General features: G+C 72.1%; 45 protein-coding genes (2 of these 45 only partly in view). 25 read left to right on the top strand and 20 right to left on the bottom strand.

Translation table 11 applies throughout. From position 1 onward, the window contains the following. The 6 genes from murJ to HHX40_RS13385 all read left to right on the top strand — a co-directional run. Positions 1 to 1,686, top strand: the 3' portion of a protein-coding gene (murJ, locus tag HHX40_RS13410) for a murein biosynthesis integral membrane protein MurJ (protein WP_182880803.1). Its footprint begins 141 nt before the window's first position; only the last 1,686 of its 1,827 coding nucleotides appear in the window; its start codon lies off the left edge, out of view; it ends in the stop codon at positions 1,684 to 1,686. Next, complete coding sequence (locus tag HHX40_RS13405; protein WP_310738079.1) at positions 1,683 to 2,792, top strand: glycosyltransferase family 4 protein; 1,110 nt, start codon at positions 1,683 to 1,685, stop codon at positions 2,790 to 2,792. The genes murJ and HHX40_RS13405 overlap by 4 nt, the downstream gene beginning before the upstream one ends. 299 nt (positions 2,793 to 3,091) lie before the next feature. Further along, a complete protein-coding gene (locus tag HHX40_RS13400; protein WP_182874462.1) occupies positions 3,092 to 4,105 on the top strand; it encodes a TerC family protein in 1,014 nt (337 codons plus the stop codon). Positions 4,106 to 4,230: 125 nt separating this feature from the next. Next, positions 4,231 to 4,905, top strand: coding sequence for a phosphatidylserine decarboxylase (locus HHX40_RS13395; RefSeq protein WP_396776064.1), 675 nt, complete (start codon positions 4,231 to 4,233; stop codon positions 4,903 to 4,905). Then, a complete protein-coding gene (gene pssA, locus HHX40_RS13390) occupies positions 4,892 to 5,743 on the top strand; it encodes a CDP-diacylglycerol--serine O-phosphatidyltransferase (protein ID WP_111699345.1) in 852 nt (283 codons plus the stop codon). The genes HHX40_RS13395 and pssA overlap by 14 nt, the downstream gene beginning before the upstream one ends. Positions 5,744 to 5,843: 100 nt before the next feature. Next, positions 5,844 to 6,140 carry a hypothetical protein gene (locus HHX40_RS13385; protein ID WP_150934603.1) on the top strand — a complete coding sequence of 99 codons (297 nt, stop codon included), beginning with the start codon at positions 5,844 to 5,846 and terminating at the stop codon, positions 6,138 to 6,140. 10 nt (positions 6,141 to 6,150) lie between these two features. On the opposite strand, the gene menC is transcribed toward HHX40_RS13385, so the two are convergent. The 4 genes from menC to HHX40_RS13365 form a co-directional block, all read right to left on the bottom strand. Beyond that, positions 6,151 to 7,251, bottom strand: a complete 1,101-nt coding sequence (gene menC, locus HHX40_RS13380) for an o-succinylbenzoate synthase (RefSeq protein WP_182880802.1) — start codon at positions 7,249 to 7,251, stop codon at positions 6,151 to 6,153. Positions 7,252 to 7,315: 64 nt separating this feature from the next. Further along, the gene (locus HHX40_RS13375; RefSeq protein WP_182880801.1) at positions 7,316 to 8,734 is read right to left on the bottom strand and encodes a gluconate:H+ symporter; all 1,419 of its coding nucleotides are present in this window, start codon (positions 8,732 to 8,734) and stop codon (positions 7,316 to 7,318) included. Positions 8,735 to 8,793: 59 nt separating this feature from the next. Then, entirely contained in the window at positions 8,794 to 9,438 is a 645-nt protein-coding gene (locus HHX40_RS13370) for an MBL fold metallo-hydrolase (protein WP_111699341.1), read from the bottom strand. A 12-nt stretch (positions 9,439 to 9,450) separates the two neighbouring features. Continuing rightward, the gene (locus HHX40_RS13365) at positions 9,451 to 10,272 is read right to left on the bottom strand and encodes a maleylpyruvate isomerase family mycothiol-dependent enzyme (protein WP_182880800.1); all 822 of its coding nucleotides are present in this window, start codon (positions 10,270 to 10,272) and stop codon (positions 9,451 to 9,453) included. A 268-nt stretch (positions 10,273 to 10,540) separates the two neighbouring features. Here HHX40_RS13365 and uvrA point away from each other — a divergent pair, with 268 nt between their 5' ends. The 12 genes from uvrA (at position 10,541) to HHX40_RS13305 (ending at position 24,817) form a co-directional block, all read left to right on the top strand. Further along, positions 10,541 to 13,381: an excinuclease ABC subunit UvrA gene (gene uvrA / locus HHX40_RS13360; protein WP_182874467.1), complete on the top strand. Its 2,841-nt coding sequence runs from the start codon at positions 10,541 to 10,543 to the stop codon at positions 13,379 to 13,381. A gap of 178 nt (positions 13,382 to 13,559) precedes the next feature. Beyond that, on the top strand, positions 13,560 to 13,985 hold the full coding sequence (locus HHX40_RS13355) for a Rieske (2Fe-2S) protein (protein WP_182874468.1): 426 nt from the start codon (positions 13,560 to 13,562) through the stop codon (positions 13,983 to 13,985). Positions 13,986 to 14,166: 181 nt separating this feature from the next. Then, entirely contained in the window at positions 14,167 to 16,302 is a 2,136-nt protein-coding gene (gene uvrC / locus HHX40_RS13350) for an excinuclease ABC subunit UvrC (RefSeq protein ID WP_310738078.1), read from the top strand. Positions 16,303 to 16,579: 277 nt separating this feature from the next. Continuing rightward, a complete protein-coding gene (gene rapZ, locus HHX40_RS13345; protein ID WP_111699337.1) occupies positions 16,580 to 17,449 on the top strand; it encodes an RNase adapter RapZ in 870 nt (289 codons plus the stop codon). Positions 17,450 to 17,686: 237 nt separating this feature from the next. Continuing rightward, positions 17,687 to 18,721, top strand: coding sequence for a gluconeogenesis factor YvcK family protein (gene yvcK, locus HHX40_RS13340; protein WP_182880798.1), 1,035 nt, complete (start codon positions 17,687 to 17,689; stop codon positions 18,719 to 18,721). A gap of 63 nt (positions 18,722 to 18,784) precedes the next feature. Next, the gene (whiA, locus tag HHX40_RS13335) at positions 18,785 to 19,765 is read left to right on the top strand and encodes a DNA-binding protein WhiA (RefSeq protein WP_111699335.1); all 981 of its coding nucleotides are present in this window, start codon (positions 18,785 to 18,787) and stop codon (positions 19,763 to 19,765) included. A gap of 205 nt (positions 19,766 to 19,970) precedes the next feature. Further along, positions 19,971 to 20,975, top strand: a complete 1,005-nt coding sequence (gap, locus tag HHX40_RS13330; protein WP_138461199.1) for a type I glyceraldehyde-3-phosphate dehydrogenase — start codon at positions 19,971 to 19,973, stop codon at positions 20,973 to 20,975. Further along, positions 20,975 to 22,162, top strand: a complete 1,188-nt coding sequence (locus HHX40_RS13325; protein WP_182874469.1) for a phosphoglycerate kinase — start codon at positions 20,975 to 20,977, stop codon at positions 22,160 to 22,162. The genes gap and HHX40_RS13325 overlap by 1 nt, the downstream gene beginning before the upstream one ends. Further along, positions 22,163 to 22,942, top strand: coding sequence for a triose-phosphate isomerase (gene tpiA, locus HHX40_RS13320; RefSeq protein WP_111699332.1), 780 nt, complete (start codon positions 22,163 to 22,165; stop codon positions 22,940 to 22,942). 147 nt (positions 22,943 to 23,089) lie between these two features. After that, a complete protein-coding gene (gene secG, locus HHX40_RS13315) occupies positions 23,090 to 23,320 on the top strand; it encodes a preprotein translocase subunit SecG (RefSeq protein ID WP_182880797.1) in 231 nt (76 codons plus the stop codon). A gap of 74 nt (positions 23,321 to 23,394) precedes the next feature. Then, positions 23,395 to 23,742 (top strand): RNA polymerase-binding protein RbpA, encoded by a 348-nt coding sequence (locus HHX40_RS13310; protein WP_111699330.1) that lies wholly within the window; start codon positions 23,395 to 23,397, stop codon positions 23,740 to 23,742. A gap of 304 nt (positions 23,743 to 24,046) precedes the next feature. Next, positions 24,047 to 24,817, top strand: coding sequence for an SDR family NAD(P)-dependent oxidoreductase (locus HHX40_RS13305; RefSeq protein WP_182880796.1), 771 nt, complete (start codon positions 24,047 to 24,049; stop codon positions 24,815 to 24,817). 7 nt (positions 24,818 to 24,824) lie between these two features. On the opposite strand, the gene HHX40_RS13300 is transcribed toward HHX40_RS13305, so the two are convergent. Together HHX40_RS13300 and HHX40_RS13295 are read right to left on the bottom strand one after the other, a co-directional pair. Next, positions 24,825 to 26,429 (bottom strand): amidohydrolase, encoded by a 1,605-nt coding sequence (locus tag HHX40_RS13300; protein ID WP_182880795.1) that lies wholly within the window; start codon positions 26,427 to 26,429, stop codon positions 24,825 to 24,827. Between the two features lie 49 nt (positions 26,430 to 26,478). After that, positions 26,479 to 27,876, bottom strand: a complete 1,398-nt coding sequence (locus HHX40_RS13295) for an NAD(P)/FAD-dependent oxidoreductase (RefSeq protein WP_182880794.1) — start codon at positions 27,874 to 27,876, stop codon at positions 26,479 to 26,481. Between the two features lie 195 nt (positions 27,877 to 28,071). Here HHX40_RS13295 and HHX40_RS13290 point away from each other — a divergent pair, with 195 nt between their 5' ends. From HHX40_RS13290 to HHX40_RS13280, 3 genes are all read left to right on the top strand, one after another. Then, positions 28,072 to 29,136 (top strand): GNAT family N-acetyltransferase, encoded by a 1,065-nt coding sequence (locus HHX40_RS13290; protein WP_182874474.1) that lies wholly within the window; start codon positions 28,072 to 28,074, stop codon positions 29,134 to 29,136. A gap of 424 nt (positions 29,137 to 29,560) precedes the next feature. Beyond that, on the top strand, positions 29,561 to 31,072 hold the full coding sequence (locus tag HHX40_RS13285; RefSeq protein ID WP_220499028.1) for an SMP-30/gluconolactonase/LRE family protein: 1,512 nt from the start codon (positions 29,561 to 29,563) through the stop codon (positions 31,070 to 31,072). Between the two features lie 93 nt (positions 31,073 to 31,165). Beyond that, entirely contained in the window at positions 31,166 to 32,047 is an 882-nt protein-coding gene (locus HHX40_RS13280; RefSeq protein ID WP_182880793.1) for a hypothetical protein, read from the top strand. A 54-nt stretch (positions 32,048 to 32,101) separates the two neighbouring features. Here the strand turns inward: HHX40_RS13280 and HHX40_RS13275 are convergent, their stop codons facing one another. The 9 genes from HHX40_RS13275 to tkt form a co-directional block, all read right to left on the bottom strand. Continuing rightward, positions 32,102 to 33,304: an ROK family transcriptional regulator gene (locus HHX40_RS13275; RefSeq protein WP_307801277.1), complete on the bottom strand. Its 1,203-nt coding sequence runs from the start codon at positions 33,302 to 33,304 to the stop codon at positions 32,102 to 32,104. 165 nt (positions 33,305 to 33,469) lie between these two features. After that, entirely contained in the window at positions 33,470 to 34,144 is a 675-nt protein-coding gene (locus tag HHX40_RS13270) for an SLATT domain-containing protein (RefSeq protein WP_182880791.1), read from the bottom strand. 3 nt (positions 34,145 to 34,147) lie between these two features. After that, positions 34,148 to 39,307 carry a pentapeptide repeat-containing protein gene (locus HHX40_RS13265; RefSeq protein ID WP_182880790.1) on the bottom strand — a complete coding sequence of 1,720 codons (5,160 nt, stop codon included), beginning with the start codon at positions 39,305 to 39,307 and terminating at the stop codon, positions 34,148 to 34,150. 163 nt (positions 39,308 to 39,470) lie between these two features. Next, a complete protein-coding gene (gene pgl, locus HHX40_RS13260; RefSeq protein WP_138461195.1) occupies positions 39,471 to 40,250 on the bottom strand; it encodes a 6-phosphogluconolactonase in 780 nt (259 codons plus the stop codon). After that, positions 40,247 to 41,194, bottom strand: a complete 948-nt coding sequence (locus tag HHX40_RS13255; RefSeq protein WP_182880789.1) for a glucose-6-phosphate dehydrogenase assembly protein OpcA — start codon at positions 41,192 to 41,194, stop codon at positions 40,247 to 40,249. Before HHX40_RS13255 ends, pgl begins: the two co-directional genes overlap by 4 nt. Then, positions 41,191 to 42,711: a glucose-6-phosphate dehydrogenase gene (gene zwf, locus HHX40_RS13250; RefSeq protein WP_220499091.1), complete on the bottom strand. Its 1,521-nt coding sequence runs from the start codon at positions 42,709 to 42,711 to the stop codon at positions 41,191 to 41,193. Before zwf ends, HHX40_RS13255 begins: the two co-directional genes overlap by 4 nt. 214 nt (positions 42,712 to 42,925) lie before the next feature. Beyond that, the gene (locus tag HHX40_RS13245; RefSeq protein WP_182880787.1) at positions 42,926 to 44,551 is read right to left on the bottom strand and encodes a glucose-6-phosphate isomerase; all 1,626 of its coding nucleotides are present in this window, start codon (positions 44,549 to 44,551) and stop codon (positions 42,926 to 42,928) included. Positions 44,552 to 44,558: 7 nt separating this feature from the next. Continuing rightward, complete coding sequence (tal, locus tag HHX40_RS13240) at positions 44,559 to 45,662, bottom strand: transaldolase (RefSeq protein ID WP_111699318.1); 1,104 nt, start codon at positions 45,660 to 45,662, stop codon at positions 44,559 to 44,561. Positions 45,663 to 45,672: 10 nt separating this feature from the next. Beyond that, positions 45,673 to 47,775: a transketolase gene (gene tkt / locus HHX40_RS13235; RefSeq protein ID WP_220499027.1), complete on the bottom strand. Its 2,103-nt coding sequence runs from the start codon at positions 47,773 to 47,775 to the stop codon at positions 45,673 to 45,675. Between the two features lie 238 nt (positions 47,776 to 48,013). On the opposite strand from tkt, the gene HHX40_RS13230 reads away from it, so the two are divergent. Then, on the top strand, positions 48,014 to 48,967 hold the full coding sequence (locus HHX40_RS13230; protein ID WP_182880786.1) for a heme o synthase: 954 nt from the start codon (positions 48,014 to 48,016) through the stop codon (positions 48,965 to 48,967). A 19-nt stretch (positions 48,968 to 48,986) separates the two neighbouring features. On the opposite strand, the gene HHX40_RS13225 is transcribed toward HHX40_RS13230, so the two are convergent. Next, entirely contained in the window at positions 48,987 to 50,543 is a 1,557-nt protein-coding gene (locus HHX40_RS13225; RefSeq protein ID WP_182880785.1) for a N,N-dimethylformamidase beta subunit family domain-containing protein, read from the bottom strand. A 141-nt stretch (positions 50,544 to 50,684) separates the two neighbouring features. On the opposite strand from HHX40_RS13225, the gene HHX40_RS37660 reads away from it, so the two are divergent. Further along, positions 50,685 to 52,043 carry a PrsW family intramembrane metalloprotease gene (locus HHX40_RS37660; protein WP_310738077.1) on the top strand — a complete coding sequence of 453 codons (1,359 nt, stop codon included), beginning with the start codon at positions 50,685 to 50,687 and terminating at the stop codon, positions 52,041 to 52,043. Positions 52,044 to 52,223: 180 nt separating this feature from the next. Then, complete coding sequence (locus HHX40_RS13215; RefSeq protein WP_220499026.1) at positions 52,224 to 53,339, top strand: lytic polysaccharide monooxygenase auxiliary activity family 9 protein; 1,116 nt, start codon at positions 52,224 to 52,226, stop codon at positions 53,337 to 53,339. A gap of 369 nt (positions 53,340 to 53,708) precedes the next feature. Here the strand turns inward: HHX40_RS13215 and HHX40_RS13210 are convergent, their stop codons facing one another. Together HHX40_RS13210 and HHX40_RS13205 are read right to left on the bottom strand one after the other, a co-directional pair. Next, on the bottom strand, positions 53,709 to 54,431 hold the full coding sequence (locus tag HHX40_RS13210) for a SanA/YdcF family protein (protein ID WP_310738076.1): 723 nt from the start codon (positions 54,429 to 54,431) through the stop codon (positions 53,709 to 53,711). A 5-nt stretch (positions 54,432 to 54,436) separates the two neighbouring features. Beyond that, positions 54,437 to 55,435 (bottom strand): heme A synthase, encoded by a 999-nt coding sequence (locus HHX40_RS13205; RefSeq protein WP_396787843.1) that lies wholly within the window; start codon positions 55,433 to 55,435, stop codon positions 54,437 to 54,439. Positions 55,436 to 55,616: 181 nt separating this feature from the next. Between HHX40_RS13205 and HHX40_RS13200 the strand changes: the two genes are divergently transcribed. Beyond that, a complete protein-coding gene (locus HHX40_RS13200) occupies positions 55,617 to 56,327 on the top strand; it encodes a GntR family transcriptional regulator (RefSeq protein ID WP_182874487.1) in 711 nt (236 codons plus the stop codon). Between the two features lie 18 nt (positions 56,328 to 56,345). On the opposite strand, the gene HHX40_RS13195 is transcribed toward HHX40_RS13200, so the two are convergent. After that, positions 56,346 to 57,257 (bottom strand): EamA family transporter, encoded by a 912-nt coding sequence (locus HHX40_RS13195; RefSeq protein WP_182880781.1) that lies wholly within the window; start codon positions 57,255 to 57,257, stop codon positions 56,346 to 56,348. A gap of 104 nt (positions 57,258 to 57,361) precedes the next feature. Continuing rightward, positions 57,362 to 57,671: the final stretch of an ABC transporter permease gene (locus tag HHX40_RS13190; RefSeq protein ID WP_182880857.1), read on the bottom strand. Its footprint extends 407 nt past the window's final position; the window shows 310 of its 717 coding nt (coding positions 408–717); its start codon lies off the right edge, out of view; it ends in the stop codon at positions 57,362 to 57,364.

Raw genomic sequence — 57,671 nt, 5'->3', positions numbered from 1 at the left:
TACACGGCCAACAACGTGCCCAACATCATCTTCGAGGTCGTCGTGGGCGGCGCGCTCGCGGGCATGGTGGTGCCCGTGCTCGCCGGAGCGGCGGCCCGAGCCGCCGGCGACGGCACCGTGGCCAGCCCTGTGGGCAGCCCGGCAGGCGGCCCGGCCACCACGGCCGGAGCCACGGCGATCGGCAACGTCACGGTGACCGGCAGGACGGGCGGCGGAGCGACTGTCACGACGACCGGTAAGGCGACCGGCAGGACGACCGGCACGGGCCGGGACCGGGCCCGCGACGAGGCCGGGTGGATCGCCTCGGCGCTGATGTCCTGGGTGCTGGTGCTGCTCGTGCCCCTGGGCGTGCTGACGGCGCTGGTCGCCGGGCCGGTGGCGGGGCTGCTCGCCCGGGTGCAGGGGTGCGACGCCGGTCAGGTCGCCGCCGTTGCCGCGCGCATGCTCGTCGTCTTCGCCCCGCAGATCCCGCTGTACGGCATGGCCGTCGTCCTGTACGGGGTGTTGCAGGCGCATCGCCGCTTCTCGGGCCCGGCGCTGGCGCCGCTGGTGTCGAGCGTGGTGGTGATCATCGCCTATCTGGCCTTCGGGCCGCTCAGCGGCGGCCACCGGGAGCCCGCCACCGTGCCCCGCCCGGCCGAGATCGCGCTGTCGGCGGGAACGACGCTCGGCGTGCTCGCCCTCGTCCTCACCGTGGTGTGGCCCACCTGGCGGCTCGGCCTGCGATGGCGGCCCACCCTCCGCTTCCCCGAGGGCGTCGCCGCGCAGGTGCGGCGGCTGGCCCTCGCCGGGTTGAGCGCGCTGGTCGCCCAGCAGGTCGCCGCGCTGATCGTGATCCCGCTGGCCAACCGGATCGGCGGGGGCGCCCTGCCGGCGTACAACTACGCCTGGGCCGTCTACCAGGTGCCGTACGCCGTGCTCGCGGTGCCCATCGCGACCAGCGCGTTCCCCGCGCTCGCCGCCCGGGCCCACGGCGGGGGCGAGGGCTTCGCGGCGCTGTCCGCGCGCACGACCCGGGCGGTCGTGCTGGTCTGCGGACTCGCGGCCGGCGCGCTTGCCGCGGTCGCCGAGCCGGTCGCGCACGTGTTCCTCGCCCGCGCCGACGCCGCCGTCGGCGCGGCGGAGTTCGCCCGGGGCATCGCGCTGTTCGCGCCCGGCCTGATCGGGTACGGGCTGACGGCCCATCTCAGCAGGGTCCTGTACGCCATGGGACAGGGCAGGGCGGCCGCCCGGGGGGCGGTCGCCGGATGGCTGCTCGTGGCCGTGGCCCAGGTGGCGCTGGTCTTCCTGCTGCCGCGGGGCTGGGGGCTGGGGGCGCTGGCGCTCGGCCAGGCGGCGGGCATCACGGTGGGCGCCGCGCTGCTGCTCGCCTCGGTCGTGCGGGCCCGCGGCCCGGAGGCCGTACGCGGAGTCGCCCGGGCCGGTCTCGCCGCCCTGCTGGGCGGGGGCGCGGGCTTCCTCGCCGGAGCGGCGGCCGCCCGGCTTCCCCTGGGCGACGGCGGGCCGTGGGGCGGCCTGCTGACGGCGGTTCCGGCGGGCCTCGCGGCGGTGGCCGCGGGGGTCGCCGTCGCCGCGCTCGTGGACCGCGCCGACGTGACCGCCGCCCTGTCGGCGGTGCGCCGGCGCGGGACGGACCGCAAGCAAGACGCTCACCCGGGCGCCCATCAGGGGGAGGACACGACGTGAGCCGCATCGTTCTCGTGCTGGGATCGAGCGCCGGCGGTGTGGCCCGGCACGTGCGGATGCTCGCCGGGGGCCTGGTCGCACGGGGCCACCGGGTGCTGGTGGCGGGGCCGCTCGACACCGAGAAGGCCTTCGGCTTCACCGGAGCCGGAGCGGACTTCGCCGAGGTCCGGATCTCCGACCGGCCGCACCCCGCCCGCGACCCGCGGACCGTCGTCCGCCTGCGCGGGCTGACGCGCGGCGCGGACGTCGTGCACGCCCACGGTCTGCGGGCCGGCGCGCTGTCCGCGCTCGCCCTGACCGGCTCGCGGGGCTGGCCCCGCCTGGTGGTCACCCTGCACAATGCCGTCACGGCGGGAGGTGCGATCGGAGGGGTGTACCGGGTCCTCGAACGGATCGTCGCCCGCCGGGCTCACCGCGTCCTGGTGGTGTCACCCGACATCGGCGAGCGCATGCGAGCCGGGGGAGCCGCGCGGGTGGACCCGGCGGTGGTGCCCGCGCCGCCGCTCGCCGAGCCCGGCCGGACCCCCGGGGAGGTACGGGCCGAGATCGCCGCCCGCCTCCCGGCCGACGTGGCCGACCCGGCGCTGCGGCCGATCCTGCTCACCGTCGCCCGGCTGGCCCAGCAGAAGGGCCTGGAGACGCTGCTCGACGCGGCGGCGGGGCCGTACAAGGGCGACCCGGTCTTCGTCATCGCGGGCGACGGGCCGCTGCGCGAGGAACTCCAGGCGCGGGTGGACGCCGAGGAACTGCCCGTCGTCCTCTACGGCTGGGCCGAGCCGGCCGACCTGCTTCAGGTCGCGACGGCGGTGATCGTGCCCAGCCGGTGGGAGGGCCAGCCGCTCAGCGTGCAGGAGGCGCTGCGGGCGGGACGGCCGGTCATCGCCACCCGCGTCGGCGGGGTGCCGGAGATGGTGGGCGACGCCGCTCTCCTGGTGCCCCCGCAGGACGCGGGCGCGCTGAGCCGGGAGATCGGCCGCCTGCTCGGCGATCCCGCGCTGGCCGCCCGCCTCGCGCAGGCGTCCGTACGGCGGGGCCGGGAACTGCCCGACGAGGACGCGGCGCTCCGGTCGGTCCTCACGGCCTACGGGCTGCCGCCGGCGGAGTAGCCGGCCCGTCCGGCCGGCCTCCGCGGCCTGCGGTGGCGCCGGGGTGAGACCTGTCTGGCCCGGCAGCCAGGGGAGACCGGCCCGGACGTGAGGAGGGCGTCTCCCCGGCGGCCACGGCGATGCGGACAAGGATTAGGCGCGGCCAAGGCTGATTCATATACTGGACCGGTTGGGGGGGAGTATCCCTTCGCGGCGGTTCCGTCATCACGGTGTATGCACCCGGGGCCGTCGGTCCGCTGAGCGCGTGCGGGCGGGAGAGACCTCCGGCAGTGTGTTCAGCGCGCGTGCCGGAGGTTGATGTGGTACATGCTCCTTGGTGGTTGTGGGCCCTGGTCATCGTGGGTCTGCTCGTCGTGATCGCCGTCGACCTGTGGATCGTCGACCGTGGTGAACCCCGCGAGTTCTCGATGCGCCAGGCCGGGATCTGGGTGGGCTTCTACGTATCCCTGGCGGTGCTGTTCGGCATCGGCCTGACGGTGTGGGCCGGCGCCGGCACCGGAGGTGAGTTCTTCGCGGGCTACCTGACGGAATACAGCCTCAGCGTGGACAACCTGTTCATCTTCTACGTGATCATGACCCGGTTCGGGGTGCCCCGGATCTACCAGCACAAGGTGCTGCTGGTCGGCATCGTCCTCGCGCTCGTGATGCGCGGGATCTTCATCGCCGTCGGCGCCGCCGCCCTCGACCGGTTCGGCTGGCTGCTCTACGCGTTCGGGGCCTTCCTCATCTACACCGCGTACACGCTGCTCAGGGATCACAACAAGAACGACGAGGAGTTCAACGAGAACATCCTGCTGCGCTGGGCGCGCCGGGTGTTCCCCACGACCTCCGACTACGTCGGCTCCCGGGTGACGGTGCGGGTGGACGGCAGGCGCATGGTGACGCCCATGCTGATCGTGATGATCGCCATCGGCACCACGGACCTGTTGTTCGCCCTCGACTCGATTCCGGCGATCTTCGGCCTCACGAAGGCGGCCTTCATCGTCTTCTCCGCGAACGCGTTCGCCCTGATGGGACTGCGTCAGCTCTACTTCCTGCTCGGCGGGCTGCTCCAGCGACTGGTCTACATCAGCTATGGTTTGGCGTTCATCCTCGGTTTCATCGGGGTTAAGCTGATTCTCGAAGCGCTCCATGAGAACGAGGTCTCCTGGGCTCCGCAGATCCCCATCTGGGTGTCTCTGGCGGTCATCTGCGTGACGATGGCCGTGACCACTCTCGCCAGTCTGGTCAAGGCCCGTCGCGATGAGAAAGCGGTACCTCCGGCGGCAGGCTCCCCGGCGGAGGCCTCCCAGGCGGAGGCCCCCCAGGGCTAGCGAAACGGGTACATAACCCTGTTTGCTTGTTCTCGTTGTGCCGCATATTGACCGCCGGATCGGTAATATCGATCGTTAGCTCGCACGCCGGTTCATAGTCGCCTGGAAGAGTACAAAGGTCACCTGTGTCCAACGAATCGTTGCCCCGCGGCCCTGTATCCGGGACCGCGGACAGTCCCCGCGGCCGGGTCCGGCTCGCCCGCGGGGTGTCCCCGTGGCTGGCTCCGACCGCCGCGGCGGCGGCCGTCACCGCCGTTCTCACCCGCAGGTCGCCCCGCTGGGCGCTGGCGGCGGCGCCGCTGGCCGCGCTCACCGGCGGAATGCTGTGGTTCTTCCGCGACCCCGAGCGCGCGCCGGGCGAGGGGCGGCTCATCTCGCCCGCCGACGGCGTCGTGCAGAGCATCGATCCCTGGCCCGACGGCCGTACCCGGGTCGCGATCTTCATGAGCCCGCTGAACGTCCACGTCAACCGGGCGCCCGCGGCCGGCACGATCACCTCGGTCGAGCACGTGCCCGGCGGGTTCGTGCCCGCGTTCAACAAGGACAGCGACAAGAACGAGCGCGTCGTCTGGCACTTCGACACCGCTCTGGGCGACATCGAGATGGTGCAGATCGCCGGCGCAGTCGCCCGCCGCATCGTGCCGTACCTGTTCGCGGGCGCGAAGGTCGTCCAGGGCGAGCGGGTGGGGCTGATCCGTTTCGGCTCCCGGGTGGACCTCTACCTGCCCGAGGGCATCGCGCCGGCGGTCACCGTCGGCACCCGAACCGTCGCGGGGGTGACTCGCATTGACAACGTCTGATCTCGGGTCCGGATTCGGCGCCGGAGCCGCGTGGCCGGTGGAGGAGGTGGACGACGAGCCGCGCGGGCCCGTCGGCAAGGCCTTCCGCCTGTCCGCCGCCGACTCCCTGTCGCTGGGCAACGCGCTCAGCGGCTTCCTTGCCGTCTGCGTGCTCGCCTGGTCGGCGATCAGCAGTCTGCAGGCCAACGTGAAGTTCGCCCCCGACCCCCGCTTCTTCGGCACGGCCGTCGTGCTGCTGCTCGTCGGCGCGACCTGCGACCTGTTCGACGGCCTGGTGGCCCGGAAGTTCCGCGCGTCCGCCATGGGCGCCGAACTGGACAACCTCGCCGACGTGATCAGCTTCGGCTTCGCGCCCGCCTTCATGGTCATGATCTGGGCTGGTTTCTCCGGGAAGCTCCCGCTGTGGCTGGTGCTGGTCGCGGCCGGGTCGATCCTGCTCGCCGGCGTCGTACGGCTGGCCCGCTTCGCCTGCGTGAAGACCAAGAGCGGCGACTTCATGGGCCTGCCCATCCCCATGGGCGCCATGACCGTGGTGTCGATCGTGCTGCTCTTCCAGCCCAACTACCTCACGATCGCGGGCATCATGGCGGTGGCCTGGCTCATGGTCAGCCGCATCGAGTATCCCAAGCCGAAGGGCAACCTGGCCGCCGTCGTGCTGGCCTGGATGCTGATCAACGTGGCCTGCCTGACGATCTGGGCCGCCCAGCTCGCCGGGGGCGACCAGCTCATCAGGGTCGGCGCGACCATGCAGATCGCGATCGTGTCCGCCATCCCGCTTCGCGTCCTCATGTTCAAACACAAGCGGCGCAGGGAACGACGCTCGGTGAACGCGGGCTGACGTCGTCGCACGAACAGGGGCCCCGGTCGGCTGGGGCCCTTTCATCCGGGCCCGGCCAATCACGTGGATACAACGCCTATTCCATTGGAGCCCGGTCGCCATGCCTCGTGAGCACACCCGCACGTACTTCCTCGGCAAGCTGGCCAGGGAGCTGGAACTACGCGGGCTGGAGGCGTCCCTGCGCCCCGATCCGCCGTCGTTGAAGGTCCGGGACCCCGACGCGGCGCTGTTCTCCGAGACCGTGGACTGCGTCGCCATGCCGGACGGCTGGTTCTACCGCTGGTCGTGGGGCGACGTGGTGGAGAGCGCGGAGGAGCCCGCCCTCGCGGCCGACCGCATCGTGAAGGTGTTCACCACCGGCGAGCCGAGGCCGCACCCGGCCCTGGGCGACGCCTGAGAACCGCCGATCAGAACGGGATCCACTCCGTCGCGGTGGTGACCTCGTCGAGGACGTCCGGGATGGGCTCCACGCCCAGACCCGCGCCGGCCGGCACGTCGAGGTGCCCGCCGCTCAGCTCGAACGGCGGGGTGATGTCGGTGCCGAAGTAGCGGCGGGACGCGGAGGTGTCCCCGGGCAGGGTGAACCCCGGCAGCGCCGCCAGCGCCACGTTGGCCGCCCGGCCGATCCCGGTCTCCAGCATCCCCCCGCACCAGACCGCGACGCCGTGGGCGCGGCACAGGTCGTGGATGCGCCGCGCCTCCAGGTAGCCGCCCACCCGGCCCGGCTTGACGTTGACCACCGAGCACGCGCCGAGGGTGATCGCCGCCGCCGCGTGGGCCGCCGACTCGATGGACTCGTCCAGGCAGATCGGCGTACGGAGGGTGCGGGCCAGCCGGGCGTGCTGCACGAGGTCGTCGTCGGCGAGCGGCTGCTCGATCAGCAGCAGGTCGAAGGCGTCCAGCCGGGCCAGGTGCCGGGCGTCCGCGAGTGTGTAGGCCGCGTTGGCGTCGACCTGGAGCAGCAGGTCCTCTCCGAACCGCTCCCTGACCGCGCGGACCGGCGTCACGTCCCAGCCCGGCCCGATCTTCAGCTTGACCCGTACGTATCCCTCCTCGACGTACGCCGCCACGGTGTCGAGGAGTTCGGCGACCGACCCGGTGATCCCGACCGAGACTCCGCAGGGGACCCGGTCACGGGTGGCGCCGAGGTAGTGGCCGAAGGACTCGCCGGTGATCCGAAGCGAGGCGTCGAGCACGGCCGCCTCCAGCGCCGCCTTGGCCATGCGGTGCCCCCGGATCGGCGCGAGGGCCGGGCCGACGGCCTGCGGGTCCGCCGTGCGGGGCAGCGCCGGGATCAGGAAGCGCCGCATCACGTCGGCCGCGCCGTCCACGTACTCGGAGGAGTACAGCGGCTCGGACATCGCCACGCACTCGCCCCAGCCCTCGGCGTCCGGGGTCACGACCCGGACCAGCAGGACGTCGCGGGTGGTCTCGGTGCCGAACGAGGTGCGGAACGGCGCGACGAGCGGCATCGCGATCCGGCGCAGCTCGATTCCGGTGATCTGCATGTGGGCCCGGCTCCAGGGGATGGACGGTGTGCGCCGACCACTATACGGACGCGCCGGAGAGGGCTCAGACGACCAGGCCGAGCAGGAGCACGCAGCAGAACGCCACCACGGAGATGATCGTCTCCATGATCGACCAGGTGCGTATCGTCTGGCCGACGGACATGCCCAGGTACTCCTTGACCAGCCAGAAACCGGCGTCGTTGACGTGGGAGAAGAACAGCGACCCCGCGCCGATGGCGAGCACGAGCAGCGCGACGTGCGCGGGGGAGAGCCCGGCGGCGAGCGGGGCGGCGATCCCGGCCGCGGATATGGTCGCGACCGTGGCCGATCCGGTGGCCAGCCGGATGCCGACGGCGATCAGCCAGCCGAGCACCAGCACGGGCACGTTCGCGCCCTGCGCCGCCTCGCCGATGACCTTGCCCACCCCGGAGTCGACCAGGGTCTGCTTGAACCCGCCGCCGGCGCCGACGATGAGCAGGATCCCGGCGATCGGCGGGAGCGAGTCGGCGATCGTCGAGGAGACGCCGCCTCGGCCGAGGCCCGCCGGGCGGCCGAGCGTGAACATCGCCACGATCACCGCGATCAGCAGGGCGATCAGCGGGGTGCCGAGGACCTCCAGCGCGGTGCGCACGGCGTCGCCCTCCGGCATGACGATCTCCGCGACGGCCCGGCCGAGCATCAGCACGACCGGCAGCAGGATCGTGGCCACCGTGACGCCGAAGGACGGCCTGCCGCGCTCCCCGTCCCCGGGCCCAGGGGTCTGCTCGCGTTCGAGGCGCTCGGGCGGCGCGGGCTCCACCCATCGGGCGGCGAACCGGGCGAACAGCGGACCGGCCACGATCACGGTCGGGATCGCGACCAGCAGCCCCAGCCCGAGCGTGAGCCCGAGGTCGGCCTTGAGCGTGTCGATCGCGACCAGCGGCCCGGGATGCGGAGGCACCAGGCCGTGCAGCACGGACAGCCCGGCCAGCGCGGGAACCGCGATCAGCAGCAGCGGGCGCGAGCTTCGCCGGGCCACCAGCAGGATCACCGGGATCAGCAGGACCAGCCCGATCTCGAAGAACATGGGCAGCCCGATGAGCACCGCGATCAGCGTCATCGCCCAGGGCAGGGCGCGGTCGCCGGTGCGGCGGAGGATCCCGTCGACGATCTCGTCGGCTCCGCCCGAGTCGGCCAGCAGCTTGCCCAGCATGGCTCCGAGCGCGATCAGCACGCCGACCCCGGCCACGGTGGAGCCGAGACCCGCGGAGAAGCTGTCGATCAGCTTCTGCGGCGCCATGCCCGCCACCAGCCCCAGCGTCCCGGAACCGATCGCGAGGGCGAGGAACGGATGCGCGCGGAGCTTCGTGATCAGCAGCACGATGACCGCGATGCCGGCCAGGGCGGCGAGGATCAGGCGGGTGTCGTGGCCGGTCCACGCGGCCGCGCCCGGCAGGGTCGCCTCAAGAGGGGTGGACGCGAGGCTGGTTATCGGGGAAGTCATCGGGGGCTCCTCAGACGGTCCGTGCGGTCACCGCTGCCCCGCAGGAGCCCCCCGAATCATCACCAGCCGCGGGCCCGCCACTCGGGCAGGTGCGGCCGCTCGGCGCCGAGCGTGGTGTCGCGGCCGTGACCGGGGTAGACCCACGTCTCGTCCGGCAGGCGGTCGAAGACCCGTTCCACCACGTCGGTGAACAGCTGCTCGAACCGCGCCGGGTCCTTCTGGGTGTTGCCGACGCCGCCCGGGAAGAGGGAGTCGCCGGTGAACAGGTGGCGGTCCTGGTAGAGCAGCGCGATCGAGCCGGGCGTGTGGCCGCGCAGGTGGATGACGTCCAGCGTCACCACCCCGACGGTCACCCGGTCGCCGTGCCCGACCTCCAGGGTCGTCTCCACCGGCAGTTCGGGGGCGTCGAGCGGGTGGGCGACGGTCTGCGCGCCGGTGGCACGGGCGACCTCCTCCAGCGCACCCCAGTGGTCGGGGTGCCGGTGGGTGGTCACGATGGAGCTGATCGGCATGTCGCCGATCAGGCCGAGCAGCCGGTCCGGTTCGGCCGCCGCGTCGATCAGCAGCCCGTCGCCCGTGTCCGTGCAGCGCAGCAGGTACGCGTTGTTGCCGAAGTCGCCGACCTCGATCTTGGAGATGGTCAGTCCGGGGACCTCCCGCACGTCGGCGGCCCCGCCCTTGGTGACGTTTCCCGTGTAGCTCATCGTCGCTCCCTTCTATTGGGCCGGCGGCCAGGTCGCCGGCGGCTCGGCGGGCAGTCCCTCCGGGGCGGACTTCGGCCAGGGCGGTGCGGCCGGCGGTCCGTCCGGGACCTGCCCCGGCAGCGCGCCGTCCTCTCCGGGGAGAGTGCCGGCCGGGGCGAGCCGCAGCCGCTCGCCGGTGGTCCTTCCCGCGAGCCAGGCGAGCAGTTCGCGGGGCGATCCCTCCACCGAGGGGCCGTCGCCGAGGTCCGTCCACACACCCGCGATCACGCCGGTCTCCGGTTCCCGCGCGACGACCACGCCCGCCGGGCAGCTTCCGCCGAGCCAGCGCAGCGTGTCGTGGAGTTCCCGGCGCACGTACGTCTCGGGCCAGTCGGCCCATCCGTAGCCTGCCCCGAGGTCGGCGTGGTGCACCTCGATCTCCCTGAGCCGGCGGACGGGGACGTACCACGCGGGATGCTCTGGCGGCGTCATGGCGGAGACCGGCGCGGCCCAGGCGGCGGCGGGCATGCCCTTGACCGCCGCGGCGAACCGCTCGGCGCTGTCCCGCAGATCGGCGACCTGCTCCCCGGCCGGGCGCGCGGCGCCCGCCTCGATGCCGGCGTCGCGCGCCGCCGCGGAGGGGTACTGCGGTGTGCGGACCCCCGTACGCGCCCAGGTGAGCAGATTGACGCAGCTGTCGGCGTTGCGGGCGACGTGGGTGAGCACGTGCCCCCGGGTCCAGCCGGGCAGCAGCGACGGCGCGCGGAGATCCTCGTCGGTGAGGCGGGCGGCGGTCGCCAGCAGGCGCTCCGTCGCGTCGGCCAGCTCTCGCTCGATTTCGTCGATGACGGACATGGAGGAAATCATGCCCCCGGCGCCTCCTGCCGTTCCGCACGGCCCGCCCGGGAAGAGCGGGGCGTCTCCGGCGGTTGTATGAGCAGGGGTTTCGCGCGGAACGCGGGCGGGGGTTTGACGAAGCTCATACCCTGGTGACGGAGCGTGTCCCTGGACAGCACGCGGGACCGCCCCCTCCGGCCGCCGGACGACGTCCCCTGGAATTGTCGGTGGCTCTGGATAGCCTGCCCGTGCACCTCCATCAACTCATCGACTTATCGGGACCACCGTGGCTGACCGCCTGATCGTGCGTGGCGCACGCGAACACAACCTGAAGGACGTCTCGCTCGACCTCCCGCGAGACGCTCTGATCGTATTCACCGGGCTCTCGGGCTCCGGCAAGTCCAGCCTGGCCTTCGACACGATCTTCGCCGAGGGGCAGCGGCGGTACGTGGAATCCCTGTCCGCCTACGCGCGGCAGTTCCTGGGCCAGATGGACAAGCCCGACGTGGACTTCATCGAGGGCCTGTCGCCGGCCGTCTCCATCGACCAGAAGTCGACCAGCCGCAACCCCCGCTCCACCGTCGGCACGATCACCGAGGTCTACGACTACCTGCGGCTGCTGTGGGCCCGCATCGGCAAGCCGCACTGTCCCCAGTGCGCCCGCCCGATCGCCCGCCAGACCCCCCAGCAGATCGTCGACCGCGTGCTCGAACTGGAGGAGGGCACCCGGTTCCAGGTGCTCGCCCCGATCGTGCGCGGGCGCAAGGGGGAGTACGCCGAGCTGTTCCGCGAACTGCAGACCAAGGGATACGCGCGGGCCCGCGTCGACGGCACGATCGTGCGGCTGGAGGAGCCGCCGACGCTCAAGAAGTACGAGAAGCACGACATCGAGGTCATCGTCGACCGGCTCTCGGTCAAGGAGGGCGCGCGGCGCCGGCTGACCGACTCCGTCGAGACCGCGCTGCAGCTGTCCGGCGGCACGATCACCCTCGACTTCGTCGACCTCCCGGACGACGACCCCAACCGCGAGCGCTTCTACTCCGAGCACCTCTACTGCCCCTACGACGACCTGTCGTTCGAGGAGCTGGAGCCGCGGTCGTTCTCGTTCAACTCGCCGTTCGGCGCCTGCCCCGAATGCACCGGCCTCGGCACCCGCATGGAGGTCGACCCCGACCTCCTCGTGCCCGACCCCGAGCGCACGCTCGGCGACGGCGCGATCAGCCCGTGGGCGAACGGCCACACCAGCGACTACTTCGTCCGCCTGATCGAGGCGCTCGGCAACGCGCTGGGCTTCGACCTCGACACCCCGTGGGAGCGGCTGACGAAGAAGGCGCGCAAGGCGATCCTGCACGGTCACGACGAGCAGGTGCACATCCGCTACAGCAACCGGTACGGCAGGCAGCGCTCCTACTACACCGACTTCGAGGGCGTCATCCCCTGGGTGCAGCGCCGGCACGCCGAGTCGGAGAGCGACGCCAGCCGGGAGCGGTTCGAGGGCTTCATGCGCGAGGTGCCCTGCCCGGCCTGCCAGGGCCGCCGCCTCAAGCCGGTCTCGCTCGCCGTGACCGTCGGGGACACCTCCATCGCCGAGCTCTCGGCGATGTCGATCGCCGAGTGCGCGCGGTTCCTGACCGGCCTGCGCCTCTCCGAGCGTGACATGCACATCGCCGAGCGGGTGGTCAAGGAGATCAACGCGCGGCTGGGCTTCCTGCTCGACGTCGGCCTCGACTATCTGACGCTCGACCGCGCCGCCGGCACGCTGGCGGGCGGCGAGGCGCAGCGGATCCGGCTGGCCACCCAGATCGGGTCGGGCCTGGTCGGCGTGCTGTACGTGCTGGACGAGCCGTCCATCGGCCTGCACCAGCGCGACAACCAGCGACTGCTGGAGACGCTGATCCGGCTGCGCGACATGGGCAACACGCTGATCGTGGTCGAGCACGACGAGGACACCATCGCCGCCGCCGACTGGGTGGTCGACATCGGCCCCGGCGCGGGCGAGCACGGCGGCCAGGTCGTCGTGTCCGGCACGGTGCCGGAACTGCTCGCCAGCGAGGAGTCGCTGACCGGGGCGTACCTGTCGGGCCGCAAGGCGATCACCATGCCGGAGATCCGGCGCCCGCGCGACCGCAAGCGGCAGCTCGTCGTGAAGGGCGCCCGCGAGCACAACCTGAAGGGCGTCGACGTCGAGTTCCCGCTGGGCGTGTTCACCGCGGTCACCGGCGTCTCGGGCTCGGGTAAGTCGACGCTGGTCAACGACATCCTGTACGCCGCGCTGGCCAAGGAGCTGAACGGCGCGAAGACCGTGCCAGGACGGCACTCCCGGGTGGCCGGCACCGACCTGGTCGACAAGGTCGTCCACGTCGACCAGTCGCCGATCGGCCGGACGCCGAGATCCAACCCCGCGACGTACACCGGCGTCTTCGACCACGTGCGCAAGCTGTTCGCGGCCACGGCCGAGGCGAAGGTCCGCGGTTACCTGCAGGGCCGGTTCAGCTTCAACGTCAAGGGCGGGCGCTGCGAGGCCTGCTCCGGCGACGGCACCATCAAGATCGAGATGAACTTCCTGCCGGACGTCTACGTCCCCTGTGAGGTCTGTCACGGCGCCCGGTACAACCGGGAGACCCTGGAGGTCCACTACAAGGGCAAGACGATCTCCGAGGTCCTCGACATGCCGATCGAGGAGGCGCTGGAGTTCTTCGAGGCGATCCCCGCCATCCGCCGCCACCTGCAGACGCTGAACGACGTCGGGCTCGGGTACGTACGGCTGGGCCAGCCGGCCACGACGCTGTCCGGCGGTGAGGCGCAGCGGGTCAAGCTCGCCTCCGAACTGCAGCGGCGCTCGACCGGCCGCACCGTGTACGTGCTGGACGAGCCCACCACCGGTCTCCACTTCGAGGACATCCGGCGGCTGCTCGGGGTGCTCAACCGGCTCGTGGACGCGGGCAACACGGTCATCGTCATCGAGCACAACCTCGACGTCATCAAGACCGCCGACTGGATCGTCGACATGGGCCCCGAGGGCGGCTCCGGGGGCGGCACCGTCGTCGCCACCGGCACCCCCGAGGAGGTCGCGAAGGTCGAGGAGAGCCACACCGGCGCGTTCCTCAGGAAAATCCTGGGCGTATGAGAGTTCGTCTCATGATTCCTCCCTACTCTTTCCGCTCGGACAACGTCCCCCTGGAACGACCCGCTGAACCGGCCACGGGGTGAGGGCCGTACCTGGACACACAGGGGTGACGCGTCACGCAAGGGGAGAACCCGGGACGGACATCCGTCCCGGGCCGCGGTACGAGGGAAGGAAAAGCATGACGGATTCGACACGCCGGGCCGTGATCTTCAGTGCCGGAGGAGCCGGGCTGGCGGCGGTCCTGAGCGCGTGCTCGGGCGGCGACAGCACGGCCACGTCCGAGGCGGCTCCGGCGGACGGCCAGGCCGCGGCGGGCGGCGGGGAGATCGCGAAGACCTCCGACATCCCGGTCGGGGGCGGCAAGGTCTTCAAGGACCAGGACGTCGTCGTCACCCAGCCGGAGGCCGGCACGTTCAAGGCGTTCAGCGCGACCTGCACCCACAAGAGCTGCCCGGTCGGGAGCGTCGCGAACAACGAGATCGTCTGCCCGTGTCACGGCAGCAGGTTCAGCGCCAAGGACGGGTCCGTGACCAACCCGCCGGCGAACAAGCCCCTCGCCGAGAAGAAGATCACGGTGAGCGGAGACAGCATCACCCTCGCCTGAGCCGCGTGCGGGCCGGTGGCGGCCGTCGCGCGAGATCGCGACGGCCGCCGCGGCTCATGGCACCCCTGGGTGGACGTACCCCGCGAGGCTGTTGATCTACAGTGTAAAGGCGTCGTGCCGGAACGCCACAGGGATCGCCGGGGCGGCGGGAATGTCGGTCGGGGCCAGTAGTCTTTGGAATGTGGCGGACCCGGCAACCTACCGACCGGCGCCCGGATCGATCCCCGAATCGCCAGGCGTCTATCGCTTCCGTGACCCGGACGGCCGGGTCGTCTACGTGGGCAAGGCGAAGAGCCTTCGACAGCGGCTCAACTCCTACTTCGCGGACTTCGCCGGCCTGCACCCCCGGACGCAGACCATGCTCACGACCGCGGCCTCGGTGGACTGGACCGTGGTCGGCAACGAGGTCGAGGCGCTCCAGCTCGAATACTCCTGGATCAAGGAGTTCGACCCGCGGTTCAACGTCAAGTACCGCGACGACAAGTCGTACCCCTTCCTGGCCGTGACGATGGGGGAGGACTTCCCCCGGGTGCAGGTGCTGCGGGGGGCCAAGAGGAAGGGCACCCGCTACTTCGGCCCCTACTCGCACGCCTGGGCCATCCGGGAGACCGTCGACCTGCTGCTGCGGGTCTTCCCCGTACGCACCTGCTCGGCGGGCGTGTTCAAGCGGGCCGGGCAGATCGGGCGGCCGTGCCTGCTCGGATACATCGACAAGTGCTCCGCGCCGTGCGTCGGCCGGGTCACCCCCGAGGAGCACCGCGCGCTCGCCGAGGACTTCTGCGACTTCATGGCCGGCAACACCGGGCGGTTCATCAAGCGGCTTGAGCGTGAGATGCGCGACGCCGCCGCCGTGGAGGAGTACGAGCGGGCCGCCCGGCTGCGCGACGACGTCCAGGCGTTGCAGCGGGCACTGGAGAAGCAGACGGTGGTGCTGGGCGACGGCACCGACTGCGACGTGATCGCCCTCGCGGAGGACCCGCTCGAGGCGGCGGTCCAGGTCTTCTACGTGCGCGGCGGGCGCATCCGCGGCCAGCGCGGCTGGGTGGTCGACAAGGTCGAGGAGACCACCCCCGGCGAACTGGTCGAGCAGTTCCTGCTGCAGATGTACGGCGAGGCGACGATCCCCCGCGAGATCCTCGTGCCGGCCCGGCCGCCGGACGAGGCCGCGCTGGCCGAACTGCTGAGCGAGCAGCGGGGCTCCCGGGTGGACCTGCGCGTCCCCCAGCGGGGCGACAAGAAGAGCCTCATGGAGACCGTCGAGCGCAACGCGAAGGAGTCGCTGGCCCAGCACAAGCTGCGCCGGGCGAGCGACCTGACCACGCGCAGCCGGGCCCTCCAGGAGATCGCCGACGCCCTCGACCTCGACCAGGTGCCGCTGCGGATCGAGTGCTACGACGTGTCGCACATCCAGGGTGAGAACGTGGTCGCCTCGATGGTGGTCTTCGAGGACGGCCTCGTCCGCAAGAGCGAGTACCGCCGCTTCTCGATCAGGAGCGGCGAGGGCGACGTGGCCTCGATCTACGAGGTCATCTGCCGCAGGTTCAAGCGCTACCTGGAAGAGCGGGTGGCGACCGGGGAACTGGACACCGAGCCGACTCCGGGGCCGGCTCCGGGGCCGACCACAGGGCCGATCCCGGAGCCGGCCGGGGACGCGCCGACGGGCCCGGGCGCGAATGTGACCGCGGGACCGGGCGCGGAGGCGGCCGGGGTAGAGGCGGACGGGGTGGAGGCGGACGCCGACGCAGGCTTCGACGCGGGCTTCGGCGACGGCGCGCGCGAACCGGTCGTCGGGACGCCGATCGACCCGGAGACCGGCCGTCCCCGCAAGTTCGCCTATCCCCCCAACCTCGTCGTGGTGGACGGCGGCCCGGCGCAGGCCGCGGCCGCCCGGCGGGCGCTGGACGAACTCGGCGTCGACGACGTCGCGGTCTGCGGCCTGGCCAAGCGGCTGGAGGAGGTCTGGCTGCCCGGCGACGACCAGCCGGTGATCCTGCCGCGCAGCAGCGAGGGACTGTACCTGTTGCAGCGCGTCCGCGACGAGGCGCACCGGTTCGCCATCACCTACCATCGATCGAAGAGGTCGAAATCGCTCCGGGAGAGCGCGCTCGACCAGGTGCCGGGCCTGGGCCCGGCGCGACGGCAGGCACTGCTGCGCCACTTCGGCTCGGTGAAGCGGCTGCGAGAGGCCGGCGCGGAGGAGATCCAGGAGGTCCCCGGCATCGGCCCGGCGACCGCCGAGGCCATCGTCGCGGCGCTCCGCGGGCAGAGCCCCTCGCCCGCCGGACAGGGCCCCTCTCCCGCCGGACAGGGATCGTGAGCGGGCCGGGGACCGTCAGCGGACGGAGAATCGCGACGGAGACCCGGCCGTCGGGAGCGCGACCGATTACAGAGCCGATTACAGGGCCGATTACAGGGCCGATTACAGGGCCGATTACAGGGCCGGATACGGGGCCCGGCAGGGGGTCGACCACGGGGTCGGCGGTGCGGCACGGGCGGGCGGAGCCGGGGTGAGTCGCGGGTGCGTCGCGGGGCGCCGCGGTCCGGCCGGTTGATAGGTTGGGCTGGACATCGGGCGGCAGGGCGGTGAGCGGGCGATGAGCACGACTGAGCCGGCATTCGTGGTGATCACGGGAATGTCGGGGGCGGGGCGCAGCACCGCTGCGAAGGCCCTGGAAGACCTCGGCTGGTTCGTCATCGACAACCTGCCGCCGGGTCTGCTGTCCTCGCTCGCCGAGGAGGCGGGCCGGGTGAACATGGCCACCGACCGGGTCGCGGCCGTGGTCGACGTGCGCAGCCTCGCCTTCACCACCGACCTCAACGCCGCGATCAAGGAGCTCGACGGGCGCGGCGTCGGCGTCCGGGTGGTGTTCCTCGAAGCCAGCGACGAGGAGCTGGTCCGCAGGTTCGAGAACGTGCGGCGTCCCCACCCCCTGCAGGGCGACGGGCGGCTCGTCGACGGCATCGACCGCGAGCGCGGCATCCTCCGCGAGATCCGCGCCAACGCCGACCTGGTCATCGACACCTCCCTGCTGAACGTCCACGAGCTGCGCAAGAAGATCGTCTCGTTCTTCGGCGGTGAGGACCGCCCCGGGCTCAAGGTGAACGTGGTGTCCTTCGGCTACAAGTACGGCCTGCCGGTCGACGCCGACCTCGTGGTGGACTGCCGGTTCCTGCCCAACCCCCACTGGGTGCCGGAGCTCCGGCCGATGAACGGCCTCGACGCGCCCGTGCGCGACTACGTGCTCGGCCAGCCCGGCGCCAAGGAGTTCCTCGACGGCTACGAGGAGGTCTTCGGCGTGGTGGCCGCCGGATACACGCGCGAGGGCAAGAGCTACGCCACGCTCGCCGTCGGCTGCACCGGCGGCAAGCACCGCAGCGTGGCGATGTCCGAGCAGCTCGGCGCCCGGCTCCGGGAGCGCGGCATGGACGTCCAGGTCAGCCACCGGGACGTGGGCCGCGAGTGACCCCTCCCGGTCGCCGGCGTGCCGGGGACGTGCCCGAGACGGGCATCGCGAAGGCCGGGTGACAGCGGCCGGCCCGCTCCGGCGGCACCGGGAAGATCGGGCGGGCGGGCGGCGCCGCGGAGGGCGTACGGTGGCGGGATGCGGCCCGAGCCGGATTCGGTTCGGCGCAGAGCGTGACCGATCAGCACGAACGCCGCGGCTCCGCGAGGCGGTGCCCGCGACGAGGTGAGGAGGACGATGAAGGACCCCGTCCCGGAACCGGCCGATCCCTCCGACCCCGACCACCCCCGTGATCCCCCCGCGTACGGCAGCACTCCCCGGAGCGGCGCGGCACCCGCGAGCAACGGACCCAAGGTCGTCGCGCTCGGCGGCGGCCACGGTCTGTACGCCTCCCTGTCGGCTCTCAGGACCGTCACCGACGATCTGTCGGCCGTGGTGACCGTCGCCGACGACGGCGGCTCCAGCGGCCGTCTCAGGCGCGAGCTCGGCGTCCTGCCCCCCGGCGACCTGCGGATGGCGCTCGCGGCCCTGTGCGGCGACGACGAGTGGGGCAGGACCTGGAGCGAGGTAGTCCAGCACCGTTTCCGCAGCGAGGGAGACCTGCACGGGCACGCCGTCGGCAACCTGCTCATCGTCGCCCTGTGGGAGCTCCTGGAGGACCCCGTGGTGGGCCTGGAATGGGTGGGCCGGCTGCTCGGCGCCCACGGCCGGGTGCTGCCGATGGCGTCGGTGCCGCTCGACATCCAGGCGGAGGTGGAGCTGGACGGCGCCGTCACGACGGTGCGCGGGCAGGTCGCCTGCGCGCTGACGCCCGGCCGGGTGCGCTCCATCTCGCTGCTGCCGCCCGACCCGCCCGCCTGCCCCCAGGCGATCGAGGCCATCGAGGCCGCCGACTGGGTGGTCTTCGGGCCGGGTTCGTGGTTCACCAGCGTGCTGCCGCACCTCAAGGTGCCCGAGCTCGCCCGGGCGCTGCACGAGAGCAGCGCCCGGCGGCTGTTGATCCTCAACCTGGTGCCACAGGCCGGCGAGACCGACGGTTTCTCCCCGGAACGGCACCTGGAGGTGCTCAGGGAGCACGCCCCCGCCCTGCTCCTCGACGCGGTGGTCGCGGACGGTGCGGTGGTGAGCGACGCGAGGGCGCTGGAGAAGGCCGCGGGGGCGATGGGCGCCCGGGTGGTTCTGGCCGATGTGGCAGCGTCTGACGGATCTGCCCGGCACGACGGACCACGACTTGCCGCTGTCCTGGCCGAGATTTTCCGCGCGAAGCGGTGATTGCCTGCTCCCAAGGTGCGAGAGACTGACGGGCAGAGTCTGTTTGGGGGAGGACACGCGCAGATGGCCATGACGGGCGTGGTGAAAGACGAGCTGAGCCGCCTTCCGGTGCTCAAGCCCTGCTGCCGCAAGGCGGAGGTGTCGACGCTGCTGCGGTTCGCCAGCGGGCTGCACCTCGTGGGCGGGCGGATCGTGATCGAGGCCGAGCTCGACACCAACGCCACCGCCCGCCGGCTCATCAAGGACATCGGGGAGGTCTTCGGCCACAAGGCCGAGGTCCTCGTGCTGGCCCCCGCCGGGCTGCGCAAGGGCTCACGCTACGTCGTACGGGTCTACAAGGACGGCGAGGCGCTCGCCCGGCAGACCGGTCTCATCGACAACCACGGCCGGCCGGTGCGCGGCCTGCCCCGGCAGGTCGTGTCCGGCGCCACCTGCGACGCCGAGGCGGCCTGGCGGGGAGCCTTCCTCGCCCACGGCTCGCTGACCGAGCCGGGCCGGTCGATGTCGCTGGAGGTGACCTGCCCCGGGCCGGAGGCGGCGCTGGCCCTGGTCGGCTCCGCCCGGCGCCTGAAGATCCACGCCAAGGCCCGTGAGGTGCGCGGGGTCGACCGGGTGGTCGTGCGCGACGGCGACGCGATCAGCGCGCTGCTGACCCGGCTCGGCGCGCACGACAGCGTGCTGGCCTGGGAGGAGCGGCGGATGCGCCGGGAGGTGCGGGCCACCGCCAACCGCCTGGCCAACTTCGACGACGCCAACCTCCGCAGGTCCGCCCGGGCGGCCGTGGCGGCGGGGGCGAGGGTCCAGCGCGCGCTGGAGATCCTCGGCGAGGACGCCCCCGAGCATCTGGTGATCGCGGGCCGGCTCCGGGTGGAGCACAAGCAGGCGTCCCTGGAGGAGCTGGGCCAGATCGCCGACCCGCCGCTGACCAAGGACGCCATCGCCGGGCGCATCCGGCGGCTGCTCGCCATGGCCGACAAGCGCGCCCAGGATCTCGGCATCGCCAACACCGAGGCCAACCTCACCGCGGACATGCTCGCGCACTGACTTGTTCCCGGTCGCTTCACCGGGAGCGTTCCCCGGGCCGCCGCCTGCGGGAACGGAGCCGCTCACCGGCTGGCAAGGGGGGACACGCCGCCAAAACGCGGCCCCGTGGTCTACACCAATTTGGGTCCGATAAGGTCTGTCATTGAGGTTTAACACAGTCCTCGCGCCGGTACACCGGCGCACGACGTACGAGGAGATCGGATCCGTGAGCATCCGCGTAGGCGTCAACGGCTTCGGCCGTATCGGCCGCAACTTCTGGCGCGCTGTGGCGGCCAGCGGCAAGGACATCGAGGTCGTCGCCGTCAACGACCTCACCGACAACGCCACGCTGGCCCACCTGCTGAAGTACGACAGCATCCTGGGCCGCCTGCCGTACGAGGTCAAGTCCTCGGCTGACGAGATCACCGTCGACGGCAAGGCGATCAAGGCCTTCGCCGAGCGTGACCCCGCCAAGCTGCCCTGGGGCGACCTGGGCGTCGACGTCGTCGTCGAGTCGACCGGCCTGTTCACCGACGCCGCCAAGGCCAAGGTGCACGCCGACAACGGCGCGAAGAAGGTCATCATCTCCGCTCCGGCGAAGAACGAAGACGTGACGATCGTCATGGGCGTGAACCACGAGAAGTACGACGCGGCCGCGCACACGATCATCTCGAACGCCTCCTGCACCACCAACTGCCTGGCCCCGATGGCCAAGGTCATCAACGACACCTTCGGTATCGAGAAGGGTCTGATGACCACCGTCCACGCCTACACGCAGGACCAGAACCTGCAGGACGGCCCGCACAAGGACCTGCGCCGCGCCCGCGCCGCCGCGCTGAACATCGTCCCGACCTCCACCGGCGCCGCCAAGGCCATCGGCCTGGTCCTGCCCGAGCTCAAGGGCAAGCTCGACGGCTACGCGCTGCGTGTGCCGATCCCGACGGGCTCGGCCACCGACCTGACCGTCGAGGTCGGCCGCGAGACCTCCGTCGAAGAGGTCAACGCCGCGCTGAAGGCCGCCGCCGAGGGCCCGCTCAAGGGCTACCTCAGCTACACCGAGGACGAGATCGTCTCCAGCGACATCGTCACCGACCCGTCGTCCTGCATCTTCGACGCCGGCCTCACCAAGGTCATCGGCAACCAGGTCAAGGTCGTCGGCTGGTACGACAACGAGTGGGGTTACTCCAACCGCCTCGCCGACCTCATCGAGTACGTGGGCGCCTCCCTCTGATGATCGGAATCGACGAGCTCGACGTGAAGGGCCGGCGCGTGTTCGTGCGCGCCGACCTCAACGTCCCCCTCGACGGGGAGACGATCACCGACGACGGCCGCATCCGCGCGTCGGTGCCGACGATCAGGAAGCTCCTGGAGCGCGGCGCGAAGGTCGTCGTCGCGGCGCACCTCGGCCGGCCCAAGGGCTCCGTCACGCCGAAGTACTCGCTCGCCCCGGTCTCCCGGCGGCTGGCCGAACTGCTCGGCGAGGACGTGGCGTTCGCCGCCGACACGGTCGGCGAGTCGGCCCAGAGCGTGGTCGCCGGCCTCCAGGACGGGCAGGTCGCCCTGCTGGAGAACCTGCGCTTCGAGCCGGGCGAGGAGTCCAAGGACGACGCGGTCAGGGGTGAGTTCGCGGAGCGGCTGGCCGCCCTCGCCGACGTCTACGTCGGCGACGGCTTCGGTGCCGTGCACCGCAAGCACGCCAGCGTCTACGACCTGCCCAAGCGGCTGCCGCACGCGGCGGGCGACCTGGTCCTCGCCGAGGTCGACGTGCTGCGCAGGCTCACCGAGGACCCGGCCAGGCCGTACGTCGTCGTCCTGGGCGGCGCGAAGGTCTCCGACAAGCTCGGCGTGATCGCCAACCTGCTGGCCAAGGTGGACCGCCTGCTCATCGGCGGCGGCATGGCCTACACCTTCCTCAAGGCCCAGGGCCACGAGGTGGGCAAGTCGCTGCTGCAGGAAGACCAGATCGACCAGGTGAAGGGCTTCCTCGACGAGGCGGCCTCCCGCGGGGTCGAGCTGGTGCTGCCGGTCGACGTGCTGGCCGCGACCGAGTTCGGGGCCGACGCCCCGCACGACGTCGTGGAGGCCACGGCGATCCCGGCCGACCGCGAGGGCCTCGACATCGGCCCGCGCACCCGTGAGCTGTTCGCCGCCAAGCTGGCCGACGCGCGGACCGTGTTCTGGAACGGCCCGATGGGCGTGTTCGAGTTCGACGCGTTCTCCGGCGGCACCCGCGCGGTGGCCGAGGCGCTCGTGGCGTCGGAGGCCTTCACCGTGGTCGGCGGCGGCGACTCGGCCGCGGCCGTACGCAGGCTCGGGCTGCCCGAGGACGGCTTCTCGCACATTTCCACCGGTGGCGGCGCCAGCCTCGAGTACCTCGAGGGCAAGACGCTGCCCGGACTCGCGGCGCTGGAGGAGTAGATGGCGCGCAAGCCGCTTTTCGCCGGCAACTGGAAGATGAACCTCAACCACCTCGAGGCCATCAACCTGGTGCAGAAGCTGGCGTTCTCGCTGAACGACCGCGACCACGACAGGGCGGAGGTGGCGGTCATCCCGCCGTTCACCGACCTGCGCAGCGTGCAGACGCTGGTGGACGCCGACAAGCTGCGCATCGCCTACGGCGCGCAGGACCTGTCCGCGCAGGACTCCGGGGCGTACACCGGGGAGATCTCCGGGGCGATGCTGGGCAAGCTCGGCTGCGCCTACGTCCTCGTGGGCCACTCGGAGCGGCGGCAGTACCACGGCGAGGACGACGCGCTGTGCAACGCCAAGGTCAAGGCCGCCTACCGGCACTCGCTGACGCCCATCCTGTGCGTGGGCGAGGGGCTGCCGGTGCGCCAGGAGGGCCGCCAGGTCGAGCACACGCTGGCGCAGCTCGACGGCGCGCTCGACGGTGTGCCCGCCGACCAGGTGAAGTCGATCGTGGTCGCGTACGAGCCGGTCTGGGCGATCGGCACCGGCGAGGTCGCCACCCCGAAGGACGCCCAGGAGGTGTGCGGCGCCATCAGGACGCGACTCGCCGAGCTGTACGGTGACGATGTGGCCGCGGCTGTCCGTATCCTTTACGGTGGCTCGGTGAAGTCGGACAACGTCGCCGGGATCATGGCGGAAGCCGACATCGACGGCGCCCTCGTCGGAGGGGCCAGCCTCGATGCGGGGGAGTACGTCAAGATCTGCCGTTTCGGCGAAGTCTCCGGCTAGCTGTGCCGTTCGGGGGGTGCGACTTGACAACAAGTCGTACCCTCGAAGGACACAAATGAATCGTCACGCTGATGGCGTCGTGCATCCGCACGTTGATGACGCCGTGCACTCGCGTCGTGCACGCCCGGATATAGGAACAGGTCTACGGTGATAATCGGAATCTCCATCGCCCTCATCCTGGCGAGCTCCTTGATGGTGCTGCTCGTGCTGCTTCACAAGGGCAAGGGCGGCGGCCTGTCCGACCTGTTCGGCGGCGGCTTCTCGTCGTCCTTCGGCGGATCGTCGGTGGTCGAGCGCAACCTCGACCGCCTGACCATCATCACGGGCGCCGTCTGGTTCGTCTGCATCATCGCGCTGGGCCTGCTGCTCAAGCCGTAGCGACGGTCTCCGGCCACGCGTGACAGAGATTCACCTCCCCCCGTCCGCGGGGCGATCGAGCAAGGAGTTCATCGGTGGGTAGTGGCAACGCGATCCGTGGCAGCCGAGTCGGCGCCGGCCCCATGGGAGAGGCCGAACGCGGCGAGGCCGCCCCCCGTGTGCGGGTCCCGTTCTGGTGCGCCAACATGCACGAGACGCGCCCGAGCTTCGCCAGCGACGCGGCCGTCCCCGAGTTCTGGGACTGCCCGCGGTGCGGGCTGCCGGCCGGGCAGGACCAGTCGAACCCTCCGGCTCCGCCGCGCAACGAGCCCTACAAGACGCACCTCGCGTACGTGAAGGAGCGCCGCAGCGACAAGGACGGCGCGCAGATCCTCGCCGAGGCGCTGGAGCGGCTGCGCTCCTCCTCCCGCCCGATCTACTGACCGCCGAGTTCGCCCGGACGGCGTCGCCGGGGATCACCGATCCGCGGACGACGGAGAAGTAGCCGGGTGTCCGGGGCCGCGAGAGCGGTCCCGGCTACCTGAGCAGGCCCGGAGCCTTCCACGGCTCCGGGCTTTCGCGTTCCCGCCAGGATCTTTCCGTCGAGGAAGGAACCGCTTCCCGGGGGTCGACCCAAGAAGACCGTCGCACGCATATCCGATGTCCCCGGCTCCGCACAGAATGTGGGGGACACCCGAGACGGCGCGCAGCCGTGAAACATGCCACCGGCCTGCTCCGGAGGAGATCATGGACATTCGCGGGAAGACGGTCCTCGTCGCCGGCGGCACCTCCGGGCTCGGCGAGGGAGTCGCACGACATTTCTCCGCCCGGGGCGCGAACGTCGTCATCGTCGGCCGGCGCGGCGCGCTCGCAGTCCGGATCGCCGCCGATCTCGGCGTGAACGCCCTCGGGATCGGCGCCGACATCGGCGACGCCGAGGCGGTCGCCGCCGTCGTGGCCGCCACCCTGAACAGGTTCGGGACGATCGACGTCAACGTCAACACCGCCGGCATCCTCGCCCCCGTCGTCCTCGTCACCGAGGCCGGGCGGCCCAGCGACACGACCGTGCTGACGCGGCTCGTGAGCACCAATCTCATCGGCACCTTCAACGTCATGAGCCATGCGGCGGCCGTGATGCTGGGCAACGACCCCGATGAGGACGGCGAGCGGGGCGTCATCATCAACACCTCCTCCGTCGCCGCCCATGAGGCCACCACCGGACTGATCGGGTACGCCGCGACGAAGGCCGCCGTCGAGGGCATGACCCTGCCCGCCGCCCGCGAGTTCGCCGGGCGTGGAATACGCGTCAACACCATCGTCCCCGGGGGCTTCGACACCCCCATGGTCGACGACTATGTCGACGAGGACACGAAGGCGGAGGGGGTCAAACAGTTCCTCAACCCTCGCCGGCTCGGAACCCCGGACGAATTCGCGGCGTTCGCCGCCCACATCGTCGAGAACAGGTATTTCAACGCCGCCAGTCCCAGGCTCGACGCGGGTTATCGCATGCCACCGTGACCGTACTTCAGCCGTGCACCTGTTCGCCGTCGAGGAAGGTCATGACGACCTTGGCAGTCCAGATGTCCTTCCGGTCGAGGGCGAAGGGGTCGCGGTCGAGGACGACGAGGTCGGCCGGGCGGCCCGCCTCGATCACACCGGCGGGGGAGCGGTTGATCCAGGCCGATCCCTCGGTGTAGGCGGTCATGACCGTCCTCAGGTCGAGGCTCTGCTCCGGCAGGAACGGCGTCTGCGCGGTGGGGTACGTCGCGTGGACCGAGCCGCCGGGTTCGGTCCGGTTGACCGCCACGTGCATCGCCGCCAGCGGGTCGGCCGAGGAGACGGGCCAGTCGGAGCCCCCGGCGAGGCGGGTGCCGTGCCGTACGAGGTCGGCGAAGGGGTACTGCCAGGACGCCCGCTCCTCGCCCAGGTAGGGGATGCACAGCTCGTCCATCTGCAGGTGGTGGGTCGCCCACAGCGGCTGGAGGTTGGCCGTCACACCGAGTTCGGCGAAGCGCGGCACGTCCTGCGGCGTGATGATCTGCACGTGCGCGATGTGGTGGCGGTTGCCGGGGTCGGTCCCGGTCAGCGCGTCGAGCGCCTCGCGTACGGCACGCTCGCCGATGGCGTGGAAGTGCACCTGGAAGCCCTGGGCGTCCAGTTCCTTGACGTACCCGCCGAGCAGGGCGGGGTCGACGTACGAAAGGCCGGTTCCGCCGCAGCGGCAGTAGGGCTCGATGACGGCGGCGGTGAAGTTCTCCGGGATGCCGTCCTGCATGATTTTCACGGAGCTCGCCCGGAACCGGTCCAGGCCCTCGGCCATGGCCCGCCGCTCGACCAGGCCGGGAATCTGCTCGGCCCCGCGGGTGCGGTCCCACCACAGGGCGCCGACCACCCGCGCCCTGAGCCGCCCGGAGGAGGCCGCGGACAGGTAGGCGGGCAACTGGTCGTCCGACCCCGCGTACGAGCCGACGATGGCGTCCTGCCAGCCGGTGATGCCGAGGGAGAACAGGTGGGCCTGCGCGTCCATCAGGGCGGCGTCGACGTCGGCCGGGGTCGGGCGGGGGGTGAGCAGGCCGACGAGGTCCATCGCGCCCTCGTGCAGCACGCCGCTCGGCGTCCCGTCGGGGTCGCGCTCGATGCGGCCGTCGGCGGGGTCGGGGGTGTCGCCGGTGATCCCGGCGAGCTCCAGGGCCCGCGTGTTGACCCACGCCGCGTGGTGGTCGCGCTGGACGAAGTACGCCGGCCGGTCGAGGAAGTCGAGCTGGGACCGGTGGGGGAGACCACCGGGGAAGGCGGCCATGTCCCAGCCGCCGCCGTCGATCCACTCCTTCTCCGGATTTTTCGCGGCATAGGCGGCTATCTCGGCTTTGTAGGCGTCGAGGCCGTACACCTCGGACAGGTCGCACTTGGCCCGCTCCAGCCCGGCCTGCACCGGGTGGATGTGGGCGTCGGTGAACCCCGGCGTCAGCAGGCCGCCGCCGAGGTCGACCGGCTCGGCGTCCGGAGCCAGCCGTACGAGGTCGGCCTCGGCGCCGACGGCGGCGATGACTCCGTCGCGGACGAGGACCGCCTCGGCGAAGCCGTCCGGGGTGAAGGCGCGGCCGCCGCGGAAGAGGAGGGTGGAACTCACGGGTGTCGTGTCCTTCTTTCTGGTGAACAGACGTACGGGCGGAACGTCGTCAGTGGCCGGTGATCCTGTCGGCGATCCGGGCCAGCACGGACGTCCTGGTCATGCCCCCGCTCTCGCGGGCGTCGGCGAGCCGGTAGAGACGGTACATCGAGTGGACGCCGAGCCAGCGCAGCGGCTCGGGCTCCCAGGCGCGCACCCGCCGGTCCACCCACGGCATCCGGGTCAGGCCGGTGTCGCGGCGCAGCACGAGGTCGCGCAGCGTGCGCCCGGCGAGGTTGGTGGTGGTCACGCCGTGGCCCGTGTAGCCGCCGGCCCAGCCGAGGCCGGTCGCCGGGTCCAGGTGGACGGCCGAGCACCAGTCGCGCGGCACGCCGAGCACGCCCGACCAGGCGTGCGCCACCCGCGAGCGGGCGACGGCGGGGAAGAACGCGACCAGCAGGTCCCACAGGGCGTCCACGGTCCAGGCGTGGGTGTGCCCGCGCTCGTCGATCCGCGATCCGTAGAGGTACGGCCTGCCCCGCCCGCCGAAGGCGATCCGGTCGTCGGCCGTCCGCTGGGCGTACATGTAGTAGTGGGCCATGTCGCCGAGCAGTTCGCGGCCCCGCCAGCCGATCTCGTCCCAGACCTCCGCCGGCAGCGGCTCGGTGACGATCAGGGAGCTGTTCATCGGCAGCCAGTCGCGGTGGTGGCCGTCGATGCCGGCGGTGAACCCCTCGGTGCAGCGCAGCACGTGGTCCGCCCACACCGTGCCGTACGGGGTGACCGCCCGGCCCGGCGCGATGGCGGTCACCGGGGTTCCCTCGTAGACGTCCACGCCGAGGTTCCGTACGGCCGCGGCCAGCCCGCGGGCGAGCTTGGCGGGCTGGATCCGGGCGCAGTGGGGGGTCCAGGTCGCGGCGAGCGCGTCCGCGACCCTGAGCCGGTCGTTCATCTCGTCGCCGGACAGCAGCCGGACGTCGTCGGGGCCCCAGCCCCACTCGCGCTGACCGGCCAGTTCCTCGCGCAGCCGCAGCGCCTGCGCCGGGCCGCGCGCGACGGTGAGCAGGCCGCCCTTGACGATGTCGGCGTCGATGCCCTCCTCGCCGGCGACCCGGATCACCTCGTCGATCGCCTCGAACATCGCCCGTTGCAGCCGCCGGGCGCCGTCCGCGCCGTGGGTCTTCGCGTAACGCTCGGGAGAGCCGGCCAGCGCGCCGGTCAGCCAGCCCCCGTTGCGTCCCGAGGCCCCGAAACCGGCGAACTCCTTCTCCAGCACGACGATTCGCAGCGAGGGGTCGGCCTTCTTCAGGTAGTAGGCGGTCCACAGGCCGGTGTAGCCCGCGCCGACCACGGCCACGTCGGCCCGCGTGTTGCCGTCCAGGCGCTCGCCGGGGGCCGGGACCCCGGACGACCGGTACCAGAAGGACACCTCACCGTTCACGAACTCAGGAGACAGGGGAGCGCTCATGCAGGACATCCTGCTATATCCGTTCCCTTGTCGCCATTCGGCAACGGATGTCGTGGCAGATCAGGAGGAGTCGTGCGGATAACCATGGTCGTAACGTGCCATCCCAAAAGGAAACGATCGGCTCACCGCCGTGTAGCAAGCGCGTAACAGCTCTCCGGCAGGCTGAGGGTCAGCGCAACGGAGGGAGCGGCACCGATGGGGTTCTTCCGGATCCGTACGACCGTGGACGAGCGGCCTGGACGGCTGGCGTCGCTGACGGCGGCCTTGGCCGACAGGGGCGGCAACATACTCGGCCTCTCGGTGCAGCCCGACACGGACGGCACGGTCGACGAGTTCGTCACGGAGATCCCGGCGTCCCCCGAGGCCGTACGCGAGGCGCTGGAGGCGGCCGGTGGGCGGCGCGTGCGGATCGTTCCCGCCACCGCGCACGAACTGACCGACGAGCCGACCCGTACGCTGCTGCTCGCCGCCCGGCTGCGGTCGGCGCCCTGGCGCCTGCCGGAGATCCTGGGCGAGCTGCTGCGCGCCGACGACGCCCGCTGGGTGTACGGCGCGGCCGCGGCGCGTCCCGGCGACCGGAACGAGGGGGAGACGCCGGAGCTTCCCGACCCCACGCTGCTGGTGGTGCCCGTGGCGCCGCGCCGGTCGATCCGGCTGCGCCGCGCCGGGCTCCCGTTCACCCTGACGGAGGCGGCCCGCGCCGCCGCGATGGTGAGGCTGGCGCAGCCGCCGGCCGAGCCGTCCGCGGCCGAGGGGCCGGTGCGGCTCGCCGACGGCGCGGAGGTGCAGGTCAAGCCGTTGACCCCGTTGTACCGCGAGGCACTGCGCGACCTGCACGAACGCTGCTCGCCCGAGACACGCAGGTTCCGCTACTTCACCTCCAACCCCAACCTGCCGCCGCGCATGCTCGACCGGCTGTGCGACCGTGCCCGCGGGCAGTCGCTCGTCGCCGGTCACGACGGTCAGGTGGTGGCCCTCGCCAGCCTGCTGTTCACCGCGGACCCGGGCATCGCGGAGATCGCACTGCTGGTGGAGGACCGCTGGCAGGGGAGAGGCCTCGGCGGCACGCTCGCCCGCATGCTCCTCACCCAGGCGCGGGACCTCGGTTTCGCCGAGGTGCGGGTCACCCTGCTCTTCGACAACATGCGCCTGCGCAGACTGCTGAGCTCCCTCGGCGCGTCGCTCACCCATACCGAGGACCCCGGTGTGATGGAGGGGCGGATCGCCGTGGGCGTGATGGCGGCGGCATCCCCGAGCTGACGTCCTCACGGGTGGTCCTCCTGGTCCGGTGTTGCTCAGGGCACCGGACCAGGACGGTCGCCGCCGTCGCCGGCCGTGTGGCGGATCAGCCGCTTCCGGGCACCTCGCCGGACCGCTCGGGCCGCGCCGGCGCACGTCCCGGCGCGCCCGGCGCGGGCTGAACGTTTCAGCGCCGTGGCCTGGGCGCCTTCCGGCCGCCGATCGGCTCGCCCGGTGCGAAGGCGGTCGCGTTCGCGCAGGCTGAGGGGGCCGCCGGTGCCGCGCGTGACCGGCCGCCGCGACAAAGACAACCACACCTCGTCTCACAGGGCGAACGCCGCACCGGGCGGCCGATCGCGACCGCCTGCTCAGTCGCTTAATTTCGGGACGGCACTCTGACACGCGGGCGGCAGCCGCCCGTCGCCGTTCCCGAAAGGACTTCCCTATGAGACGAAGTCTCGCCACCGTCGCGGCCACCGGGCTGGCCGCCGCGCTCGTCGCCGGTGGAGTCGCGACGGTGACGACGCCGGCCGCGGCCGCCGCCGGATGCAAGGTGACCTACAAGATCGTCAGCCAGTGGGGCGGGGGCTTCCAGGGCGACGTGGCCGTCACCAACCTCGGCGACCCGGTCAGCAACTGGAAGCTGGAGTTCGACTTCCCCGACTCCGGGCAGCGGATCACGTCCGGCTGGAACGCCACCTGGACGCAGTCCGGCGCGCGCGTGAGCGCCACCAGTCTGGCCTACAACGGCTCCATCCCCACCAACGGCACGGCGAGCGGAATGGGGTTCACCGCGAGCATCACCGGCGGCAACCCGATCCCCACCACCTTCTGGCTCAACGGCTTCATGTGCAGCGGGCCCGTGACCCTCAGCCCGACCCCCACGCCCACGGTCACGCCCACGGTCACGCCCTCGGCCACCCCCACGCCTTCTCCGACGCCGACGCCTTCGCCGACACCGACGCCTTCACCGAGCCCGACGCCGACGCCTTCGCCGACGCCGAGCGTCACCCCCACGACCACGCCGCGCCCCGGCGTCGGACCGTGCACGCCGGGCGCGACCTATCCCAACCCGCTGCCGTCGTCGTCGGTGACCGCCACCAAGATCCGGGACGGGTTCAACTTCCTGGAAGGCCCGGTCTGGGACTCCGCCACCCAGACCCTGCTGCTGTCGCTCATGCGTGACGGCACCGGGTCGGAGAACGTCCAGCCCGCGGACGTGCTGCGGTTCACCGAGCCGAACACCTTCACGACCTTCATCCCCAACTCCGGCAGCAACGGCCTCGCCCTCACCCGGGACGGCGGCACCCTGCTGGCCGCGACCCACGACCAGCGCAGCGTCTCCTCCTTCCACCTGCCCGACCGGAGTCGGGGGGTGGTCGCCAACTCCTACCAGGGCCGGGCCTTCAACTCGCCCAACGACCTCACCGTCGGCCCGGACGGCACCGTCTACTTCACCGACCCCGACTTCCAGCGCGCCAACCGGGCCGACCAGATGTCCGGCCGCACCGGTGTGTACCGGGTCAAGAACAACGTCGTCTCGCTGATCGACGACACCATCCGGGAGCCGAACGGCGTCGCGCTCTCCCCTGACGGCAAGACGCTCTACGTCGGCGGCAACGGCACGGGCAAGATCTACAAGTGGCCCGTCAACTCCGACGGCAGCGTCGGCGCCCGCTCCGACTTCGCGTCCCTGAACGGTTCGGACGGCGTGACCATCGACTGCGCCGGCAACCTGTACCAGGCCTCCTTCAACGACGGCAAGGTCCACGTGTACGCGCCGTCCGGCGTGCAGCTCGGCACCATCTCCGCCGGGCAGAACACCACCAACGTCGCCTTCGGCGGCCCCGACGGCCAGACGCTGTACATCACCTCGGGCACGCCCTCCCGCGGCGGGAACACCGGCAACTTCGGCCTCTACCGCGTCCGGCTGAACGTCCCCGGCTGGCCGTACTGACAGTCCCGCTGTGAGGCGTCCGGACCCGGCCGGGCGCCTCACACCGGAGGCGACACCTTTGAACGCCGGGGGGAACTGAGGTACACGTGGTCTGTGGACCTCGACGAGGCGGCGGACCGGCTCTACGGCATGGTGCCCGGGGAGTTCACCACGGCCCGGGACGCCCTGGCGAAGGAGACGAAGGCCGCCGGTGACGCCGCGCTGGCCAAGCAGATCAAGGCGCTGCGCAGGCCGGCCGTCGTCGCCTGGGCGGTCAACCAGGCAGCCCGGCGGGAGGGGCTGCTCGATCCGCTGCTCGACCTGGGGCGGCGGCTGCGCGAGGCGTGGCGCGCCCAGGACGCCGAGGCGCTCGCGGAGGCGGGCCGCGAACGCACCCTGCTCATCGCCCGCACCGTCCGGTCCGTACGGGAGAACGCCGAGGCGGCCGGGCATCCGCTGGGTTCGGGGGCGGACCTGGAGATCGAGCAGACCCTCGACGCCGCCGTGGTGGACGAGGACGCGGCCGAGCAGGTGCGCCGGGGCAGGCTGACCCGCCCCCTCAGCTACAGCGGCTTCACCCCGGCCCCCGTACGCCCGGCCGGGAGGGCCGGCCGCGCGGGCGAGAGCCGGGAGGTGGAGAGGAAGCCTCTGGAGGCGGAACGGCGGCGCGGGGAGGCGGAACGCGAGCGACGGGTCAAGGACCTCGAACGCGCGCTCGCCGAGGCCGAGCAGGCGGCGGCCGAGGCGGAGCGGAGCCGCGCCGACCGGGCGGCCGAGCACGCCGACGCCGCGCGCGAGCACGGACGGCGCGCGGAGAAGGTGGAGACGCTGACGGCGAAGCTCGCGAGGGCGAAGGACAAGCTGGAGGCCGCCTCCCACCGGCTCGACGCCGCCCGGCGCGAGGAGGCGGGCGCGGAACGCACCGCCCGCTCGGCCCGTCTCCGCGCCGACGAGGCACGCGAAGCCCTCGACGCCGCCCGGTCCGCCGAGGAGTGAGACGACCAGGCATGCGCGCGGGTGCGGGTCGCGGTCGGCCGCCGCGGCCCGGCATCAGCGCAGGTGGGCGAGAGCCTCCAGCGGACTGGTCATGAGGGAGGAGAACGCCAGCTCGGCGGCGCCGATCAGCGTCGCGTCGTCCCCGAGCGCCGAGACGCGCAGCCGCACCCGCTCCCGCGAGATGAGCAGCACGTTGGCCTCCACCCGGCGGCGGACGTGCTCCGCCGAGCCGGGGTAGACGTCCCGGAGCATGCCCCCGAAGATCACCAGGCCGGGGTTGAAGAGGTTGATGAGGTTGGCCACCCCGATGCCCAGCCAGTCGCCGATCCGTTCCAGCGCCTCCGCGGCCGCTTCGTCGCCGCGCCCGGCCGCCGCCACGACGGCCCGCACCCCCTCGCGGCCGGTGAGCTCGCCGGACCGGCCGGCGGCGTCGATCAGGGCGTGCTCGCCGACCTCCGCCTCCAGGCAGCCGCGCGAGCCGCACATGCAGGGCCGCCCGTCGTACGGGTTGACCACCATGTGCCCCAGCTCGCAGCCGTAGCCGCCGTCGCCGCCGAGCAGCCTGCCGCCGACGATGATCCCGCCGCCCACCCCGACGTCGCCGTGCAGGTAGACGAGGTTGTCGAAGCCCACGCCGGCCCCGCGCTCGTGCTCGGCCAGCGCGCCCAGGTGGGCCTCGTTGCCCACCGCGACCGGCAGCCCGAGCCCGGCCGCGAGCTCGTCGCCGAACGCCTGGTCGACCCAGCCCATGTAGGGCCCGTACCGGACGGTGCCGTCGGCGGGCCGGATCATGCCGCAGTAGGCCGCGCCGACACCGGCGCACACCGAGCCCGGATCGGCCTCGCGCCGCAGTTCCCGGCCGAACTCCGCCAGCACGCCGACGACGTCGTCGAGATCGGCGTCGGCCTGTCGCCGCCTGACCGCCTCCCTGCGGTCGAGGATGACGCCGCCGAGCCCCACCCTGGCGGCGACCAGCCGGTCCACCCGGACGTCGAAGGCCAGGACGTACACCCGGCCCGACTCGGGCCGGACCACGAGCGACGGCCGGCCCGCCCGGCGGGTGTCGGCGGGGAGTTCCTCGCGGACCAGGCCCGCGGCGGTGAGCTCGGCGGTCAGCGCCATGATCGTGCTGCGGTTCAGGCCCATCCGGCCGGCGAGCGCGGAGCGGGAGACCGGGCCGTTCAGGTGGACGTGCCGCAGCAGGGCGCCGAGGTTGCTGCGGCGGATCTCCTCCTGGGTCCGGCCGCCTCTCGGCACCGGCGGACCCTGTGGCCCTGTTGACCCCGGCGGGCTCCCGGCCCTCATCGGGCCGCGCCGCGGGGACGCAGGGCGGAGGCGCCCGTCGCCCCTGCCTCACCGAACCCTGCCACCCCGTGAGGTTACCAATCGGGGTCCCGCTCAGGAATATCCGCGAGAGCCGGCTCAGCGGTCGCCGGAGTGGTTGGTGAGCTGGGCCACCGCGCTCTGGAACTCGTTCACCCACTCGGAGGTCTCCTCCTGGGTGATCGAGGAGAGGTCGGAGAGGAACGCCCGCAGCAGCGCGAGGTAGTCGTGCACCGGGACCGGCTCCTGACCCACGGCGTCCCGGGCGTTGAGGTCGGCCCAGTCGAACTGGAAGTCCACCAGCCGCTGCTGGATCTTCTGCGCGGTCGTGATGTCGCGCATCCACCGCGACGACAGGCCGAGGATGCGGTCGAGGGCGACGCAGACGCCAGCGCCGGCCAGCAGGACGTATCCCCAGGCGAGGTTGCCGCCGCCGAGTTGCGCGCCCGCCGTCCCGCCCGCGGCGGCCGCGAGGGGCTGCAGGCCTCCGGCCGCCGCCAGCAGGATGGCCAGCCCGCGCAGGACCTGCGAGGCCAGCCGCATGCGTACCCGGTCGTCCAGGTACCAGTCGGCGGTCTCCATCGCCCGGGCCTCCGCGCTCTCGTACATCCGCCGCAGCGCGGCGCCGGGCTCACGCCACTCCTCCGGCGTCAGCAGCGGGAACGGGCGCGTGCCCAGGTCACGCTGCCTGCGCCGGGTGAGCGGGCCCGGTGGCCGCTCCGGCCGCAGGACTCCTGGCCGGTCCCGGTCCGGGCCGGTCGTCTCGTCGGGCACGGGTCATCCCTTCCCGTACGGCTTCGCGAGCGCGGTCAGCGGGGTGTCGTCGTCCACCCGTCGCAACTCCGGGACGAACTCGTCGAGTTCCCCCGGCGCGAACGTGCACAGGCCGACGGCCCACCAGAACGCGCCGCCGGGAGTGCCGCGATATTTGTACGTCAGGCCGTCCGGGCTGAACGCCGCCCACCCGTCCTGCAGCGGGAGCAGCGTCGCCACGGCCTCGCCCGCGACGGCGTCCCAGATCCGGATCGTGCCGTCACTCCCGGCGCTGGCCACCTGCCTGCCGTCGGGACTGTGGCTGACGGACAGCACGAACCCCTGGTGGCCGCGGAGCGTGTGCAGCAGGTCGCCGGACCTCGCGTCCCACACCCGCACGGTTCGATCGTCGCCCGCGCTGACCAGGCGGCTGCCATCGGGACTGAAGGCCACGTTGCGTACTTGGTCGGCATGTCCCCTCAGGATGAGGGAAGGTTCGCCGGTCTCGGCGTCCCAGATCTCGACGACGTGGTTGAGACCACTGCTGGCAAGGCGGGTGCCATCGGGGCTATAGGCGATGGTGCTCACCACGCTGTCGGCATGCCCGCCGAACGCACGGAGCAGGCGGCCGGTCGCGGTGTCCCAGACACATATCGGTTGTGTGCTTTCGGCCACGGCGAGGCGACTGCCGTCGGGACTGTACGCCAGTCCCTTCCAGGCGTGAGAGGCCCCTGGAAGGACACGGACGAGTCCGCCGGTCGTGGCGTTCCACACAAGGACCATGCTGTCGGTGGCGATGGTGAGATGGAGACCGTCGGGGCTGTAGGCGAGGGCGCTCACCCACCTTGCTCCCGCTTGGGTGATCTCCACGCTGCGACCCGCCGCCGTATCCCATACAACCGTGACGCCGTCCATCCCGCCTATGGCGACATGGGTACCGTCGGGGCTGTAGGCGAGCGCGGCGGCACCCGGGTGTCCTGGGAAGATCTGATTGACGCGACCCGTCCCGATGTCCCAGAGGCGCGGAACGCCGTCGTATCCGACGGTTGCCAGGCAAGTGCCGTCGGAACTGTGGGCGACGGCGCGCATCCCTGGAAGGCGAGGGTCCAGGGTGTCCGAGGAGACATTGGTCGCGGCATCCCAGACCCGAACGGTTTCGTCGGTGCCTCCGCTGGCGAACGCGGTGCCGTCCAGGCTGCGGGCAAGGGCCGTCACCGGGCCCTGGTGTCCGGGGAGCATCTGCATGGTCTCGCCGGTGTTCGCGTCCCAGACGCAGACGGCTCCCTCTTCGCCGCCGCCCATGAGCTGGGAGCCGTCGGGGCTGTACAGCAGGTCACGGACCCGGCCGCTGTGTCCTTTCGCTGTCCAGACGAGGAGGCCGGTTCGCGCATCCAGCACTTGGACGATGGAACCTCCGATGGCGATACGTTTTCCGTCCGGGCTGTAGGCCACCGCGAACAGTGGCTCGAGGTCGCCGAAATCCCACACGAGTAGCCCGGTGCCAACGTCTCGGACTTGGACGAACGGGTCGTCTCCGACCACGACGAGGCATGTGCCGTCGGGGCTGTAGGTGACTCCGTGTACGGGCCCGGGGGCGGTGAAGTCGCGCGTCATCGCACCGCTGGTCGTGTCCCACACGCGTACGGGACCGTCCCACCCTCCTGTCGCCAGGCTGGTGCCGTCAGGGCTGTAGGCGACGGCGCTCACCGGGAGGGTTTGATCGTCGAGCATGCGGATCGGTGCGCCGGTGGCGACGTTCCAGATGCGGATGTTGCCGTCGCCTCCTCCCGTGGCCACATGCGGGTGCACCGGATCGATCGCGACGGCATGGATGCGGCCCGTATGACCCGCGAAGCTCCGGATCGGTTGTCCGGCGCGGGTGTCCCAGACGGCGAGTGTCCCGTCGGCGGTACCGGCGACGAGGATGTCGCAGGACCGGCCACCCCAGGCCAGATCGGTTATCACGCTGCGTACGGGACCGTACTGGAGGGAAGGCGGTGGCTGCCCGGGAAGTGCGGCATCCGGGTGGGCCCGGGCCACCTCCTCGGGCGCGTCCAGGCGGGCGCCGATGAGCGCTGTACGCCACCATTCGACGCCCTCAGTGGCCGCGCCGGTGAGATCGGCGCCGAGGAGCCGGGCGCGCGACAGGTTCGCGTCGCCGAGCTGAGCCTCCATCAGTAGTACGCCTTTGCCGGAGACGCCGGTGAGGTCGGCTCCGATCAGGTTCGCTCCACTCAGGTCGGCGCCGTCGAGACGGGCGCCCTCCAGGTTCGCGCCGAACAGCGTGGCGCCACGTAGGTCCATGCCGCTGAGGTCGAGACCCCGCAGGTCGGCCCCCGGCAGGTACACCTTCGCTCTGCCGCCGTCGCTGACCGGGACGCGCAGCCTCCTCAGCAGGGTCAGGGCGTTCGCCTTGGCGATTCCGACGGGAAAATCGCTATCGGCGATAATCGCACGAGCCCACGCGACCGATCGCCGGTGACCGGCGAGGGTGGCGACGAAGTCGGCCATGAGATCGGAGATCGGCCGGGTGATCAGTTCGCCGGGATCGCCGCCGTCGCGGAGGACCTCGGCGGCGTGATCGGCGACCAGCCACTCCATGACCGACCGGTGGACGAACGTGAACCGTTCGCCCTCGGTGCGGACCAGGAGCGTGCCCGAGCCGATCATGTGCGAGGCCTGCTCGGGGGTGATCTGCAGGTCCGCCAGGTGTCCGAGGGCGCTGGCGGCACCGCCCAGCTCCGCCAGCCCCAGCGTGTCCTCGCCGGACTCCCACAGCCGGAGCGCGAGGGTGCGTACGGCGTTCCAGCGGTCGGCGACCGACAACGCCCGCATCCCGCCGCGCGGCTGGGCCCGTTCGAACTCGAACTCCAGCCACTGCTGGAGCAGCTCACGGTAGAGCCGGGCCGCGCTGATCTCCCCTTCGTGGTCGCGGATCTCGCGCAGCCGGCGTTCGTCGAGGCGTGCGATGAAGCTCAGCATGCGGGGGTTGCGTGACAGCCCCAGCAGGTCGCGGACGTCGTCCAGCAGCGTGAGCCGGGCGCGGGCCCGGTCCTCGTCCCCTGCCATCTGCCGGGTGAGGAACTTCAGGATCTGCACGTCGTCGAACTCGAGCAGCTTGACCAGGCGGTGGCCGGGCAGCCCGGAGAGCTGGGCGGACAACGCGGTCTCCACCTGGCGCTCGGACAGGAAGTGCTGGGTCCGGCTGGTCAGCACGACCTTCGCGCGTCCCCGGGCCGCCTGGACCAGCGACTTCAGGTGCTCGGCCGCCTGGTCGTAGGTGATCCGCAGGGCCAGTTCGTCGAAGCCGTCGAAGAGCAGCAGCACGCGGCCCTCCTCGATGAGGTAGCGCAGCCGCTGGAGGTCGATCACCTCCTCGCCTCCCGCCGTCAGGTGGGCGGCCAGCAGTTCGTCCAGGCTGTGGGCCTTCTCCAGCTCCCGGAGCTGGATCAGGATCGGGATGACCGGAGGCCGGCCCTCCTCCTGCACCAGCCGGGTGAGCTCGCGTAACAGGAACGTCTTGCCGTAGCCGAAGTCGCCCAGGACGACGACGAACCTGCCCTCGTGGTCCGCGACCCACTCGCGCAGCCGCTCCAGCAGGTCGACCTCCGGCTCGGCCGGGGCCGGTGTCGCGCCGCCCCCGCCGCGTACGACCACGAAGCGTTGGGGGACGAACAGCCCGGGCGGGTAGACGCCGCTGCCCGCCAGCCGCCTCGCCTGACGGTCGGCGTACGGGCGCAGCGCGTCCATGCCCTGGAATCTCGCCAGGCTCTGAAGCTGGAGCCCGCGCAGTTCCGCCCACCGGCGGAGCTCGTCCGGCACGGGCTCACCGTCGTAGACGAGGAACGACGTCAGGTACGGGTCACCCGCTCGATAGAGGGCGTCGACCTCGGCAAGGAAGGTCTCGGCCTCCTCCCGGCCGGGACGTCCCGCGTGCACGCCGACCGGGAACATCGACACGTGGCGACCGTCGGACCGGGCGACCCGCAGGTATGTCCGGGTCGTACCGTTGCGGACCTCGTCCACCCCGGCATCGGGGTGGCGCAACTCGCACACGCGGCGCACCCGTGAGAGCAGGTCGTCACGCCGCAGGCCCTGCTCGATGAACCGAGCGGCGAACGATGCGCCGTCGTCCGGTCCGGGTCCGTCCCGCTCGGGGTCGGGGAAGGCGGCGTGCGCCTCCCGCAGCGGCCGGTCGATCGCCAGCACGGACTGGTCGGGGTCGCGTCCGATCGCGGTGTCGGCCTCCCAGCGCAGCCGATCCGGGTTGTAGCGCCGGCCGTGGACCCGCAGCCCGGTCCGGGTGATCTCGACGAGCTGGTACTGGTTGGGCACGTCGTCCGGCCGGGCGCTCTGCCGCACGCCGGCGCTGCCGGAGCAGAGCACGGGCAGGAAGTCGGGCCCGAAACCCTCCGCCCGGCCCTGGTGGGTGTGGCCGTGCAGCAGCATGTGCAGGCGAGGCGCGAGGATCTCGCGGAAGGCCGCCCGGTCCCGGAGGAAGGCGTCGTCCCTCTCGTTGTCGATGACCGGGTTGTGGTGCATCACGCCGATCCGCAGCCAGCCCTCCCGCTCGAAGGCGGACAGCAGCTCGGCGAACGCCCGCAGTTGCGCCTCGCCGCAGTAGCCGTAGTGGTCCTCGTCGCGGTGGCTCTCGGCCATGGTCGAGTTGAGCCCGGCGATCACGGTCTTCAGTTCCGGCACCTCGAACAGCGTCCACGGCTGGTCACGGGCGAACGAGACCCCCGGGACGCCGTCGTAGAACCGGGTGAACATCTGGGCGTACGGCTCCCATTTCGGCCAGAACGGCGGGACCGGCTCGGTGTCGTCGCCCTGACAGTTCAGGAAATACGCCTCGCACTTCTTCCAGTTGACGTCGTGGTTTCCGGGCACCATGGCCACGCGCGACCGGCTCAGTCCGAGCCCGGAGGCGAGTTCGGTCAGAAAGTTATAAAACTGGTCGAATTCGGCGGGGCGTGCCCATTCCGCGAGGTCGCCCGAGGCGACGACGAGATCGGGGGAGACGCCGCGCTCCTCGCGCAACCGCTTGACGTCGGCGAGAAGCCGTGCCGCCAGCGAGGAGTACGTCCGGTCCTGCTCGGTGACGCCCTCGGCGCCGTGCCGGTGGTGGGCACCGAACTGGGTGTCCGACACGTGCAGCACCGTTATCGCGCGCCGCTCCGCCACCACACCTCCCGCTACGCGAATCGCTACCGGGCGGAAATTCTAACCACAATTGTCCTGCTGGCGGTGAGACTCCATAAATGAGGATTCGCGCCATCAGTTGCGCAAAAAGAAACGACCGGGCGGGGTAGGATACCCGCCCGGCCGCTCTTTCGCGGATCAGGATTCAGGGTGAGGCGATCCGGCCCAGACCTGGGGGGATCTTGGCGGCGGCGGCGCGGTCGAGCAGGAACAGCGTGCGCTGCCGCCCGCGCGCCCCGGCGGCGGGCACCTGGAAGGGCCCCGCGCCGGACAGGGCGAGATGGACGGCCTGCGCCTTGTCCTCGCCGGCCACCACGACCCAGGTCTCTCTGGCGGCCCTGAGCGCGGGGAACGTCAGCGACAGCCGGGTCGGCGGCGGCTTGGGGGAGCCGTGCACGGCCACCACCGAGCGCTCCTCCTCGTACACCGCGGGCTTGTCGGGGAACAGCGAGGCGACGTGGCCGTCCGGGCCCATGCCCAGCAGCAGCACGTCGAACGACGGCACCGGCCCGTGGTCCTCCGGCCTGGCCGCCTTGGCGAGCTCCACCGCGTACGCCTCGGCGGCCTCCTCGGCGGTCATCCCCGAGTCTGGGCCGGGCATGACGTGCACCCGCTCCGGGTCCACGTCCACGTGGTCGAGCAGCGCCTGCCGTGCCCCCGTCTCGTTGCGCTCCGGGTGGCCGGTCGGCAGGAACCGCTCGTCGCCCCACCAGATGTCGAGCGCCCGCCAGTCGATCGCGTCGTGCGCGGCCGTGGCCGCCAGCGCCGCGAGCGTCGCGATCCCCACGGTGCCGCCGGTCAGCACCAGGTGCGCCGAGCCGCGGGCGGCCTGCGTGTCCACCAGCCTCGTGATGAGGCGGGCGGACACGGCCTGGGCCAGCACCGTGGCGTCGCGGTGGACGATGACCCCGGGTACGGCGGTCACGACCGCCCGCCCTTCTTCGCCCGACGATCCGCCTGCTCGTTCGTCTGGGCCAGGCGGCGGATCGTGGCGGCGTAGATGTCGTCCGGGTCGAGCCGGCGCAACTCCTCGGCGAGCAGTTCCGAGGTGGGGCGGCGGGCGAGGGCGACCCGGCGGTCCGGGTGCCCCGGCCGCGACAGCGTGGCCAGCCGGGCGTCGCCCCGGCTCACCGTCATCTCGCCGCCGCCCTCGATCAGCAGCCGTACCCCGGTCAGCCCAGGGCCGCCGGAGTCGGCGACCTCGATCGGCGCCTCCAGGCGGTCGCAGAGCCAGGCGGCCAGCAGCGGCGCGCTGGGGTTGCCCGGCGAGGCCTCCACGACGCCTCTCTCGATCTTCCCGACGGGCTGGTCGAAGGCGGCGGCCAGGAGGCTCCGCCACGGCGTCAGCCGGGTCCAGGCGAGGTCCGTGTCGCCCGGGACGTAGCTGGCGTCCCGGGAGGCGACGGCGGCCACGGCGTCCTGGGCCGACCGGGCGTCGGTGATCCGGCGGTTGGCCAGGTGCCCGATGGGGTTCTTCGCGGGAACCTCGGGGCAGCCGCCCGGCCACCACGCCACCACCGGCGTGTCGGTGAGCAGCAGCGGCATGATCACCGAGTCGCCGTGCTCGGTCAGCTCGCCGTACAGGCGCAGCAGCACGACCTCACCCGGCGCCGACTCGCCGACGCGGATCTCGGCGTCCAGCCGGTTGGGCTCGGCGGGATCGCGGTTGATCACGATCAGGATGCGTGAGGGGTGCTCGCGCGCGGCGTCGGTGGCGGCGCGCAGGGCGTCGTACTGCCCGGCCTCGTCGACCACCACGACGAGCGTCAGCACCATGCCGACGGCGGGCGCGCCCATCTGGTGCCGCAGCCGGGTCAGCGTCGAAGAGATCTTCGACGCGGTCGTCTCGGTCAGGTTGAACGTCGTCACAGCCGCCTCCAGGCGCGTCCGTCCCTGGCCAGCATCGCATCGGCCGAGGCGGGGCCCCAGGAGCCCGACTCGTACCCCTCCGGCCTGCCCTGGGAGGCCCAGAACTCCTCGATCGGGTCGAGGATGCTCCAGGACAGCTCCACCTCCCGCTGGTGCGGGAACAGCGGCGGGTCGCCGATGAGCACGTCGAGCAGCAGCCGCTCGTACGCCTCGGGGGAGGACTCCATGAACGACTCGCCGTAGGCGAAGTCCATGTTGACGTCCCTGACCTCCATCGCGGTGCCGGGCACCTTCGAGCCGAAGCGCACCGTGATGCCCTCGTCCGGCTGCACCCGGATGACCAGCGCGTTGTGACCGAGGATCTCGGTGTCGTCCTGGCTGAACGGCAGGTGCGGAGCCCGCTGGAAGACCACCGCCACCTCGGTCATCCGGCGGCTGAGCCGCTTGCCGGTACGCAGGTAGAACGGCACCCCCGCCCACCGGCGGTTGGCCACCTCCAGCTTCACCGCGGCGTACGTCTCGGTGGTGGACTCGGGCGAGATGCCCTGCTCCTCCAGGTAGCCGACGACGGGTTCGCCGCCCTGCCACCCGCCGTCGTACTGCCCGCGGGCCGTGCCGGTGGACAGGTCGGCGGGCAGCCTGACGGCCCGCAGCACCTTCTCCTTCTCCCGGCGCAGCGCGTCGGCGTCGAAGGACGTGGGGTCCTCCATCGCGACGAGCGCCAGGAGCTGCAGCAGGTGGTTCTGGATCACGTCGCGGGCCGCGCCGATGCCGTCGTAGTAGCCGGCCCGGCCGCCGATGCCGATGTCCTCGGCCATCGTGATCTGCACGTGGTCGACGTAGCCGCGGTTCCAGATCGGCTCGTACAGGGTGTTGGCGAACCGGAGCGCCAGGATGTTCTGGACGGTCTCCTTGCCGAGGTAGTGGTCGATCCGGAAGACCGAGCTCTCCGGGAACACCGCGCTGGTGATCTCGTTGAGCTCGCGGGCGCTCTTCAGGTCGTGCCCGAACGGCTTCTCGATGACCACCCGGCGCCAGGACCCGTCGGGGGCCTTGGCGAGGTCGGTCCGCTTGAGCTGCTCGACGACGACCGGGAAGAACTTCGGCGGCACCGACAGGTAGAAGGCGTAGTTGCCGCCCGTGCCCCGGGTCTCGTCGATCTCCTTGAGCATCATGGAGAGCACGTCGAACGCGCCGTCGTCGCCGAACTCGCCGGGGCAGAAGTGGATGCCCTCGCTGAGCTGCTTCCAAACCTCCTCGCGGAACGGCGTCCGCGCGTGCTCCTTGACCGCCTCGTACGTGACCTGCGCGAAGTCCTCGTGCGCCCAGTCACGGCGGGCGAAGCCGACCAGGGAGAAGCCCGGGGGCAGCAGCCCCCGGTTCCCCAGGTCGTAGATCGCCGGCAGCAGCTTGCGCTTGGCGAGGTCTCCGGTGACGCCGAACAGCACCAGCACGCAGGGCCCGGCGACCCGCGGCAGCCGCCGGTCGCGCGGGTCGCGCAGCGGGTTGACCTCCATGGTCAGGTCGGTCGTGGCGGTGGTGGTGGCGGCCTGCGCGGCGGTCACCGCCGCGTGCTCCGCCACCGGCAGCGCCACGTCGCGGACCTGCTCGACGGCCCGGTCCTCCTGACCCGGCGCCGCGCCGCGGCCGTCGTCGCCGGCCCGGGGCTCCTGTTGCTCCGTCATGTCTCCTCCCGGGGGACGGGCCCGTCGCCGGTAACGCATCGCATGGTCAGAGCTCCTCGGCCACGGAGAGCAGGTGCCTGACTCCGGCGACGCGGTCGGTCAGATGCAGGCGTACGGCCGGCCTGCCCCGGGAGGTCAGGGCCCCCAGGTCGCCCAGCGCCTGCGCGAGCTGGAGCCTGCCCAGCGTGTACGGCTTGCCCGGAACCTCGATGTCGTCGGTCACGGCACCGGTGACCTGGAGGAACACCCCGGCCGACGGCCCGCCCTTGTGGTACTGGCCGGTCGAGTGCAGGAAGCGCGGTCCCCAGCCGAACGTGACGGCGTGGTCGGTCCGGTAGTCGAGCAGCGCCCGGAGGGTGGCGACGTCGGCGCCGGCCCACGTCTCCGTCATCTCCTCGAAGGACGCCTCGCCGACGACCGCCGCGTCGAACGCCGCCTCGCGGTCGAGGTAAGCCATGATCGCCAGGTAGCCGCGCTCGGGGATCGACCGCAGCAGCCAGGTCAGGACGTCGGCCAGATTCTTCAGGTCGCCGGGCACGTCGCCGTACACCTCGACCGGGCCGTCGGTGAGCATCGGAGTGCCGGTCGGCAGGGGGCCGTCTCCGGCCTCCTCCAGGATCCGGGTCGTGTTCTCCTTCGACTCGGCGACGTTCGGCTGGTCGAACGGGTTGATCCCGAGCACCCGGCCCGCGACCGCCGTGGCGTACTCCCAGACCAGGAACTGCGCGCCGAGCGGCCCGTCGACGGTCGTGCCGCTGTCGGGCCCGATCGAGACGAGGAACTGGTCGTCGGCCTCGGCCGCCTCCGCGCCGACGACGGGCAGGACGCCCTTGCCCTCCTTGCCGGTCGACTCGGCGATGAGCTGCTCGATCCAGTCGGGCAGGCCGGTGATGTCGGACATCGCGTCCCGCAGGATCAGCTTGTCGCGCCCGCGCAGGGCCTGCGCGCCGAGCAGCGCGCCGAGGTCGAGGCCGGGGTTGCCCTCGTCCTGGGCGAGCAGCGGCGCCACGGCGGCGGCGTCGTCGAGCAGCTTCGCCACGTCCGCGCCCGCCAGGGCGCTCGGCACCAGGCCGAACGCGGTGAGCGCGCTGTAACGGCCGCCGACGTTCGGGTCGGCGAGGACCACCGGGTAGCCGGCCTCGTTGGCCGCCCGCTCCAGCGGCGAGCCCGGGTCGGTGACGACCACGATCCGCTCGGCCGGGTCGATGCCCGCGTCGCGGAACGCCTGCTCGTAGACGCGCCGGTGGCTGTCGGTCTCGACCGTGCCGCCGCTCTTGCTCGCCACCACGACGACCGTGCGGTCGAGCCGGTCGGCGAGCGCCCGCCGCACCTGGTGCGGGTCGGTGGTGTCGAGGACGGTCAGCGGGACGTCCTCGGTGGCGCAGATCACCTCGGGGGCGAGGGAGGAGCCGCCCATCCCGGCCAGCACGACGTGGTCCAGGCCCGCGGCGCGGGCCCGCTCCACCAGCTTCGCGATCTCCGGCAGCAGCTCCCGGCTCGTGTTCGGCAGGCCGAGCCAGCCCAGCCGGATGGCGGCCTCGGGCTGCGCCTGCGGCCCCCAGAGGGCGGGGTCGCCCGCGGCGAGAGCCGCGGGCACCCCCTCGGTCACGAGCTTGTCCCTCACAGCGGCGACGGCGTCCGCCTCGTCGCCGAGGGTCACCTCGATAGTCATATGAAGATCAGGCCTTCCGCAGCTCGCCGTCGACGGTCTCCAGCAGCTCGCCCCAGGACGTCTCGAACTTCTCGAGGCCCTCCTCCTCCAGCGCGCGGACCACGTCGTCGTAGTCGATGCCGGCCTGCTTGAGCGAGGCCATGACGTCCCACGCCTGCTGGTAGAAGGGGCGGATGGTGTCGCCGGAGATCCGGCCGTGGTCGGCCGACGCGTCCAGCGTCTTCTCGGGCATCGTGTTCACCACTCCCGCGGTGACCAGTTGCTCGACGTACAGGGTGTCGGGGAAGTCGGGGTTCTTCACGCCCGTGGACGCCCACAGCGGACGCTGCGGGTGCGCGCCCGCCGCGCGCAGCGCCTGCCAGCGCGGGGAGTTCATGACCTCCTCGTACGCGGCGTACGCCAGGCGGGCGTTGGCCACCGCGGCCCGGCCCTTCAGCTCCGCCGCCTCCGGCGTGCCGATCTTGTCGAGGCGGGAGTCGATCTCGGTGTCCACGCGGCTGACGAAGAACGACGCGACCGACTCGATCGTGGCCAGGTCGAGGCCGTTGGCCTTCGCCTTCTCCAGCCCGCTCAGCCAGGCGTCGATCACCTGGCGGTACCGCTCCAGCGAGAAGATCAGCGTGACGTTGACGCTGATGCCCTCGGAGATCGCCTGCGTGATCGCGGGCAGGCCCTCGACCGTCGCCGGGATCTTGATGTGCACGTTCGGCCGGTCGACCAGCCACCACAGCGCGCGGGCCTCGGCGATGGTCGCCTCGGTCCGGCGGGCCATGCGCGGGTCCACCTCGATCGACACCCGCCCGTCGACGCCGCGGGTGGCGTCGAAGACCGGCCGCAGCACGTCGGCCGCCCAGCGGATGTCGAACGTGGTGATCGCCCGTACGGCCTCCTCGACCGTCACCCCGCGCGTGGCGAGGTCGCGCATCTGCGCGTCGTAGGCGTCGCCCTTGCTGAGCGCGGAGGCGAAGATCGTGGGGTTGGAGGTGACCCCGGTCACGTTCTTGTCGCGGATCAGGGCGGAGAGGTTGCCGGAGCGCAGCCGCTCCCGGCTGATGTCGTCGAGCCAGATGGAGACTCCGGCGTCGGACAGCCGCTTCAGGTTCTCATTCATCCTTCGTCCCTCAGTTTCCGGTCGTCTCGCCCTTGTCGGCGCCCGTCTTGGCCAGGCTGGCCTTGGCGGCGGCGACGACGCGGTCGGCGGTGAGGCCGAACTGCTCGTAGATCGTCTTGTACGGCGCGGAGGCGCCGAAGTGGTCGAGACCGAGGACCTCGCCCGCGTCACCCACGAACTCGCGCCAGCCGAGCGGGATTCCCGCCTCGACGGCGACCCTGGCACGCACGGCGGGGGGCAGCACGGTCTGCTTGTAGGCCGGGTCCTGCGCCTGGAACCACTCCACGCACGGCATCGAGACGACACGGGTCGGGATGCCCTGCGACTCCAGGATCGTGCGGGCCTCGACGGCGAGCTGGACCTCGCTGCCGGTGCCGATGATCACCACGGCCGGCTGGCCGTTGGAGGCGTCCTGCAGGACGTAGCCGCCCTTCGCGACGGCGTCGGGGTCGCCCGCGCCTTCCAGGGTCGGGACGTTCTGCCGGGTCAGGGCGAGGCCCGCCGGCCGGTCGTCGTGCTCCAGGATCGCCTTCCATGCGGCCGCGGTCTCGTTGGCGTCCGCCGGGCGGACGACGTCGAGGCCGGGGATCGCGCGCAGCGCCCACAGGTGCTCGATCGGCTGGTGGGTCGGGCCGTCCTCGCCGAGGCCGATCGAGTCGTGCGTCCAGACGTAGGTCACCGGCAGCTTCATCAGCGCGGCGAGCCGCACCGACGGGCGCATGTAGTCGCTGAACACGAGGAACGTGCCGCCGTACGGGCGGGTGCCGTTGTGCAGCGCGATGCCGTTGAGGATCGCGCCCATGCCGTGCTCGCGGATGCCGAAGTGGAGCGTCCGGCCGTACCTGCCGCCGGGGAACTCCTTGGTCTGGTACTCGTCCGGGATGAAGGACGGCTCGCCCTTCATCGTGGTGTTGTTGGACTCCGCCAGGTCGGCCGAGCCGCCCCACAGCTCCGGCAGCACCGGCGCGAGCGCGCTCAGCACCTCGCCGGACGCCTTGCGGGTGGCCACCTGCGAGCCGATCTCGAACGTCGGCAGCGCCTTGTCCCAGCCCTCGGGCAGCTTCCGGCCGGAGATACGGTCGAACAGCTCCGCCCGCTCGGGGTTGGCCGCACGCCAGCTCTGGTACGCCTCGTCCCACTCGGCGCGCAGCGCCCGGCCGCGCTGGACGACCTCGCGGGCGTGCTCCAGCACCTCGCCCGGGACGTCGAAGCTCTTCTCCGGGTCCATGCCGAGGACGCGCTTGGTCGCGGCGACCTCGTCGGCGCCCAGGGCCGAGCCGTGGATCTTGCCGGTGTTCTGCTTGTTCGGCGCCGGCCAGCCGATGACCGTGCGGAGCTTGATGAACGTGGGCCGCTCGGTCTCCGCGCGGGCCGCCTCCATCGCCGCGTACAGCGCCTGGACGTCCTCCTCGTACTCCCCGGTGGCGGTCCAGTCGACCTCCAGGACGTGCCAGCCGTACGCCTCGTAGCGCTTGGCGATGTCCTCGGAGAGGGCGATCTGGGTGTCGTCCTCGATAGAGATGTGGTTGGAGTCGAAGACCACGGCGAGGTTGCCGAGCTTCTGGTGTCCGGCGAGCGCGCTGACCTCGTGGCTGATGCCCTCCTCCAGGTCGCCCTCGGAGGCGAAGCACCAGATCATGTGGTCGAACGGCGACGCGCCCTCGGCCGCGTCGGGGTCGAACAGGCCGCGCTCGCGGCGGGCGGCCATGGCCATGCCGACCGCGTTGCCGATGCCCTGGCCGAGCGGACCCGTCGTGGTCTCCACGCCGAGGGTGTGGCCGTACTCCGGGTGACCCGGGGTGAGGCTGCCCCACTGACGCAGCGACTTCAGGTCGTCGAGGGTCAGGCCATAGCCGGACAGGTAGAGCTGGATGTAAAGCGTCAGGCTCGAATGCCCGCAGGAGAGGACGAATCTGTCACGTCCCGCCCACTTGGGATCCGAGGGGTCGTGCCGCAGGACCCGCTGGAAGAGAAGGTAGGCGGCGGGGGCGAGGCTCATCGCGGTGCCGGGGTGACCCGATCCGGCCTTCTCCACGGCGTCCATCGCCAGGGCACGTACGACGTCGACCGTCTGCCGGTCAAGGTCACTCCACTCAAGGCTTGCGCTGCTCAACTGCTCGATCCCCTCTTGGTTTTCGCGCCGGTTCTGGCATTTCCCGCCCACACCGGACCCTAACGGGTCGGCAGTAATACCGTTTGGTAGGCACCTCCGGTACACGCCCGCGACTTCGCCCCCGGTTCGGGGACCACCCGCTCCGGCGACTACAGTGATTGCTCAAGTGCCGGCCGCTGCCCGGAGATCCGCCCTAATCAGAAGGTTACGCGTTGACCTCGCACGTGTTGGAAGCGCCTTGACGGTCCTGACGAACAAGCAGGCGGTGGCCCCCCTCGGGCCGACCGCGACGGCCACGGCTCCCCGCTCCGCCGGGGCGCTCGTGAAGGCCTACGTGGCGCTCACCAAGCCGCGGATCATCGAGCTGCTGCTGATCACGACCCTGCCGGTCATGTTCCTGGCGGCGCGCGGGCTGCCCGATCTGTGGACGGCCACCGCCACGATGATCTTCGGCACGCTCTCGGCGGGCAGCGCGAACGTGCTGAACTGCTACATCGACCGGGACATCGACCGCACGATGCGGCGGACCCGCAGGCGGCCGCTCGCCAAGCACGACGTCTCCCCGGCCGGCGCGCTGGTCTTCGGTGTGATTCTCGGCACGTTGTCCACCCTCGGCCTCGCCCTCACGGTGAACGGGCTCGCCGCCGCGCTGTCGCTCGGCGCGATCCTGTTCTACGTCTTCGTCTACTCGCTGGTGCTGAAGAGGCGTACGTCACAGAACATCGTGTGGGGCGGCATCGCCGGGTGCATGCCGGTGCTGATCGGCTGGGCCGGCATCACCGGCGGGCTCTCGTGGGCCCCGGTCGTGCTGTTCGGCGTGGTGTTCTTCTGGACGCCGCCGCACACCTGGACCCTCGCCATGCGGTACCGCGAGGACTACGCGGCGGCCGAGGTGCCGATGCTCCCGGTGGTGGCCACCGAGCGCCGGGTCGTGCAGCAGGTCGTCGCCTACACCTGGGCCACCGTGCTGTGCTCGCTGCTGCTGTGGCCGGTCGCCGGCACCTCCCTGCTCTACCCCGCCGTCGCGCTCGTGCTCGGCGTGGTCTGCCTGGTGGAGGTCCACCGCCTGCTGGGCCGGGTGAAGGCCGGCCGCACCGGCGTCGACCTGCGGCCGATGCGGTTCTTCCACTGGTCGAACATCTACCTGGCGCTGCTGTTCCTCGCCGTCGCGATCGACTCGCTGCTCGTCTGAGCGGCGGCTCAGCGGCGGCTCAGCGCCGGTAGGTCCGCCGCACGTTGTCGTCCGGCGCGGGCATGCGCCCGGCCGCCGGGCCCTCGGCGAAGCCCTTCAGCAGGTTGGTCGTCGCGGTCGTGACGAAGGCCCGCGTGCGCGCGCCGATGCCGTGCGCCCGGGGCAGGTCCCGGGTGCCCGCCATGAGCGTCTCCGCCCACCGCATGGTCCCCGAGGCGAACACCCCGGCCCCGCCCGGGGCGGTGTAGTAGGCCGCGTCGGCGAAGCTGGGCCGTCCCACGCAGGTGACGGGCGAGTGCGCGAGGATCTGCAGCGGCCTCGGCGTCGGCACGTCGGTGTTCACCCGGTCGTACTCCACCCCCACCAGGTGGGGGAAGGCGTCGCCGCGGCGCGCGCCGGTGCCGGCGAAGATCCAGTGATCGGGCTCGTGCACCACGAAGGGCGCGTCGACCGGATAGCCGTCGTAGTAGACCCCGACGAGCGACGACTCCGGGTCGGCCTTCGGCGCCGCCCGGAAGTCGGTGGTCGCGAGCGACGGGCGCCTGCGGACCAGCGGGTCGAGGTCCACCGCGGTCTTGTAGCAGACCACCGTCCGGCCGTCGTCCTCCAGCCGCACCCGGCGGTAGCAGGTGTTGGCGCCCAGAAAGGCGAGGTTGACGCCCGCGTCGCGGGCCCCGGCCACGGTCTGGCGGACCCCGGGCGTCCAGTACTCGTCGTGGCCCAGGAAGATCACGGCGGAGGCGCCGGACAGCACGTCGTGGCCGTTCTCCAGGTCGCCGTGCGTCGTGTAGGCGAGGGGCAGGCCGAGCCGTTCCGCCAGCGCCACCACCGGCCGCTCGTGGACCAGGAACTTCTCCATCCCGGTCGCGTCGTACGGCCGGTCGAAGCTGACCGCGAGCGACCGGCTCTCGTACCTGCCGTCCTCCCCGTAGTACAGGCTGTAGCCGCCCCACCGGTTGTACGCCTGCCAGGTCGGGGTCGCGTGGACGAGGACCGTACGGCCGGCTCCGGAGGCCGAGCGCACGACCAGCGGCACGTACCGCTGGTGGCCCCGCTCGGAGTCCAGGCGCAGCAGATAGACCCCCTCCGGCCAGCCCTCGGTCGGCACCGTCATGCTCCGCCGCCAGCCGGCGCGAACGGTGCGGGTGTCCCCGGCGACCCCGCCGCGGCCCTGGTCGCGTCCCCGCGCCCACGCCGAGCGCCACACCCGGCGGGCCAGGGCGCCGCCGTACCAGCCCATGCGGTAGGCGGTGACCCGGAAGCGGTCCCCGGTCGTGGACACGTGCAGCCCGATGGTCTCGCCGGGCAGCACGCTCGCGCGGTCGCAGTAGCCCTCTATCGCCTCGTCGGGGCCGGTCCGGCGAATCCGCCAGTCCGGGTCGCCGGCCATGAGCCGTTCCGGTGCGGGCGTGCGGGACGATCCAGGCGGCGGGGCGGCTGTTCCCGGGGACGTGGCCTGCCCTGATCCCCTGAGCTGTACGGCGGGCTCGCAGGCGGCGACCGAGCCGACGGCCGCCGCGGCCGCGACGCGCAGGAAGCCGCGCCGCCCGAGCCCGCCGCGTGGTGCGACGTTCATGATCGTCTATTGTGCCCCCGGTTCCGCTCCGCTCGGCCGATCCTCCCACTCGACATGCGGGATAATTCCCGGCACGGGATCTTTGGGATCTCCTGGGACCGGAGGGGGACCGCAGCGGCCGTGTTCGGTTACAGTCGCAAAGTGGCAGGCCTCGACCCTCGCGCCGTCCTGAAGGAACGCCCGTCCGTCGGTCTGATCGCGGGCCTGGTCATCGCCGGGTTCTGCGCCCTGGTGTCGTTCTCCTTCGACATCATCAACGGCGACCCGGTCCAGTTCTTCATCGCGCTCGGGCTCGCGGTGGCGCCGGTGCCGCTGCTGCTCGCGGGCGTGCTCGCACTGGACCGCATGGAACCCGAGCCGCGCAGCAACCTGGCCTTCGCGTTCGCCTGGGGCGCCGGCATCGCCGTGCTGCTCGCCGGGCTGCTGAACTCGCTCAACCTCGTCTACGTCGCCCACCAGCTCGGCGACGTCGGCAACGCGCGGAACCTCGTCGCCACCTTCGGCGCGCCGCCGGTCGAGGAGACGGCGAAGGGCCTGGTGCTGCTCGGGCTGCTGTGGTTCCGCCGGCACGAGCTCGACGGCCCGACCGACGGGATCATCTACGCGAGCATGGTCGGGCTGGGCTTCGCCATGTCGGAGAACGTCAGCTACTACATCGCGGCGCTGCAGGAGAACGGCGCCCAGGGGCTCGCCGCCACGCTCGTGCTGCGGGCCGTGCTCTCGCCGTTCGCCCATCCGCTGTTCACCTCGCTGATCGGCATCGCGGTCGCGTACGCCGCCCAGCGCCGGGGCGCGGTGGGGGTCATCGTGATCGTCATCGGCTGGATCGGGGCGATGCTGCTGCACGGCCTCTGGAACGGCCTCGCCACCTTCGGCGGGCTCGGCGGGCTGGCCATCGCCTACCTGCTGCTGATGCTGCTGCTCGTGGTCGAACTCGTCGTGATCTTCCGGGACAGGCGGCGGATCGTCGGGCTGATCCAGCACTACCTGCCGCCGTACGAGCGCAACGGGCTGATCAACCAGGCGGACATCTTCATGCTGTCGTCGCTGCGCCGCCGGAGGCACGCCCGGGCCTGGGCCAAGGCCCTCGGCGGCCGGGCGGGGGCGCGGGCGATGATCGACTACCAGCTCGCCTCGACCGAGCTCGGGCTGCTGCACGCCCGCGCGGCCAGGGGCGGGGTCGACGAGGAGACCTTCCGCGCCCAGCAGCGGTCGCTGGCGGACCTGATGGCCTACGCCCGGATGTCCTTCCCGCTGCCGGAGCGTCATCAGGCGGACGCGGCGCGCGGGGTGCCGCCGCCGGGGTACGCCCCCGGCGCGCCGCCCCCGGGCCGATGGCCGGGCGGCCCCGCCGTGCCGCCCTGGTACGGCCCGCCCGGCGGCCTTCCCCCCGGCGGTCATGCCCCCGGCGGTCTTCCCCCCGGCGGTTACGGGCAGCAGCCGCCGCCCGGCGGTCCCGGAGGGTACGGCCCGCCGCAGGGCGGACCCCGGCCGAACTGATCCGCCGGCCGCGGTTGGCCCGGGCGCCTCGCGCGTGTTTCAATCATGGTGCGCGGTGGCCACTGATGGGTGGGCTCAGGAGGGCGTGCGGCGATGCCGCACGCGTTCTTCTCGTACGACAGCTCAAACGGCGCGACCTTCCTCCCCGAAGGCGTGCCCGCCCATCAGAGGAGAACCCCTGTGAGATTCCTGCCCCTGCGAACTCCGCGGTTGAGATCCGGGCGCAACCTCGCCGTCCTCGCCGCGGTGGCGGCCCTGCTCGCCGGCGTCGTCGCGATTGTGACCCAGACCGCCGCCGAGGCCCACGGCGCGCTGCAGGCCCCCGCCAGCCGCACCTACGCCTGCTACACCGACGGCCTGACCGGTGGCCAGATCATCCCCAAGAACGCCGCCTGCAAGGACGCGGTGGCGGCCGGCGGCACCCAGCCCCTCTACGACTGGTACGGCGTGCTCCGCTCCGACGGCGGCGGCCGCACCCGGGGCTTCATCCCCGACGGCCAGCTGTGCAGCGGCGGTTTCAGCAAGTACGCCGCCTACGACGCGGCCAGGACCGACTGGCCGACCACCACGGTCAGGGCCGGCGCGACGTACGACTTCGTCTACGGCGCCTGGGTGCCCCACCCCGGCGGCTTCAAGCTCTACGTCACCAAGGACGGCTATGACCCCACCAAGCCGCTGACCTGGGCGGACATGGAGGAGCAGCCCTTCCTGACGGCCGACCCCGAGCCCGCGGTCACCAACGGCGCGTACCGCTTCTCCGGGAAGCTGCCCAACAAGAGCGGCCGGCACATCATCTACGCCGTCTGGTACCGCTCCGACAGCCAGGAGACGTTCTACGGCTGCTCGGACGTGGACTTCGTCGGCGGCAACCCGTCGCCGAGCGCGTCCCCCAGTGTGTCGCCCAGTGCGTCGCCCAGCGTGAGTCCCAGTGTGAGCCCCAGCGCCAGCCCGAGTGCCACGCCCAGCCGGAGCCCCTCGGCGTCCCCGACGACCGGGAACCCGTCCTGCACCGCCACGGTGAAGCTGACCAACACCTGGCCGGGCGGCTTCCAGGGTGAGGCCACGATCAAGAACACCGGCACGAGCCCGCTGAACGGCTGGTACATCCAGTGGCAGCTGTCCAACGGCGCGACGGTCACCCAGGCGTGGAACGGGACCTCGATGCAGAGCGGGCCGTTCGCGATGATCCACGCGCCGACGTACAACAACTCGCTGGCTCCGGGGGCCTCGGCCACTGCCGGGTTCCTCGGCTCCGGGTCGGCCGCGCCGACGATCAGCGACATCAGCTGCGGCTGAGCGGCGCGCGACGGTGAACTGAGTCCGGATTCGCGGGAGACGCCCGGGGAGGCCGCCGTGACGGCCTCCCCGGGCGTCGCGCGATGGGTGGGCGGAGGAGGGTCCGCCTCGTACCCGCGGTGCGATAGCCACTCGTGGTGTGGCCTCACCTCCCGTACGGATAGGTGGGAGCGCTCCCACGTGCCCCGGACCCTAACGCCCTCCTCCGCCACCGGCCAGCGGCCCGGGCCCGCCCGCCTCAATCGGCCCAGGTCGCCGGGGGCGACCGGATGAAAGTTTCGCGGCACGAGGTCAGGTCACAGTGCGCGGCGTCGCCCGCCGCCGCGCGGAGGGGGCCGCGCCGTACCTCTCAGGAGAGGAGCCGCTCCGTCAGCGGGCCAGTGCGCGGTCGAGGGCGACCTCGCGCCGGCCGAGGAACCGCGGCGAGGAGCGCAGGACCAGGCCGTCGAGCAGGCCCTTGGCGGCGGCGGGGAACTCCCGCATCGCGTAGACCACAGTCTCCGTCGGCCAGTCGCGGCTGGAGTCGTCCCCGACGCCGAACGCGTCGAGCCCGGCGGTCCGGCACAGCGCGACGGCCCGGGGGAGATGGAACACCTGAGTGACCACCACGAGACGCGACGCCCCGAAGATCTCCTTGGCCCGGACGCAGGAGTCCCAAGTGTCGAACCCGGCGTAGTCGAGCACGATGCGCTCGCCGGGGACGCCCCTGGAGACCAGGTAGTCGCGCATGACCGTCGGCTCGTCGTAGCTCTTGCGGCTGTTGTCGCCGGACAGCAGCAGGGCCCGCACCCGGCCCGCCCGGTAGAGATCGGCCGCGATGTCGAGCCGCGTGCGAAGCATCGCGGAGGGGCGGTCGCCCACGACGCCCGCGCCGAGCACGAGCGCGGCCGGCATGGCGGGCACCGAGGCGGTCCACCGCGTGCCCGGCTCCGCCGTCACCCGGTGCGCCGCGCTCGTCAGCCAGGCCCAGGTGATCGGCGCCAGCGGCAGCACGCTCAGGGCGACGAGGGCCTGGAAGCCCCGGCGCCGGGCCGTACGCGACCAGGTCCAGGGCGCCAGGCGGGACGAGGGGCGGGGTGGTAAGCCTCCCACCTCGGTCACACCGCCGCGTGGTGGAGCTCCGGCCGTTCGGCCGCGGAGACGGGAACAGGCCCCCGGGTGCGCATGAGGAACACGACGCGGAGCGCGCAGATCCACACGAGCGTCGCCCCGAGCACGTGCAGGAGCACCAGGGCCGCGGGCACGGCCAGGAAGTACTGGACGTACCCGACCACGCCCTGCGACAGCTCCACGCCGAGCAGCACGAGCGCGGCACGCCGGGCGCGGCCGGGGGAGTCGGTCACGTGCAGGGCGAACAGCAGGGCGAACGTCAGCCCGACGACGAGGTAGGCGACGTCGGTGTGCAGCCGCACCACGCTCTGGATGTCGAAGCCGAACCGGGAGGCCGCCTCGTCCCCCGAATGCGGGCCGGTTCCGGTCACCACGACCCCCGCCAGCAGCAGCGTGAAGGCGGCGGCGACCAGCACGTACCCGAGCGTGCGGATGTCCTTGTGGACCAGCCGCTGCCCCGGGGCGTCTCCCTCGGAGGCCCGCGCGTACAGCACGACGGCGGCGGCGGTCATGCCGATCGAGAAGAGGAAGTGGACGGCCACGGTCACCGGGTTGAGCATGCTGTGCACCACCAGGCCGCCCCACAGCGCCTGCACGACGACTCCGGCCGGCTGCAGCAGCGCGAGCCGCAGCAGGACCGGCCTGCCGCATTCGCCGCGTCCCAGCCTCCAGGCGGCGACCACGCACGCGGCCGCGACCGCGAGCACCAGGAACGACAGCAGCCGGTTGCCGAACTCGATCGCCATGTTGACCGGGGCGTGGGTGTCGATCCGCGCCGGCACGAAGCTGCCGGGCGTGCAGCGCGGCCAGGTCGGGCAGCCGAGGCCCGAGCCGGTGACGCGGACGGCGGCGCCGGTGATCGTGATGCCGACGTTGACCACGATCGCCGCGAGCGCCCACCGCCGCATCGACTCGGCCGTCGGGAACACGATCGAGCGGTACAGGGCGAGCAGGGCGGAGCGAATCCGGTCAGTCGTGGGCTTCACGACACTCATGGTAGGCGGCCCGGGGGGTGGTCCCCTCCCCGCCCCGGGGGCCCGTGCCTGCGTGAAGGGCCGCTCCCGGAGCCCGTACGCGTAGATCATCGCGGGCGGGGAAACGGTACGATCGGCCGTGGAGCGTGAGGAGGGCGGTGGCCGGACGATGTCCGGGGCGGGGGGAAGGCAGATGCGCGGAGAACCGGTACGCGGGGAGCCGGGCCGCGGAGAGCCCTGCGACGCCGGCCCGGCGGTCCCGGCCACCCGGCAGAACCTGCGCGAGCAGGTGGCGCAGGCGCTGCGCGACGCGCTGGTGGCCGGTGAGATGCGGCCGGGCGTCGTCTACTCGGCGCCCGCCCTGGCGGCGAGGTTCGGCGTCTCCGCCACACCGGTGCGCGAGGCGATGCTCGACCTCGCGAAGGAGGGCCTGTTCGAGGCCCTGCGCAACAAGGGCTTCCGGGTGGCCGAGGTGTCCGAGCGGGACCTCGACGAGATCATCGAGATCCGGCGGCTGATCGAGGCGCCCACGGTGGCCCGGCTGGCCCGGGAGGGCCGCGCCGCCGAGGCCGAGGAGCTGCGCCCGCTCGCCCGGGAGATCGTGGCGGCGGCGGCCCGCGGCGACCTGCTCGCCTACGTCGCGGCGGACCAGCGGTTCCACCTGGCACTGCTGGGCCTGTCGGGCAACGCCCGGCTGGTGGAGACGGTCAGGGACCTGCGGGCCCGGGCCCGGCTCTACGGGCTGCGCGGGCTGCCCGACACCCGGATGCTGGTGGCCTCGGCCCGCGAGCACCTCGACCTTCTCGACGCCGTCGTACGCGGCGACGTCCCGGCGGCCGAGCGCCTGACCCACCACCACATCCAGCAGGTACGCGCGATCTGGTCGGCCGACCCGCCGCAGTAGGGCCCGGCGGCGGACGGTTCAGCCGCCGGCGCGGGTGGCGCCGATGGAGGCGACGACCACGCAGCCGATCGCCGCCCACTCGCGGCCCTGGAGCACCTCGTGCAGGACGAACAGGCCGACGAGCGCGGCGACGGCGGGTTCCAGGCTCATCAGGATCCCGAAGACCCGCTTGGGCATCCGGCGCAGGGCCTCCAGCTCCAGCGAGTACGGGATGACCGAGGAGAGCAGGCCGACGCCGGCCCCGAGGAGCAGGACCTCGGGCCGCAGCAGGGCGTCGCCGCCCGCCACGACCCCGACGGGGGTGACGAACACCGTGGCCACGATCATGGCGAAGGTCAGCCCGCTCGCGCCGGGGAACCGGGCGCCGGTGGCCGCCGAGAACACGATGTAGGCGGCCCAGAACGTCCCGGCCAGTGCGGCGAACCCGATGCCGGCCCAGGTCGCGGAGCCCGCCTCGCCCCAGGGCGCGAGCAGGATCACGCCGGCGGCGGCCAGCGCCACCCACAGCAGGTCCAGTCGGCGGCGGGAGGACACCACGGCCAGGGTGAGCGGCCCGATGAACTCGATGGACACCGCGATCCCGATCGGCAGCCGGGCCAGGGCCTCGTAGAACGACAGGTTCATCAGGCCGAGGCTGAGCCCGAAGGCGACGCCGACGCCGAGGTCGCGCCGCGACAGCCCGCGCACCTTCGGCCGCACCACTGCCAGGAGCATGACGGCGCCGGTGGCGATGCGCAGGAACACCATCGCCGCGGGAGGAACCTGCCCGAACAGGTTCTTGGCCAGCCCGGCCCCCACCTGGACCGACAGAATGGCCAGCAGCACCAGCCCCGGCGGCGGCACCGCGTCCGACGCCGCCCGCAGCGCCCTGCCGGCCCGTGGCCCCGCGCGATACGGCTCGGCTGCCCCGGACAGCGATTCAGCCGTCATGCCCAACCCTCACCCGTCACCCCGATCAGCGCAAACTCCGCAATCATACGGTGCCTGCATACGGTGCTTACATACGATGCGGAACGGGCGACGGACCCGCCGGACTACTCCCAGCGGAAGGTGCGGGCGGCCAGGGCGAGGGCGGCGACGGCCCAGCAGAGCAGCACGAGCAGCGGGCCGCCGGGGAAGCCGCCGCCGTCGCTGAGGACGCCGCGCAGGCCGGAGGTGAGCGCGCTGATCGGCAGCAGTTCCAGCACCTGCCGCACCCCGCCCGGGAACCGGTCCAGCGGGAACAGCACGCCGCCGAGCCCGAGCAGCACCAGGTAGACGAGGTTGGCCCCGGCGAGCGTCGCCTCCGCCCGCAGCGTGCCCGCCATGAGCAGGCCGAGGCCGCTGAAGGCCGCCGTGCCGAGC

The sequence above is a fragment of the Microbispora sp. H10949 genome (genome assembly GCF_014161435.1).
In the GTDB taxonomy this organism is placed as follows: Bacteria; Actinomycetota; Actinomycetes; order Streptosporangiales; family Streptosporangiaceae; genus Microbispora; species Microbispora triticiradicis.
Note: the sequence above shows the minus strand (reverse complement) of the source record. Positions and strands in the feature narration are given on the sequence as shown.

Coding starts and splice junctions, on each gene's coding strand:
- HHX40_RS13325 (WP_182874469.1), top strand. CDS start 20,975: ATGATCGGAATCGACGAGCTCGACGTGAAGGGCCGGCGCGTGTTCGTG.
- HHX40_RS13305 (WP_182880796.1), top strand. CDS start 24,047: ATGGACATTCGCGGGAAGACGGTCCTCGTCGCCGGCGGCACCTCCGGG.
- tpiA (WP_111699332.1), top strand. CDS start 22,163: ATGGCGCGCAAGCCGCTTTTCGCCGGCAACTGGAAGATGAACCTCAAC.
- rapZ (WP_111699337.1), top strand. CDS start 16,580: ATGAGCACGACTGAGCCGGCATTCGTGGTGATCACGGGAATGTCGGGG.
- HHX40_RS13195 (WP_182880781.1), bottom strand. CDS start 57,257: ATGACGGCTGAATCGCTGTCCGGGGCAGCCGAGCCGTATCGCGCGGGG.
- HHX40_RS13245 (WP_182880787.1), bottom strand. CDS start 44,551: ATGACTATCGAGGTGACCCTCGGCGACGAGGCGGACGCCGTCGCCGCT.
- HHX40_RS13200 (WP_182874487.1), top strand. CDS start 55,617: ATGCGCGGAGAACCGGTACGCGGGGAGCCGGGCCGCGGAGAGCCCTGC.
- menC (WP_182880802.1), bottom strand. CDS start 7,251: ATGCAGATCACCGGAATCGAGCTGCGCCGGATCGCGATGCCGCTCGTC.
- HHX40_RS13290 (WP_182874474.1), top strand. CDS start 28,072: ATGGGGTTCTTCCGGATCCGTACGACCGTGGACGAGCGGCCTGGACGG.
- HHX40_RS13285 (WP_220499028.1), top strand. CDS start 29,561: ATGAGACGAAGTCTCGCCACCGTCGCGGCCACCGGGCTGGCCGCCGCG.
- yvcK (WP_182880798.1), top strand. CDS start 17,687: ATGAAGGACCCCGTCCCGGAACCGGCCGATCCCTCCGACCCCGACCAC.
- HHX40_RS13365 (WP_182880800.1), bottom strand. CDS start 10,272: ATGTCCGTCATCGACGAAATCGAGCGAGAGCTGGCCGACGCGACGGAG.
- HHX40_RS13370 (WP_111699341.1), bottom strand. CDS start 9,438: ATGAGCTACACGGGAAACGTCACCAAGGGCGGGGCCGCCGACGTGCGG.
- whiA (WP_111699335.1), top strand. CDS start 18,785: ATGGCCATGACGGGCGTGGTGAAAGACGAGCTGAGCCGCCTTCCGGTG.
- HHX40_RS13385 (WP_150934603.1), top strand. CDS start 5,844: ATGCCTCGTGAGCACACCCGCACGTACTTCCTCGGCAAGCTGGCCAGG.
- HHX40_RS13375 (WP_182880801.1), bottom strand. CDS start 8,734: ATGACTTCCCCGATAACCAGCCTCGCGTCCACCCCTCTTGAGGCGACC.
- zwf (WP_220499091.1), bottom strand. CDS start 42,711: ATGGAGGTCAACCCGCTGCGCGACCCGCGCGACCGGCGGCTGCCGCGG.
- HHX40_RS13355 (WP_182874468.1), top strand. CDS start 13,560: ATGACGGATTCGACACGCCGGGCCGTGATCTTCAGTGCCGGAGGAGCC.
- HHX40_RS13225 (WP_182880785.1), bottom strand. CDS start 50,543: ATGAACGTCGCACCACGCGGCGGGCTCGGGCGGCGCGGCTTCCTGCGC.
- tal (WP_111699318.1), bottom strand. CDS start 45,662: ATGAATGAGAACCTGAAGCGGCTGTCCGACGCCGGAGTCTCCATCTGG.
- HHX40_RS13295 (WP_182880794.1), bottom strand. CDS start 27,876: ATGAGCGCTCCCCTGTCTCCTGAGTTCGTGAACGGTGAGGTGTCCTTC.